The following is a 57,671-nucleotide window of genomic DNA, read 5'->3' as shown; positions in this document are numbered from 1 at the left end:
GGGGAGTTCTGCGCGTTTGAGATGACGAGGCGAAACAGGAGCGGGAGTCATCCCGGAGGCTTTGCGCGGGGGAATATTTTAGCATCCTACCTTCACATAAACTTTTACGGGAACGAACATCTTGCTGAAAAATTCCTGCAATCGTTGACTTCAAGAAGGGATTAAATGCGTATTAAATTCTTATCTTTGTTTTATATGCGAATGTATGATAATATCTAATTTATTCGGTGAATCACATAGTTCTGAACAGAGTCGACGAACAAGACATCGAATGAAGTAACAAGTTTTTTGACAACTGAATATAGGCGGTTAGACGAAGGAAAAGGTTTCGTCTGTAAAATGTTCAGCCAAGTAACCAAGTAGTCAGGAATGCTATTATAGCGGACTTGATAGAGGTGTGTAGTACGCCAGCAGTTTTATACTGTAAAACTTGTTGCATAGATATATTTATATGTTTCAAGTAACTATGACACGATATATTTCGGCTATCCGATTTGGTGGGGAGACATTCCCATGCCGCTCTACACGTTCGTTGAGGCTCACGACTGGAGCGGGAACGCCGTAGCAGTGAAGGCAGTAACGGACATGCTGAAGTAATCACGGAATAATCATCAGGCAAAAAATTAACCCCCGGAGATTTTCCCGGGGGCTTTTTGTTTCTCACGCCGATTATATTTCGCTAACTGTGATTGTTGTTACTGAATTGTTGCGGTCAAGCTGAACCGTTAATCCTGTCTTGCCATTCTCATTGTAATTTAGGGTGCGCCCGTTCTGGCTTGAAGGGTAGCCCATAATCTGACGGAGAGCGGACTGACTCATTCCCGGCTTTAGTCCGTTCTGTAATTCCCGGCTTGAGCTGCTAAGGCGCAGGCGCGTTACGTCATCGCCCTTAAAAGTCGCCGTAAGCCCGGGCCATTCCGCTGTTGAACCTGTGCTTCTTGTGGGATTGCCGAGCGATTCTACAAGCTGCTTCCTGTTGCCGCCAAACGATTTTAGCAGAGCCGCCGAATATCCCGCAGGAAGACTCCCGCCCAAAGGCTGCAAGTATCTCCCGTACACCCATCCTTCATGGCTTCCCGTGCGGATGTTGTACCATGTCCCGGCGAATTTCCCCGAAGGAACATCGAACGTACCGAGAACTTCAACTCTTGTATTCTGCCTGAGCTTTGTTACGCTTGATGAGCTTGTTGTGTGATCTGCGCGCATATTTACGCCGTTTCCCGTGATTATTCCGTTTCTCGGCTCTCTGTCGGGCGTGAAATTGGGCAGTACGTTTTCTGCTACGGCGATTCCGACAGGCTCGGCGGTTTTTGCCGGGGGAGTTACTTTCTCCGGCTCAGGCTCCGCAATCGGCAGGGGCTTTGTCTCCTGCGCGACTTCAGTTTTTGCGATAGGGGGAAGGTCTCCCGGCGGTAGTTTTCTCAGTCCAAGAAGGAAATACAATGCTCCTCCCACAGCCGCCACAAGCAGCAACATGCTTAACACCCTGCGCCCTGTAGAGCGTTTGCGTTTTTTCCCCGCGCTCGCGTAACGTGAAAAATCCTGATAGCTTGACGCTGCCTCATTGGCTGACAGCCTTTTTCCGCCTTGCCTCAATGTTTCGTCCCCTCCTGTATTCATTCCCGGCCTCACCTGAACGCGGTAATCCGGGGCTGTCTCCGTTCTCGTCATATCATCACCATCATTCACAGAAATATTCTGAGTGTCATTGTCCCGGAACTGCTGTTCCGCGAAACCGTCATCATCATCAAGATTATTCATTGGGGTAAGCAGCTGGTCATTCAGCTTCTCGATGTCAATATCATCATCGCGCCCGGAAATCGTGAAGTTTTCCGAGTCAGGAATCATTGAGAGTTTCGCACCGCATGTAGGGCAGTACCTATTTTCGCGTGAAACTATCGCTCCGCATTCCGGGCAGGATTTCGACATTCTCCGGCGGAGCTTGGGCGGCTCCTGCTGCGTAATCTGCAGGGCATCGCTTACTGAGATATTCCCCCCGATAAGAGGATCATCGGAATCAGGCGCATTCACAGTCCCGGCATTGTCGTTCGGAATTTCCCGCACATCAGGCGCGGACTGGTCATAGTAGAAATCTGCGTCCTCCGCGTAAGGCTCTCCGTCGTCATCATCATAGTACAATGAATCGTCATCGGCCTGTTTCGGTCTCAGGAAGAAACAGAAAAGCCCCGCAAAGAAATACAGCCCCCCGTAAAGCCAGGTATCCCGCGCAGGAACGCATAATCCCATCGCTATGAACAGGAACAGCGCGCCCCACTTGCTTTGGTTGAAGGCCGTAATGCCTCCTATCAGGGCAATGACCGCCGAAATTACCGGGAGGCTTGCCAGCAGCGTGGACGGTATTCCGAACACAGCCCCGCCGGTTACGGACAATGAGCCGAAAAGCATAAATACCCCGTGTATGATTGATGTTATTGACGCGCCCAATGTCAGCGCAAGAATTATCCAGCTCATATTTCGCTCTCACTCCTTACTGTGTGATATTGGCACTATTATATATGACCGTGATTGTGTAAGCTCATCTTAACGCCGATTACTGACTCTATCATTTCGCGCGAGATGGTTCCCTGCCGTATTATCCGCGGCACTTCCGGGGCGGTCATGTCAAGAACAGTTGACGCGACTCCGACAGTAACAGACCCTCCGTCAATAATCATATCGATTTTCCCGGCCATGTCATGAAGGACTGACTCCGCGTCCAAAGGGGCAGGCTTTCCACTGGGATTCGCGCTCGGTGCGGCTATCACTGTCCCGGAAGCGGCGATTAATGCGCGGGCTGTAACGTTGTCGGGCATTCTCACGGCGGCAGTGCTGAGTCCTCCGCGTGTGATTTCGGGGATAATGTCTTTTGCGGGAAGTACGAGAGTCAGAGGCCCCGGCCAGAATCGGCGGGCGAGTTTCCTTGCGGGTTCGTTCATTTCGACGAGGTACTCTGCATGATCAAACTTGCATATGTGGAGGATGAGTGCTTTGTTCTCCGGCCTTCCTTTGACCGCAAAAATTTTTCTGACCGCCTCAACATTAAATGCGTCCGCGCCGAGTCCGTAAACCGTTTCTGTAGGGAAAGCAACAAGCCCCCCCGCCTTTATGATTCTCGCGGCCTTTGCGATTACGTGCGGGCTTGGCTCCCATCTGTCAACTGTCGCTGTTATTGTCATCGTGAAATTTCTCCGTAAAATTTTTGACGAACTCCGGGAATCTCCCGGCTATTATCGCCTGCCTTGCCTGTTCCGCAATTCGTATCGTGAATCTTAGATTGTGCCACGTGAACAGACGCGCTCCGAGAATTTCCCCGCACATGGCGAGATGTCTCAGATATGACCGTGTGAAATTCCTGCACGTGTAGCAATCACATTCAGGGTCAAGCGGGCTGAAGTCGTCCGCGTGAGCCTTCCCGCGCATGTTGAGCCGTCCTTCTGAGGTGAATACGGTGGCATTTCTCCCGTTTCGTGTCGGCATAACGCAGTCGAACATGTCAACACCCCGTGCGATTCCCTCAATGATATTCAGAGGGTAGCCGACTCCCATAAGGTAGCGGGGCTTGTCTTTGGGCATAATGTCATTCAGCAGGTCGAGAGCGTGATACATGGCCGGATGAGATTCACCGACAGAGAGTCCGCCGATTGCGTAGCCGGGAAAATCCATCGCGCAAATTTCCTCCGCGCTTCTCCGGCGCAGGTCATCATAGGTTGACCCCTGAACGATTCCGAATAACGCCTGACGCTGTGAGTCATTGTGAGCGTCAAAATATTTCCGTGAGCGTTCAGCCCATAACGTTGTGCGATTCACGGCCTCCTCTGCTTTTTCGTGGGACGCTGGATATTCGCAGCACTGATCAAAGCACATGGCAATGTCTGAGCCTAATACCCCCTGCATATTCATTGACCACTCCGGCGACATAGTGAGGAGTGAGCCGTCAATGTGGGAGCGGCATAATACATTCTCATCCGTGATTTTCTGCAATCTTGCGAGGGAAAACACCTGAAACCCGCCGGAGTCCGTCAGTATAGGCTTGTCCCATTTCATGAACGAGTGAAGCCCGCCTGCCTTTTCGAGAATCTCCGGGCCTGGGCGCAGGTACAAATGATACGTGTTGCCTAATATTATTTGGGCGTTAATCTCGTCAAGCTCACGCGGGGACATAGCTTTTACTGTCGCAAGAGTCCCAACGGGCATGAAAACGGGAGTGCGTATGATTCCGTGAGGGGTGATTAATTCTCCGGCTCTGGCTCCTGTTACGGGGCATTGTGCTACGACTCTGAACTCGAACATTATTCCTCCCACCCGAAAAATTTTCGCGCGTTTGTCTCAGTGATCCGGGCTAATTCTGAGACTGATATATTCCGCTCGCGGGCTATTGTCTCGTAAACGTAGCGGATATATGCAGGCTCATTCCTTTTTCCCCTGAAAGGAACGGGAGTCATGTAGGGCGAGTCAGTCTCACACAAAATATTTTCAGCTGGAATTTTCCGAACGACCTCGCGCAGGGCTTCCCCGGCTTTGTTGTCCCACGTAACAGCCCCGCCGAAAGCGCAAATTCCGCCCATGCCGAGAACCTCATTAAGGTATTCAGTTCCTCCGCTGTAGCAGTGGAATAACATCTTCACGCCCCTGTAAGCCGTCAGAATCTCTAACGCCTCCTCCATCGCGTCGCGTATGTGAAGTATAACGGGCATGTTGAGATCTTCAGCGAGTCTCAAATGAAGGTCAAACATTCTTTTCTGTACGTCCCTCGGCGAATGGTCATAATGATAATCGAGTCCAGTCTCACCAATCGCAACAACTCTCCCGCTTCCGGCTATGTCCCGGAAAACTTCAGGGACTGACTCATATCGCTTTGCCTCGTGCGGGTGAATGCCCACAGACGCATAAAGCCCGAACTGCGCGAAATCCTCAGCCATAGCGGCCGCCTCGCAGGAGTCCTCATAGTCGCACCCTACAATTACCATTTTCCCGACTCCCGCGTCCTTTGCGCGTGATATTACGGCTCTTGCGTCAAGCCTCAATTCCTCAGAATTTATATGACAGTGTGTATCAATCAGCATGTTTTATCGTCTCTATATCAGGTTTATTATTTGTGGTTCAATTCCGTGAAAGCTGTATATTTTTTCCGCGTTCATTGCGAATGTCTTTGTGTCAGTCTGAGTCATCACCTCCCTGTATATTTCCCGGCATGTGTCAATGTCCCTTGTGATTTGCGTCATAAGCTCGTCTTTGCCCGAAAATTTCCGAATGTCCCGAACCCGGTCAAGTATCATCATCATAACTTCATGGCCGTAAATATCCCCGCTGAAATCAGGCAGGTGAACTTCAGCCCTTGTTGCGTGAATGTCGCCGAATGTCGGATTATTGCCGATGGACAGCGCACCGCAGTGCCACGAGCCATTGACATAAACCGCCGAGGAGTATACCCCGTAAGCAGGAATCACCCGGCCTTTTCCGGCCTCAATATTTGCTGTGGGAAAATTCATAGTCCTTCCGCGCTCGTTCCCGTGAACTACACGCCCTATCACGAAATACGGATAGCCGAGAAGCCTCGCGGCCATTCTGACATTTCCGGCGGTGATATGTTCGCGGATTGTTGAGCTTGAATATTCCGCCTTGTCGATTACGTCAGCGATAATTACGCGCTGGGATAAAATTCCGTCAGCAATAGCCATTTCCCGCAGGGACTCCGCGCTCCCTTCCCTGCCGTGCCCGAAACGGAAATCACTTCCCATCACAATCCCGTCAACGTTGAGACGCTCACGCAAGAGCCGCCAAAATTTTTCGGGGGACAAATTCATGAGTCTGTCGTCAAATTTCAGCACGAACATATGAGGGATTCCGAGAATGCGCCGTATAATTTCGCGCTCCCTGAGAGTGAAGAGCGTGTGAATCTTCCCGATAAACTCCGAGGGGTGCGGGTGAAACGTAACAACACTCCAATCACCGCCGCGGGCATTTTCCCGGCAAAGCCTCAGAAGTTCGGCGTGTCCTCTGTGAAAACCGTCAAAAGCTCCTATAGTAATCAGCATAGCCCTGCAAAATCTTTCGGCACAATAACTTCCGGCTTGACGTAATCATATCCCGCATAGCTCCCGAATCCCACGAATGACGCGCCCTCTACGCAAAGCAGTCCGCCCGCCGTTATTCCCCGCGAGACCCTCACAGCCTGACGCAGTAATATGCTCATTCCGTTCGTGAAGCTCCGTTCGTCCCGGCCTGATACGTATATCCGCGTGAAGTTCTCCGCAAGCCTCGACAAAGGCAGGGGGATAATCTCATCATCAGGGGAGGAAGCCTCATCAAGCGTGAAATTTCCTGTCGACACCCTCACAAGCGATTTCACGTAAGCACCGACTCCCGCAATTTTTCCCAAGTCATGCGCCAGAGTCCGAATGTATGTACCCCGCCCGCAGTGAACCTCAAGAGTCATAGTGCCGTCATCAGGATTGTAGGGTGTGAGAATGTTAATACGCCGGAAAAATACGGGGCGTTCCTTCATGTCGACTTCCTGACCTGAGCGCGCTAATTTGTAGGCGGGCTTTCCGTCAATCTTCACCGCTGAGACCGCCGGGGGCCTCTGCATTCTGTAGCCGCTGAAACGGTACAAGACATCCGGGAACATTGAGCCGTCAAAATCCTGATACCCTTTCTCCGAAACAATATCCCCGGAATAGTCGTATGTGTTAGTTTCCGCGCCGAACTGTATCACAGCCCTGTAGACTTTCGGCAATGACATTACGAACTCGCAGAAGCGCGTAGCATTTCCCGCAAGAAGAACGAGAAGCCCAGATGCTGTAGAGTCTAACGTTCCTGCGTGGCCGACTTTGACACCGAGCTTTTTTTTCGCGACCGCAACACATTTTGACGAGCGATAATCTACCGGCTTATTGATGAGGATTACTGCGTTCATGATATTCCTTCAGGATTTCGGACTCTAACACGGCCATGACATCATTCACAGGGACATTCAGCGAACACCCCGCGGCTTTCTCGTGGCCTCCCCCGCCGAATTTCCGCGCAAAAACTCCCGCACCGAACGGACTCCCATCTCTTGAGCGAATGCTGAGGCGTATAATTCCGTCAGGGTACTCAGTCGCAACCGCCGCGAATTTCACGCCCCGCATTGACATAAGCATTTGTGATAATCCCTCTGTCCCTGTCGAATCAGCTCCGGCCATGCGGAAATCTTCAGCGTAAATCACAGACACCGCGAAAATATTATTGTCCCCGAAAACTTTTACACGCGACAAAACTTTTGCCCACACCTGCAATTCTGCGGGACTCTTGTTCTGCGAAATTCTGTCGGTCATTTTTGCGGGCGACACTCCGAGGGCGATTAGTTCTCCGGCTATATTATGGGTCAATTTTGACGTGTTCGAGAATGTGAAGCTCCCTGTGTCCGTGAATATCCCGGTGTAAAGAGACTCGGCGATATTCTGCGTAATCTTCCAGCTTCCTGCCGTGAAGATTCTGTACAGCATTTCGCAGGTTGAAGACGCTGTGCCGTCAACGCAATTCACGCGGGCGTACATAGTATTGTCCTCGTGATGATCTATATTGAGGCTGTTGCCGGGGTTATCGGTGTCGAATCCTGAGACGCTCCGAATCTCCGTAGCGCAGTCGAGAAATACATACAGTGTCTCGTTGTCCTGAAACGAAAAATCTTCCCGCGTCCTGAAGTCGTCAAAGTGAGCGAGATATTTATACGTTTCGGGGAGTCTCTCGTCAGGGCTGAGCCATTCGACAATTTTCCCGGCGTTAGTCCCTGCCTCAAACAGCGCAGAAGCAGACCCGACCGCGTCCCCGTCTGATTTCCTGTGCGTGAAGATAACCCATCTGCCGTTAGCCCGGAGAGTCTCGGAGGCCGTCAGGAGTCCGGCGGGGTCAAATGTCGTTTTCGTCATCGTCATTATTCCCCTGCCTGTAATCCATCTTGAAGCCGAGACTGTCTAATATCGCGTCAATTTTCGCACCGTATGCGCTCGATGTGTCAATCACAAACTCAAGCGCGGGAATCCTCCTCAGCTTTATTGACTGGGCAAGCAATCCCCGCACAGCCCCTTTAATTTCGTTGAGGTCGCGCAAAATTCCGGGACATTTCCGGGCTTCTAGCGCGGTGAAATATACTTTTGCCGTCTGCAAGTCCTTTGAGCATTCTACTCCGGTTATTATGATTGTCTTTACGCTTTCTTTCTTGATACGGGACTCGAATATTAACGCTAATTCCCGCTGTAATTCCTTGTTGATTCGTGATATGCGTAAATTACTGCTCATACTGCACCACCGTATAAAGCACTAAATCTTCCGCGCCCGTGTTGATTATCGTGTGGGCTGAATCTTTCGGGCAATAGTGGCAGACACCCGGAGTCAAAATTTCCTCTTCTCCATTGCAGATGGCTTTTCCTTTTCCGCTGACGACAAAATTAATGTCATTGCCGCTGCTCTGCGTGTGAAGGCCGATTGACGCGCCCGGCTCGATTCTGCTGACTATTACCCGGCCGGAATTGTTGACGAACATTTTTGCGGCGACTTTTCCTTTTCCGCCGTTCATGCCCTCAAAGATTTTCCAGTCTTCATTGTTGAAATCGATTAGCATTAGAGTGTGCGTTTCTCCTCCACTACATCATAGACTTCGAGAATGTCGCCCTCGCGGAAATCCTGGAATCCCTCAAGCGAAATTCCGCAGTCATTTCCGGCTCTGAGTTCTCTTGCCTCGTCTTTCTCATGACGGAGCGAGGCTATTTTCCCGTCCCATATCACAACGCCGTCGCGAATCACCCGGACTTTCGCCGTTCGTCTTACGAGTCCGCGTGTTACGTGAGAGCCTGCAATAGTGCCGACTTTCGGAACACGGAACAATTTCCGCACCTCTACTTCTCCGAGTGTGTCCTCTCTCAGCACAGGCTTCAATAATCCCGCCATGGCCGCTTTCACGTCATCAAGAACATCATAAATCACGCTGTAGATTCGTATCTCTACCCCGTTAAGCTCGGCGACTCGTTTGGCGTTTCCGTCCGGCCTGACGTTGAATCCCACGATCACGGCGTTTGACGCGGACGCGAGCATTACATCACTTTCAGCGATTCGCCCGACTCCCCTGTGTACGATTGAGACTCCGACCTCGTTTGTGGCGAGCTTTTCGAGAGACGCGCACAATGCCTCAAGTGAACCCTGAACATCACACTTCACGACTAAATTCAGGTGAGGCAGCTGGCCTTCTTCAAGATTGGAGTAGAGATCCTCAAATGAGGCTTTCTTGACCTCTGCGGCGGAATCACGTTCGGCGGATTTTGCCGCGGCTATTGCATCTCTTGCTTCACGCTCAGTTTTGACGACACGGAAAGACTCGCCCGGATTGGGTACGCCGTCAAGACCGAGAATTTCAACGGGTGTACTTGGGCCTGCCTTCTTGAGACCTTTCCCGGCCCAGTCGAAAAGCGCGCGGATTTTCCCCCATGTCGAATTGAACAGCACGATGTCCCCGGCTTTGAGTGTTCCGTCTTTCACGATTACGGTGGCTACCGGGCCTTGCCTTTGTCGAGACGCGCTTCAATGACGACTCCTTCAGGGTTAGCGTCAGGGTTGCCTTTGAGTTCTTGCATTTCGGCTTCAAGCAATACACGTTCGAGGAGGTCAGCGACTCCGATTCCCTGCTTTGCGGAAATTTCTACCGCTCCAACTTCACCGCCCCAGCCTTCTGTGAATATGCCTAACTCGCTCAACTGCTGGCGGATTCTGTCGGGCTTGGCTCCCTGCTTGTCGATTTTGTTGATGGCCACGACTAACGGGACTCCAGCGGCTTTGATGTGGTCGATTGCCTCGCGTGTCTGCGGCATTACGCCGTCATCAGCCCCGATCACAAGAATTACGATGTCCGTAACGCTTGCCCCTCTTGCGCGCATTTCGGTGAATGCCTCATGGCCGGGAGTGTCGAGAAATACGATCTCTTTGCCGTCCTGCTTCACGACATATGCGCCTATGTGCTGAGTGATTCCGCCTGCTTCGTGTGCGGCTATGCTTGAGTGTCTGATGTTGTCGAGAAGTGTCGTTTTTCCGTGGTCAACATGTCCCATGACCGTAATAATCGGCGGGCGTTCGGTGAGATTGGCCTGCGGTTTCGGGGGAATTGGCGCGGGCTGTTTCGGCTGACTGGGTGTCGGATTCGCTGAGGGATTGCCGTGATGATTCTGGCCGTGATTGTCATTGCGGGGCTGAGGGCGGTTATTGTGCTTGTCATGGCCGGAAGGTTTTGCGCCGGGCTTTATGTCTCTTTCGGGGGGGAGGTTGTCGGCTGGCTTGGGTTTATCCGTGTGCTGTGAAGGCTTCTCCCGTGAAGGTTCGCTGCCGTGCTGCTTCTTTTCCTGAGACTTTGACTCGCTTGCCTCGTTGAGAATGTTCTCGACAATTTTCGCGGTGTCCTCGTCAATTGAGCTTGAGTGAGACTTAACCGGAATGTCAAGCTGCTGCAATACGGCTATAAGCTCCTTGTTGCTTTTCTTGAGTTTTCTCGCAAGGTCGTAGATTCTTATCTTGTTATTTCCGGGTGTATTCAAATGGCATTTCCCCTTTCATTTTCTCAGGCTGATTAACTTTTTCGCAAAGCCTGAATTAAGAGGCAGCCCTACAATCTGAACGCCGCCCCTTGTCCCGATAACCTCATTCAATTCATCTATGTTCATGTCAAGCTGTATGCTGTCATATTTCCGTGCAAAATCCCTCACGGCCTCCGAGCAGTCAGAAGCCGTCATCACAAGAACTTTGCGCCGTTCACGCTCTATATTGTCCGTTCCGATGATGAGAGTACCCGATTTCCGCGAAAGTCCCAAGACCGACCGAACTTGAAGCCCCGAATTTACGCCCATGTTCCCGGCGAATGTCAGAAGCTCCGCCCAGAAGGACTCATCAATCACAGCCCCCGTAACCTGAGCGAGCTTCCCGGACTTTTCCGCCTTGCCGATACATTCAGCGTCAGGGCAGATATACGCGCCACGCCCCGGAAGTTTCTTCATGATGTCGATTACGGCGTTTCCTTCAGGACTTTTCACGACGCGAATCAGGTTTGCCTTGTCTGATTTGACCCTGCATATTACGCAGCTTCTTTGCGGTACGTGATTACTTTTTGTCGTCTTCATTGAACACGTCGCTGAATATGTCCTTCAGCGTCGGCATTCTCTCAGGCTCAAGCGTGGCAATGTTTATCTTCCACCCTGTGAGCTTGGCGGCGAGTCTGACGTTTTGCCCGGCCTTACCGATTGCAAGCGATGACTGATCCGGGTAAACGTAAGCTGTTGCTTCACGCTCATGGTCAAGCACAGGCTCAACCCTCACAATCTGCGCCGGGGATAATGCGTTCTTGATGTAGATTAGAGGGTCATTGCTGTAAATAAGCACGTCAATTTTCTCGTTCCTCAGCGCGGAGCTTACAGCCTTAATGCGTATTCCGCCGTTGCCTATGCAGGAGCCTACCGGGTCAATATTCGGGTCAAGAGTAACAAGCGAGACTTTTGCGCGGAGTCCTCCGTCCCGGACAATGTTCTTTATCTCTATGACTCCCTGCTGAATTTCTGGTATCTCAAGCTCCATGAGTCTCTTCAGGAGTCCCGGGTGAGTCCGTGAAACTGTGATGCGCGGGCCGTGAATGTTGTTCTTCACGTCAAGAACGTAGAACTTCATCACCGCGCCGGGGATATATTTCTCGCTCTGTATTCTCTCGCGCCGGGGAAGTATTGCGTCCGTCTTGTCGTTGATGTGTACTATTATCTGGTCGCCCTCTGCCTTGAAGATTGTCCCGTTTACCATGTCGCCGACCTTGTCCGCAAACGCGCTGTATACTATCCTGCGTTCCTCATCGCGGAGTCTCTGAGAGATAATCTGCCGGGCTGTCTGAGCCGCTATCCTGCCGAAATCTGTCGGGTTCCGCTCAATGCTGACAGTACCGCCGATTTTTGCAGAGCCGTCAATCATCATGGCATCATCAAGCGTTATTTCCCTCTCCGGGTCTTTGACTGCCTCAACAACTTTGCGTATCTCGCTGATGTTTATGTCCCCGGTGCTGTGGTCAATCTTGATTTCTGTTGACCCTGCTGACGAGCCGCCCGGATGGTAACGCCTGCTGTACGCCGACAATAACGCCGCCTCCAGCGTAGAAATGATTACGTTGACATCAAGCCCGCGTTCCTCCGCAAGCATGTCAAGAGCCTCTATAAATTCACGTCCGAGACGCATTACTTCTTTTTCTCCCTTCTCTTTCTTCTGCTGTCCTCATCCTTGAACCTGTATACTAAATTTCCTCCTTTTACTGATGAAAACGGTATGGCCTTTTCCCCGTCATCACAGAGAATCATTACAGCCTCATCATCTGCCCGCTGAATTATCCCCGTGAAAGTCTTGCGCCCCTCAACAGGAACTGACAGCCTTATACGCGCCTCCCTGCCCTGAAAACGTTTGTAGTCCCCCGGCTTGTATAGCGGCCGTTCGATTCCGGGGGAGCTGACTTCAAGATAGTACCTTCCCTTGTCGAGGCCGGGTATGTCTCCGAGTCCGTCAAGAAAGCTATTCACATGGCCGGAAACTAATTCACAGTCCCCGGCGTTAATGCCTCCCAGCGTATCAATAAGTATCTGCAGCTTCAGCCGTCCGAAATCCGTCCTCAGTGAGACGTTCACGCATTCATAGCCGAGACTCTCAACGATACTTTCTATTTTGTGCGAAATTTCTTCATTCATTATTTTTTCACTCTCAGCAATAAATCTCCCATAACAAAAAAGGAGCGGGGTATTTCCCAACTCCTTTCACGATAAAATGTCATGAAATTACACGGATTATAACGCAAAAAATTTTTGTGGCAAGGGTAATTCACGCCCGCTTGATTTCTTTTCGCCCTGTTAATTTCCGGCGGGGGGATTTTGTTATAATATCTGAAATTTCCGCACACAAGGGAGGCAATTGGCAGATGATAAATCTCTTCAAGGGCCAGAAAGTAAACCTCACGAAAGACAACCCCGGACTGTCGCGCATTCTCGTGGGACTCGGCTGGGATGTCAACAAGTATGACGGCGGCTCGGCGTTCGATCTTGACGCATCGGCGTTCCTTCTCGGCACAAACGGAAAAGTTACAGCGGACGGCGATTTTGTGTTCTATGGGAATCTGAATCACTCTTCCGGCTCAGTTCAGCACATGGGCGACAACAGGACTGGACTCGGAGAAGGCGACGACGAACAGATACGCATTGACCTCAGCAAAATTCCCGGCAACATCGACAAGGTAGCATTCACCGTAACGATATACGAGGCTGACGAACGCAGGCAGAATTTCGGCCAGGTCTCAAACTCATTCATTCACATTTACGATGAGGCAAACGGAAAAGAGCTTATCCGCTATGACCTCGGAGAAGATTTTTCTGTGGAGACTGCTGTTGTAGTGGGAGAGTTATACCGACAGGCAGGAGAGTGGAAATTCAACGCTGTAGGCTCAGGCTTCAAAGGCGGACTGCGGGCTTTATGCGTCAATTACGGCGTGAACATCTAGGAGGGGTTACCGCAATGATTAGCTTGTTCAAGGGACAGAAAGTTGACCTCACGAAAGACAATCCCAAGCTGTCAAAAATTCTTGTCGGACTCGGCTGGGATACAAAGAAATATGACGGCGGATATGATTTCGACCTCGACGCGGCGGCGTTCATGCTCGGCGACAAAGGCAAGGTTCAGAGCGATTACGATTTCGTTTTCTACAACAACCTGAAGCACTCTTCCGGCTCAGTTCAGCACATGGGCGACAATCTCACAGGCGCAGGCGATGGAGATGATGAGCAGATAAAAGTAGACCTCGCGAAAGTCCCGGCAAACATCAGCAGGATAGCCTTCACCGTAACGATACATGAGGCTGACACACGCCGGCAGAATTTCGGCCAGGTCTCCAACGCATATATACACATTCTTGACGAGACGAACGGAAAAGAGCTGATACGCTACGACTTGGGCGAGGATTTCTCGGTTGAGACTGCTCTTATTGTCGGTGAATTATACCGTCAGGGCGGGGAATGGAAGTTTAACGCTATCGGCTCCGGGTTCAAAGGGGGCTTGCGTGCGCTCTGTCTGAATTTCGGCGTGAACGTTTGAATTTCTGACTGACATACGCGGGGAAGCCTTCTGAGTTTGGCGGGGGGCTTCCTTTTTTGCGGCGTTTTATGTTCGTTGCGTTGAATGATAAAATACAGGCGATTTTTCCATAAAGAAACGGGGATGACTATCACAATTGGCTGAAGCTGGCGCGCAGGCTCTTCCTTCAATGCGTAAAAAAGTGCAGAGCTATTCGGACATCGGCGTGGCTCTGCTCATGGTGCTTATCATCATTATGATGGTAGTACCGCTTCCCACGTGGCTTATTGATATTCTCCTCGCAATGAACATAACGCTGGGAGTCGTTACGCTCCTTGTTACATTTTACGTCAAACGCGCTTTAGACCTGTCTATATTTCCGACTCTGCTATTGATTTCGACATTGTTCCGTCTATCGCTGAACGTATCAACAACACGCCTCATACTACTTTACGGCAACGCGGGCGAGCTGATTAACGCATTCGGAAATTTTGTTGTCGGCGGAAATTATGTAGTCGGAATAATCATGTTCCTGATACTTGTCATCATTCAGATGTTAGTCATCACGAAAGGCGCGGAAAGAGTCGCGGAAGTGGCAGCCCGTTTCACTCTTGACGCAATGCCCGGAAAACAGATGTCAATTGACGCGGATTTGAACTCAGGACTCATTGATGAGCAGGGAGCAAAACAGCGGAGGCAGGATATTCAGCGCGAGGCAGATTTCTACGGAGCTATGGACGGTGCCTCGAAATTCGTGAAGGGAGACGCTATAGCCGGACTCATCATCACAACGATAAACATAATCGGCGGACTCTCTATCGGTATATTCATGCGCGGAATGGACGCGGCGCAGGCGGCAGGACATTACAGCCTTTTGACGGTCGGCGATGGACTCGTTGGACAGATTCCCGCCCTCCTAATGTCGACAGCAATGGGCGTAATTGTTACCCGTGCGGCGGCAAGCTCAGAATTAGGGCCTGACCTCATAAACTCATTCACGAAATACCCCCGCCCGCTTTATATCGCGTCAGGAATGTTATTATCGCTGGGACTTATTCCCGGACTGCCTACAGTGCCGTTTGTCGGACTCTCCATGCTCATGGGATTCTTAGGTTACACCGTCAGCAGAGAAGCTACAGTGCAGGAAATCGCCGCTGAGGAACAAGCCGCAACAGCCGCGGCAGGAGGACAAGCCCCCGCAGCAGCCCCCGGAGTCCCAGGTGCGCCGTCAGCACCCGGAGCGCAGGCAGAAGCACCCAAAGCCGAGCCGGTATCGCCTGAAGATGTCATGAAGCTGCTGACCGTTGAGCCGATGGAGGCCGAAATAGGGTACGCGATAATTCCGCTGATTGACCCCGGACAGGGAGGCGACATGCTCGACAGAATCGGCACAATCCGAAAGCAGATGGCGTTAGAGATGGGAATCGTTGTTCCGCCGATAAGAATCCGCGACAATATACAGATTAAGCCGACAGAATATATTTTGCGCGTCAAAGGTGCAGAGGCAGGAAGGGGAGAATTATTGCCCGACCACTATTTAGCCATGAACACCGGCGCGGCTGAAGAGGACTTAATTGGCGTTCCCACGAAAGAACCCGCGTTCGGTCTTCCTGCTCTGTGGATTTCGCCCGATTTGCGCGACAAGGCTGAAGCTATGGGCTATACGGTTGTTGACGCTCCTTCAGTGCTTGCGACTCACCTTTCGGAAGTTATCAAGAAAAACGGCGCGGAGCTTCTTACACGTCAGGAAGTGCAGAAACTTACGGACATGGTGAAAGAGACTGCCCCCGCTGTAATCGATGAGCTTCTCGGCTCTCTGTCTCTCGGCGAAATTCAGAAGGTCTTGCAGAATCTCATACGCGAGCAGATTCCGATTCGTGATCTTGTTACGATATTCGAGGCACTCGCGGATTTCGGGAAAATGTCCCGCAGTGTAGACTTCCTCACAGAACGCGCAAGAGAGTCATTATCCCGCCTAATATCGCTCAAGATTCAAGGGCCTGACGGAATAATCACAGCCGCAACCTTGTCGCCTAACTGGGAGCAGAAAATCATGGCCGGGGTTGACGGCGATTTGACACGGGGATGGCAGCTCAACTTAGACCCGCGTGAAGTTCAGAAAATGATCTCGGCAATTTCGCGGGCTATGGATGAGATGGTCGTGAAAGGACTCCCGCCCGTATTGCTTGTTCACCCTGATGTTCGGTTAATCGTCCGGCGGCTCATTGAGGGGTCAATCACAAATATATTCGTTGTGTCATATAATGAGATTGTGCGCGGTGTACAGGTCAAGACGGTCGGAATGGTGGAGTAATTCATGAGAGTAACAAATCAGATAACGTTCACAGCAAAAGATGACGCGGAAGCATTGCGCCTAGCCTCCGAAAGATTAGGCCGGGACGCGGTTATACTTTCCACGCAAATGATAAAGGAGGGCGGAGTACTCGGTCTGTTTCAGCGGTCAGTGCTGAAGGTTACAGCCGGGATACTTGAGGACGACACGCCAAAGCCGCAGCCCAAATCACGCCCGGTAAACGCGGCCTCTTCAGCGTCAACGATGGACGAAGACACGCGCCGGGAAAATCTCATAGCGTTCCAGAAATTGATGGAGTTCAAAGAGCGCGGAAGCATGTCCCCCGCAACACCAGCCCCCGCTGTTATGCCGTCAACAGAGTTAGGCGAGGAAGGTTACCGCCTGCCCTCCGACAACGTTAGAATCTCCCCGGAAGGTTTGCGGAATGCTTACGGACTCACTACCCGCCCTGCTCCCGTTCAGCCTCCGTTACAGCCCGCACCCGTTCAGCCCCCCGCGCCTACCACCCATATCCCCCCTAACTCAGGGGGGACACCGCTTGCGGAGAGGGGGAACACTGGAGTCATGTCGAACGATGACGCAAGAATCCTGAAGGATCAAGTCGGAATGCTGGCAGATAGGATTGACATATTGCTTCAGAGATTGACGGCTGTCGAGAACGCCGCAACATCGGCCATGAACCGCCCACAGCAGAATACATTTCAGGCGGGAATGCCGACACTTTCAGGGGACGAGGCCGGAGTCGAGGGGAGACTCAGAGCTTCAGATGTTGACGAGAGATATATACGCAAGCTCCTTGCAGATTACACCGTCATGACTCGCAAAGACCGCACGAAAAAATTACCCTTCACGAAATGGCTGGCGACTCAAATCGAATGCGCCGGCGACAACGGAGGAGACGCGGCCGGGGGGCGCAAAGTAATGCTCTTAGGCCCTACAGGAGTCGGCAAAACTACAACAATCGCGAAACTTGCCGCCATCAAAGCATTATGGGAGCATAAGAGAGTATTATTGCTGACGGCTGACACTTACAGGATCGCCGCGGTTGAACAGCTCAAGACTTACGCAAAAATATTGGGCGTTCCCATTGAGATTATATTCGATATTTCCGCAATACAGGGAGTTGTTGACGAACATGACAACGCGGACATTATTCTTCTTGACACCGCCGGAAGGTCTCAGCGCGACAAAAAGAACATGGAGCTTTTCGAGAACATCTATAACTCCTTCACGCCCGACGCTGTTCACCTTGTATTAGCGGCAAATATGAAGTACAAAGACATGCTTGACGTTGTAGAGCATATACCGAACATCCCGGTGTCGCACCTTCTTTTCACGAAACTTGATGAGACAGTCAGCTACGGCTCAATCTTCAACATACATCAGGTAATGGGCTGCCCCGTCTCATTCCTCACGGTAGGGCAGAACGTCCCGAAAGACATTGAGACCGCGACAGGCTCAAGAATTGCTGATTTCCTCATGAAGTCAGAAGAAGAACGGAAGCGTTAAGGCTATGCCGCGTTATCGTGATGATTACAATCTTGACCAGGCTGGAGAATTAAGGCGAATGGTAACAGACAACATGCAGAAGAACAAACCGCAGTCCTCCGCGCCGAGACTGCACACTCTCTCAATACTCAGCGGAAAAGGCGGTGTCGGGAAAAGCAACATCGCCGCGGCTCTGTCATTCGCGCTTGCTGATTTCGGCAAAAGAGTCGTACTCATTGACGCGGATTTAGGCATGGCGAATCTTGACATACTCTGCGGAGTCCGCAATGCCCGCTACAACATAGCGCACCTCATAGAAGGCTCGCGGAATCTGAATGAGATTCTCGTACACTTCAAGACCTCCGAACGCGCAACAAGCCTCAACGGGTCAGTGTCATTACTGCCGGGCGGCTACGGTATAAAGGAGATTGCCGACCTCGACGAGTTCGCGATGGAAAGATTGTTTGACGCTCTTTCGGGGCTTGAGGATATGACAGACTATCTCATAATGGACGCGGGAGCAGGGATTCACCGCGGTGTGCTGTCGTTCGCTTACGCCTCGGAGATTACACTGCTGATTACGACACCTGAGCCGACTAGCATACGGGACGCTTACGGGGTCATAAAGTCATTGGGCGCGGCGGCGTGGCAGGGAAGCAAAGACACAGCAGGAGGATTAATGCTCGTTGTGAACATGGCAAGCTCAAGCAGGGAAGCTCAAGAAGTCGCCGAAAGAATCCGCCTCGCCTCAATGCAGTTTCTTGGGAACGCGCCTATGTACTTGGGCTATGTCCTGAAAGATGACGTTATAGAGCGTTCGGTCAAAAATTGCAGGATATTCTACAGGTCAGCCCCTGAGTCAAGTGCCGGAATATGTATGAGGAATCTTGCCGGGGATTTGCTGAGGCTGTGCGAGGGTGTCGATGTCAAACACGAAAATTTCCCGGCCAGGCGAAAGGGCATGAGGGGATTTTTGTCGCGGCTGGCGAAAACTTTATTTGCCGACAAAAAATAGAGTGCGTTAATTTCTGAATCTAAAGCTATAATTATCATACACACAAAACAGTAAAGGAGGTGCGGATCTGCTGTAGTATTATTGTACCGTCAGCAGAGAAAGTGAAATGCCCCCTAATGGTAAAATCAGGGTACTTGTAGTAGATGACAGCGCATTGATGCGGCAATTCATCAGCGATATTCTGAGGACAGACCCGCGCATAGAAGTCGCAGGAACAGCACGGGACGGAAAAGACGCTATAGCGCAGATAAAAGCCCTCAAGCCCGACATTGTTACGATGGACGTAGAAATGCCCAACATGGACGGCCTGAAAGCACTTGAGGAAATAATGAAGACTAACCCTATCCCCGTAATTATGGTAAGCACTATGACTCAGGAAGGAGCCGAGACTACATTGAAGGCTCTTGCGCTGGGCTGTGTTGACTTTATCGGGAAGCCGTCCGGGTCTATATCGCTGAACATCAAAGAGATAGGCCGGGACATTATCGACAAGGTTATAGCCGCAAGCACCGCGAAAGTGAGACGCGCAGGAACATTCGCCGCGCCGCTGAAGCCGCTTGCGCCCGCAACAGATTTCCGCAGGATGATGCCTCCCATGATGGGAACAGGGCGTTACGACATTGTAGCGATTGCCTCATCAACAGGCGGCCCTATGGCGTTAAGCGAGCTGATGCCGAAACTCCCGAAAAAATTTCCCGTCCCTATCGTCATAACACAGCACATGCCCAAGGAGTTCACCGGGTCATTCGCCAAGCGGCTCAATGAGGCCTCGCAGATTGAAGTTGTTGAAGGTTTCGAGGGACTCACGCTAAAGCCTGGCCGTGCTGTAATCGCTCCGGGCGGAAGTCATCTCGTCATAAAGCGCAGGCAGGGCACGGCGGTGTGTTCACTGTCGGACGCTCCCCCGGTGCTTTCGGTCAAACCTGCGGCAAATATAATGTTCCTGAGTCTTGCTGACGAATACGCCGGAAATGTCCTCTGCGTTATACTTACGGGAATGGGCAGAGACGGCACGGACGGCGCAATAGCCCTCAAAAAGCGGGGCGCGTATGTCATTGCCGAGAGTCAGAAGACATGCGTTGTCTACGGAATGCCGAAAGCCGCTGTTGACGCGGGAATAGTTGATGAGATTCTGCCGCTTGATGAAATTCCTGACGCTATGGTGAGAATCGTTAAAGGGTAACCGAAGGGGGAAATATTTACTTTGTCAGATATGGATATGAGTCAGTACTTGGGAGCTTTCCTCGATGAGACTGACGACAACGTACAGAAATTAGATGATTTGCTTCTCGCCCTCGAAAAGAATATGACCGACATGGACGTGATAAACGAGATTTTCCGCGCCGCTCATACGTTAAAGGGCATGGCCGGGACAATGGGCTTCACGAACATGATGGGCCTTACTCACGCGATGGAAGACAGGTTAGACGCTGCGAGGAAGGGAACGCGCCCGCTTACTGAGGCCGACATGAACAGGCTATTTCAGGGACTCGACACATTGCAGGAAATGGCCGACGCAATCAGGGGAGGCGGCAATGACGCGCATATAGATGTCTCCGGGATGGTTCACGATTTGAGGAACGAAGGCCCTGCGCCTGCTCCCGTAGCATCTGCCGCGGCTCCTGCTCCTGCTGACAACGGCGGGACAATGGTATCGTCTCAGGACTCAGAATGGGCAAAGAAGGCAAACGCTGAAGGCTCAAACGCATATAACGTACATGTAACGCTGAGTCAGAGCTGTCTTCTCAAAGCTGCCCGGGCGTATATGGTAGTCAACAGGCTTGAAGAGATGGGCGAAATTTTCCGCGCAGAGCCTCCCACAGACGCGCTTGAGAAAGAAGAGTTTGAGTTTGACTTCAATGTTTACGTAGCGACTCCCGCGCCTGCTGAGGAAGTTAAAGCCGCGATAGAGAAGATCGGCGATGTTCAGTCAGCGGAAGTTACAGAGGTCAAAGCTGAAGCCTCCGCACCCGCCCCGGCACCGTCAGCACCCGCGCCCGCACCCGCTCAGGCATCAGCACCGACTCCCGCTCCAGCCCCGGCACCGTCAGCACCCGCACCCGCACCCGCTCAGGCATCAGCACCGACTCCCGCAAAGAAAGACACAGCCAAGAAGGGAAGCCAGACCGTAAGAGTCGACATTGGCAGGCTCGACAAGCTGATGAATCTTGTAGGCGAGTTAGTCATCTCACGCGCAAGAATCGAGCGGCTTGTTCAGGAAGCAAGATTGAGACAGTTTGATGATACTTTGTCCCAGTTAGGCAGGATTTCAGGCGACATTCAGGAGCTTGTTACGAAATTGCGTATGGTGCCTGTGAGTTTCACGTTCGACAGATTCCCGCGCCTAATCCGCGACCTGTGCAAGACCCTCAACAAAAACGTTGAATTAGTGCTTGAGGGAGAAGACACAGAATTAGACCGCACTGTCATTGACGAAATCGGCGACCCTATGGTTCACTTAATCCGTAACTCAATGGATCACGGAATCGAACATCCCGATGAGCGCAAAGCATTGGGCAAGCCGGAGAAAGGTACGCTCAAAATTGCCGCATATCAGGAGGGAAGCGGAGTCGTTATTGAGGTGTCAGACGACGGAGCCGGAATTGACCCCGACAAAGTGAAGCAGAAAGCCATAGAGCGCGGAGTCATCACTGAGGACAGAGCCGCAATAATGTCGGACGAGGAAGCACAGCAGCTTGTGTTACTGCCCGGCTTCAGCATGGCCAAGCAGATAACAGACCTTTCCGGGCGCGGTGTGGGAATGGACGCGGTGAAAACGAAAGTCGAGGCTCTCGGCGGACAGTTTGACCTTGCCAGCAAAAAGAACGAGGGAACACACGTATATATTCGCCTGCCGCTGACTCTCGCTATAGTCCTGTCGCTGTTAATCAAAGTCGGAAAAGAAACTTACGCAATCTCCCTCGAAAACGTAGAAGAAACAATAATGGTCAGGCGCGATGACATAAAGACAGTTCACGGCGAGCCTACAACGTTATTGCGCGGTGAAGTGCTGTCGCTGAACATTCTCGGCGATATTCTCGGCTCTGAAGGAGTAGAGCATGACCGCAACGAATATCCCGTTGTCGTGGTGAAAATCGGCAAAAACAAAATCGGCTTCATTGTCTCGGAATTAATCGGCCAGCAGGAAATAGTCATAAAGTCATTGGGTCGCTTCCTGTCGAAAATTGACGGCATTACGGGCGGTACAATTCTCGGTGATGGAAATGTAGCACTGATTCTTGACGTTGCCTCGTTCTACTCGACAAAGGGCTAATATGTGAGGTGCAATAATAATGCCTGACATTGTTTCATTCACCGAAAGACAGCTTGACGCGATTCGCGAGGTCGGCAACATCGGCACAGGAAACGCCGCAACAGCCCTCAGCGGATTATTGTCGCGCATGATTCATATGGACGTGCCGAAAACGGAGCTTGTCTCAATATACGAGCTTGGCGAACATTACGGAGATCCATTGCAGATTGTAGGGGCTGTGTTCGTTCGGTCTACGGGCGGTTTTCAGTGCAGTTTGATATTCATTCAGCCGGAAGAGGACGCGCAGTTGATGGTTGAATTGCTCCTCAAACAGCAGTTCGGGACGTTCATTCCGGCCGGGGAAGTCCCGCAGGAGATGACCGACAGCGCATTAAGTGAGGTCGGAAATATAGTCCTGTCATCATTCCTCAACGCGATAAATATGCTGTTAGGGACTCAGCATCAAATAAGCGTCCCCGGCGTTGCTCATGACATGTTAAGCTCAATTCTTGATGTCGTTGCGTCAATATACGGGCAGATGGGCGAGACTGCTTTACTTGTGAACACTGAGCTGAAAGTCGAGGGATTAGAGGAAGGGCATAAAATTTCGGGTCATATAATCCTGATACCTGACCCGGATTCATTGGAGCTTTTACTGAGAAAGCTGAAGGTGGTTTGATGGCTGAAAGCAGTATAGTTTTGGGAATGGCTGATTTGATGGTTGTATCAGCCCCCGTAAAGTTAATCACGCTCGGACTAGGTTCATGTATCGGGCTTGTAGTCTATGACTCGTTCGCGAAAGTCGCGGGAATGGCTCACATAATGCTGCCTGACAGCCGCGGCCTTCACGGTTCGGAAAAAGTCGGAAAGTTCGCGGATACAGCAGTCCCGGCAATCATTGAAGAAATGCTCAAGAAAGGAGCCACACGCCCCCGCATAAAGGCGAAAATCGCAGGAGGCGCGCAGATGTTCTCACTTCCGGGAGCAAGCGCGGAATTTCTCACAGTCGGCGCAAAGAACGTATCAGAGACAAAGAAACGACTCGCCCGGATGGGTATCGCCCTCATTGCGTCAGACACAGGCGGCAACAAGGGACGGACTATAGAATTTTCCACAAGCAACTGGATGCTGAAGGTAAAGACTCTTGGGAAAGGAGTCAGCGAAATTTAATGGGATGACGACAGCACAAGAAAAAGCCTTGTGGCAGAAATATACCGGCACCGGGCAGGGGCGCGATGAGTTAATCATGCAGTATTTGCCGCTGATAAAGTATGTTGTCGGAAGAATGGCCGTAACTCCTCCGCAGGGACTCGACTATGAGGACATAATATCGTTCGGGGTATTCGGGCTTATGGACGCGGTAGAGAAATTCGACCCGTCAAAGGGCTACGTTTTTCAGACATACGCAATCCCCCGGATACGCGGCGCGATTCTTGACGAGCTGAGAAAATGCGACTGGTTTTCACGCACAGGCCGCGAGAAAGTGCAGAAGTTCAACCGCGCAATGGAGAAAGTTTTGCGCGACAAAGGCGAAATGAATGACTCGCTCATCATGGCCGAAATGGGAGTCTCCGAGGATGAGTACTACGAGATTCAAGACCTTGCCTCACGCGGATATATCACATCTCTTGACGACACAACGCCGCTTGATGACGGTGATGTTGACACGGGCGCGACTCTTGCGGACGACCGCGAGACAGCCGAGGACAGACTCGACGATGAGAGCGAAAAGCAGCAGTTAGCCGAGGCACTAGCGGAACTCCCCGAACGTGAGCGGCAGATGCTGAGTCTGTATTACTACGAGGGACTCACGCTGAAGGAGATCGGCGCGGTTATGGGAGTGTCAGAAAGCCGGGTGTCTCAGATTCACGGGAAGGGGCTGGCAATGCTCCGCACGATTTTACGCAGGAAGCTCAACGAAATGTAGAGGGGGTGAGATTTTTGTTAGACAAGGATAATTTCTTTCTTGAAGCTCACGAGGACGGAATATATCTGTCATGCTGGAAGCCGGAAAATTTCAACGAGAATGATTTGTACGCCTTCCTCAAAGAATGGGGGATTGCCCGCTATGACTTCAAAGCCGTGCGGAAATTCATTAAAGACAAGGCAATGTGCAAGATCTGCGGACGGAGCGAGTCGCTTGAGAAAAACGCAAAAATTCTCGTAACCCTAGACAAAGACAAAATGAATGCCTCCGTAGCGATTGAGCCGCCGTTTTTCACAAAGCCTTGGCCGACTGTTGACGAGGTGAAACAGAGTCTCACAGCACACGGCGTGAAAGTAGGAGTCAGCGATGAGGCTATACAGTCGTTGTTAGCGCGGAAACTCAAGAATGAGGCCGTAATAGTCGCCACAGGAACACCGCCGATTGAGGGCAGAGACGCAGAAATAGAACTCATCAAAGACCCCGACAAGCCTTTTGATGTCCGTGATGATGAGAAGATAGACTTTTGGAGCCGCAGCACAATCGTTACGGTTCACCCGGGGCAGGAAATCGCCGTAAAGCATCCTTTAGTCAACGGCAAAAACGGAGTCGACGTTACCGGGAATGTAGCAAAAGCTAAGGCTGTCAAAAATGTAGATTTCTCGTTCGGCGAGGGACTCAAGCGCGACGAAACGAATCCCCTCGTCCTTATCGCAACCGCAGAAGGCCAGCTAAAGAATGAACGCGGGCGGCTCGTTGTCCTCCCTGAGCTTGACATTCATCAGGATATAGATTTCGCGATAGGGAGCATTGACTTCACCGGGGCTGTGAAAATCACCGGGGCTGTCCGGGACGGCTTCCACGTTGTAGCGCAGGGCAATATCACAGTAAACGGCCCTGTAGAAGGCGCAGATATCGACAGCCAGGGCGTTATAGTCATTCAGGGCGGAGTCCGGGGAATGGGACGCGGAACAGTCCGGGCTAACGGCGATATTTCGCTCAGTTTCGGCGATCAGGCAACAATACGCAGCGGAGGAACAATCCTCGTCAAAAACGCAATACTTCACAGCAGGCTTTACGCGCAGACGGCTGTAATGGCTCTCGGAAGCGGCAAGCATTCCCAGATAGCAGGAGGAAGAATCGAGGCCGGATTAGAGGTAGCCTGCAACGTTCTCGGCTCTGAAATGGGAACAAAAACGGAAGTCGTTGTAGGACTCCCCCCGGAACAGTTAGAGAGGCGAAAAATATTCTCAACCGAAATAAAACGCTGTGATGAGAATCTCGAACGCTTAGAGCCAAATATGATACTGCTGAAAAAACTTGAGGCCGCCGGAAAACTTGACGACAAAAAACGCGCCATGATGATGGACTTGACGAAAATGAAATTTCAGCTTCAGGCAGCAAGGGCAGGAATGCAGAAAGAGCTTGACGCGCTTGAGGAACAAATAGCCCTAGTCCGCGACAAGGGAATAGTCCGCGTGAAGGATATATGCTACCCCGGCGCGGTCGTAACAGTCAGGGGATTGACGTATATCGTTCATGAGGTCTGCAAGTACACGGCCTTCATTGCTGACGATGAGAACAGGACAATAGCATTAGTGCCGTATGATTACATGGCCGGGAAACTCGGAGGGGGATAAATTATGCAGCCCGTAAGCATGATAATGTCAAATATGAATGTCGAGGCAATGACCCATCACGCCCCGAACGCACTAGCCGCCGCTCAGGACACAGGACAGACTCAGGAGATAGTCCGCGAGGGAATAAGGCAGGTGCAAAGAGTACAGGCCAGCGATGCCGCCGCCGAAATGCAGAGAGTCCACCGAAAAACCGAGAATGACGAACGCGAAGGGCAGCGCAGGAATAATCCGGGCGACTCTTTCGTGAAGTCTCAAGAGAAGAATAACGGCCATGAAGAAACTGACGCGCCGCTGATGAGGGAAAATGCCAGGACAAAGAAGAGAGTCAGCTTTATCGCGTAATAATCTCACGTAAACCCCTCCGGGAAATTTCACGCCGGGGGGAATTTTTTTAGGGAGACAGAGAAATGACAAGAGAAGAATTGCAGAGGCTTCACCGGAATATTGATGAGCTTTACGGGGAATATACACGCGCTGAGACCGAAAGAATCAGGCTGAGAGCAACGAACGAGACATTACGCGGAATGAATGAGGCTTTGAGGGCTGAGAAAGAGTCGCTGATGTCGGAAAAAAATTTATTGCAGGCAGATAATGAGTCGCTTCAGTCAGAAAAAGAAAGATTGCAGGCAGACAACGAGTCATTACGGAAAAAGATTGCAGAGCGTCCCGAACCCAGTCCGCAAAAAGCACAGACAGCACAGCCGCAGAATATCCCGGTGCTTTACCCGGCGCAGGATTTTATCATTGAGACTGAATACGCAGACAACACGGGCGGGCCTGATGAGGCGGGATTCTGGAACAGGTATATTCACGCTCACGGGGCAATGGGAGTCAATGATCGCTATAATTTCTACATCGGCTACCTTTACGAGCGCAGGGGCTGGAATGTCCGCTACGAGGACGACAAGCGCATAATATGCAGCAGGCAAGGGCAAATCTTAGCCGTAACTACAGAGGCCGCAAGGGACGTGAACCACAACGCCGCGTATACCCTCATAGGAAGGGCGGTACACTACAAGATGTACAACCCAAAGTATAACGTCAGCGCATTGTGCATAACATCTCATAACGTAAGCGAAAAGGCGCGGCACATTCTGCAAAATTTCGGGGCGGGGTCAAAAGAAAATTTCCCGTTCGCAAATTTCCCGTATGTAAAATGCAAAGTCTATGATGACGGCAGGCGGATATATTACGTTCCCGGCAATGACGGCTACAAAAATACGCGCATAATTCCGGCAAAAGGCGACAGGTTCCGCAAAACTGTTGACGAGGCACAAGCAGAGGGCTTCAATCCCGCATGACATGGACAAAGATTTATGGCTCTCGAAAATCTGGGATGAGTGGCTCACTTCTCCCGTGAAATCTCGCACATTCGCAGACGCAGAAACTTCCGGGCTTCTCGCGGGAATGAGACGGACTCACACGTCATTCACGACAAACAGGCTCAGGGCGGCACGCAGACTCACAGGGCCGGGAAAATTCCCCTTGTGGCCTCTCACGTCTTACTCAGAGAAATTTACGCTCAACATTTCCATGATTACACGCCCGAACCGAAAAGCCTCCGTGAATTTCACCGTCATCCCCGCAATACGCACAGCACCTCCGCAAAATTCCGCGTTAATATGGCCGTGGCTCAAAGGTCTATGGGGCAGCACAGGAGGGCTATATTTCCCGAAATCAGGCTACTATTTGACGCTGATTATTTCTGACGCTGAACTCTCGCACATAACGCGGGGCATTCTCGCAAAAACTGGACTCGCTTGGAGCGAACACAGAAATGAATTTACCCTCCGAAATCATGACGACATCATGACGTTTCTATACAACGCAGGAATGGAGTCGGGTGCGCTCGATTTTGAGGGAAGGAGTCTGATTCGGTCAGCAAGAAACAAAGCCAACCTCGCACGGAATTACGACACCGCCAACATTGCCCGGTCAGTGAAGGCAGCACACGAACAAAGAAAGATTGCCGAGAGAATTTTATCGTCAGGAAAAATTGACGCGCTCCCGGAAAATTTGCGCGGCCTTCTGAGACTGAGACTCGAAAATCCCGACATATCGCTTGAAGAGTTAGGCGGCATGTTGAATCCCCCTGTCAGCAAAAGCACAGTTAATTACCGCTGGAAGAAAATCAAAAATTTTATTGAGGGCTGATTGTCAGCGGTCTTACAATCCGCAATCCAAATTCATGGGAAAATTTTGCTGTAAAATATCGGGCAGATAAATTCAAATCCACAGACAAAATTTTATACGGAGGATTAAGACTCATGAAGCTGAAAACTTTCACCCCTTCAGATGTAGCGGGGAAAAAAGTCCTTATGCGCGTTGATTTCAACGTACCCTTCAAGAACGGAAAAGTTACGGACAACGCCCGCATATTAGCCCACAAAAGCACCCTGAAGAAACTTCTTGACGCAGGCGCAAAAGTCGCGTTAGTCTCCCATTTCGGCAGGCCAAAGGGAAAAGTAGATCCGGCGTTCTCACTGTCTCAGATTGTCCCGGACGTAGAGAAAGCATACGGGCTGAAGGTCGTTTTTGTTGATGACTGTGTAGGCGACAAGGTAGCAAAGGCCGTTGACGCGCTCAAGCCCGGCGAGATTGTCCTGCTTGAGAACTCACGCTATCACCCTGAAGAGCAGAAGAATGACGAGGAATTTTCCCGCAAGATGGCCGCTCCCTTTGACGTTTTCGTGATGGACGCTTTCAGCGCAAGCCACAGGGCGGACTGCTCAACATGCGGCGTTATCCCGTTCGTGAAGGCAGCTTTCGCCGGGGATCTCCTCATGCGTGAGGGCGACATGCTCGGAGCTGTCAGCGAGAATCCCGCAAAGCCCTATGTGCTGATTCTGGGCGGTGCTAAAGTCTCGGACAAAATCGACATCGTAGGCAACCTCCTCGACAAGGCCACAACGATTCTCATCGGCGGGGGAATGGCTTATACCTTCCTCAAAGCGCAGGGAAAAGAGATCGGAAAATCACTGTGTGATTCTGAGCGTCTCGACTTCGCAAAAGACACACTCAAGAAAGCCGCCGACATGGGCGTGAAAATATTGCTTCCTGTTGACAGCGTAGTAGCTTCAGCGATTGACGCAAGCGACACCGAGACAGTATCAAGCGACAACATGCCCGCCGACAAAATGGGACTCGACATCGGCCCGGAGACCGTGAAATGCTTTGTAGCGGCTCTTGACGGCGCAAAGTCTATCCTGTGGAACGGGCCTATGGGAGTCTTTGAGGATCCGAAATTCGCGGAAGGCACAAAGAAACTCGCCGAGGCAGTCGCGGAAATGACGCAGAAGCACGGCACAATAAGCGTAATCGGCGGAGGAGACACGGCCAGCGCGGTGCGTCAGTTCAAGGTTGCCGACAAAGTTTCACACGTCTCAACAGGCGGAGGGGCAAGCCTCGAATACTGCGAGGGCAAGAAACTTCCCGGCATGGAGCCTTTCAGGGTATAAGGAGCGCAAATCATGAGCAAGAAAATTTATCTCTACGGCAACTGGAAAATGAACAACACCTACTCCGAGACAGAGAAATTCTTTGAGGAGTTCCCCGCGGCGTACAAGGCGGTGAAGGCTGACGATCTCGAAGTGGGAATATTCGCCCCGTTCACGTCATTGTGGCCTCTGTCGAAAGGCGCAAAAGAGTGCGGAATAGTTTTCGGCGCGCAGAATGTCTACTACGAGGCAAAAGGCGCATTCACCGGGGAAATTTCCATCCCTATGCTGAAGGAGTACGGCGTTACTCATATCATCATCGGACACAGCGAACGCAGGCACATTTTCGGCGAGTCTGATGACCTCATCGCAAAGAAAGTTAAAGCCGTGCTTGACGCGGGAATGATTCCCGTTTTCTGCTACGGTGAAACATTAGAGGAGCGCGAGTCGGGAAATACGTTCAGCGTTATGGAGCGGCAGATTAAGAGCGCAATTGCAGGACTAACGCCCGCTGAGACCGCAAAAATCATCTACGCATATGAACCCGTCTGGGCAATCGGCACAGGAAAGACCGCCACGCCCGCGCAGGCTGAGGAAGTCTGCAAATGGAGCCGGGAATTAATCGGACAGCCCAAAGCAGTAATACTCTACGGCGGAAGCGTCAAAGGCAATAACGCGAAAGAGCTTCTCTCACAGCCCGACATTGACGGCGCATTAGTCGGAGGAGCGTCGCTGAAGGTCGCCCCGTTCCTTGAGATTTACACGGCGTACAAGGCTTAATTTGTCATGCCCTCCTGCTGTAACGTCAGGGGGGTATTTTTATCGCCCGAAGGAGGAATAATTCACATGAAAATTCGCAGGATTTTGCTCGCCGCTGTGATTTCGGTCATGGTTACCGCTGGTATATCGTCAGCATTGAGTCTCGGAGACTTCATTCCCGAAAAGCTCAGGCAGTTTCAGGAAGCGACAGCCCCGCAGGAAACTTCAGCCCTGCCAGAAAACGCACTTATACCGCGCCCGGAAGAGTCCGTGTATTTCGTCCTGAAACTTGATGACACAGGCTCATTCATGCGGTGGCTTGCGTCTGAGGACAATATAAACATCTTCATGCCGCTGGTACTGAAATCGAAAGACTCGAACGACATTATGGCCGGGATTGAGTTTTTCCGCGCATTTGCCGAAAAGACCCCGTTAAAGTCAGCCGCCATTATCGCAGGAGCATATGACCCGGACAAAAAGCAGGCTCCGTTTTTCCAGATGGCTTTTACTGCTGACGAGTCAATATCGTCAAGCGTGAGGAAAATTGCTGACGGAACAGCGGAGGACTCAGACTTCGCGAAAATCATACTCGGCAACGACAATCCTATAACAGCCATAGCGCAGACTATAATAAAGGCCGAGAAACTTCCCGGAAATGTTTACCAGGTCGATAATGAATTGTTCGTGAAAGCCGACGGGGATATTATTCTCGTCTCAATGTCAGAAAATGAGCTTGAGACCGCCTGCAATACCCTGAAAGATTCCGGCGCAGGACTTTTCAGCAAAGTAACGCGGAAATTCACGGACAAAAATTTTCTCTATGTCCACGCGGATTATAACGTTGTTGACAAGCTCGACACTGACAACTCTTTAGCGTCTGCGGACAAGGTTGCAGAATTATTCGACAAGCCGCTTGTTTTCGAGATGGGATTCACGAGCAAGCCGGACAAGTTCATGATGTCTTTTACTTTCAATCTTATCGAGGCAGTGAAGAAGGAATATGCAGCGAAACGGACTGCGGTTCCATCCGTCAAAGGCTCGCACATGACTGTAGTCGGGACAAAGAGTCCGTTAATGGCTGTGAGCGGGTATATTACACTGTCGGCCATTAAGGACGCAACCCAAGACGGCGCAAACTTATGGAAGGAAATCGTCAGGCAAATGCGCGTGAGGTTCGGAATCTCTGAGGATGATTTCACGTCCCTTTTCACCGGGCCTTTCTCGCTCACGGTCGGAGACAGCGTAACTTATGAGGGCATGAAAATTCCCGCAACGTATATTTCTCAGACAGGCGCAAAGGGCGCGGCGGGTAAAATATTCTCCCTCCTCGCGAAAACTCCGCACTTCAAGAAAGCACAGGAAGGAATATTACAGCTTGACCCGTCAATAAGCCCGGTGTCATGCCTCGTTCAGGACAAAGGCGAGACTCTCGGCATAAACTTTGCGGAACTCTCAAGCCTTGCGGGAACGCCTGAAATAAATCCGGCACTGCGGGATCTCATGAACGAGTCGGGAATCTCGGCATTCTGGATTGATTTTGCGGGTATCCGGGATTGGCTCATGGATGACGAAAACGGCGTGTTCGCTATGCTTCTTCCTATGGCAAAAATTTTCGGGTACAGCGAGATTGCCGAGTCAGTTATGGACGTTCTGAGAGCAGAATTTTCCGTGCCGTCATTCTCATTCAGGGCAGAGGACGTAGAGACATTCCGCTTTGAGTTCGCAAATGCAAAGATTGACCCGAAAAACGGACTTTTCGCGAAACTGGTAGGCATATACCAGAAATTCAGCAAGTAGCCATCAACATACATAACATATATATCACGCTTGAATGCCCTCAGACTCTCAGAATCGAGGGTCCGGGGGCATTTTTTTGCGGGAAAGGGAACTAGTACAACATCAAAATGGGCAGACAGAACATAAAGGATTATTTCAACGCGGAAATTTCAGCGGGGAGTCTTGAGCCTAACGGAGGCCCGCGGCTTTCTGACAATGCAATGTGGCTATTGGAGCAGCGTTATTTTGTGCAGAGATATGACGCTGAAAAAAAGTCGCTCAGGAAGGAAAACAGTTTCGAGGAGTTCGCCCGGCGAGTTTCTAGGACAGTGGCAAGCGCGGAAGTGAATTATTCCGACAATGCAGGCTGGATTCGCACCGTTGAGACTAATATTGCTGACGACATACTCAACCGCCGTTTCCTGTTCAACTCTCCGTGCCTTTTCAGCGCGGCGGCAGGGCTGACGGTGATTCCTGAATACGCCGAAATAATCTACAAGAGTCCCGATGACATGACATTTGACGACTACAGGAAGCTATACGAATCGCGGACAAAGAATCAGCAATTATTTGCGTGTTTCGTGATAAGCGTCCCAGACAGCATAGAGGGAATATTTGACTCCGTGAAGAACGCCAGCATAATCAGCAAATTCGGCGGGGGAGTCGGCGGGAATTTCGGACACCTCCGGGAGCAAAGCTCAGAGATTGCCGGGGGTACAGGCGGAAAAGCATCGGGGCCTGTGTCATTCATGGAGACATGGAACACAATGGGCGCGGTTGTCGTTCAGGGAGGAAAACGCCGGGCGGCATTGATGGGAATGCTTTTCGACGATCACCCCGACATTTTCGACTTCATAGACTGCAAGACAGAAGACGGGAAATTGTCGTACTTCAACATTTCGGTTGCCGTTTCCGACAAGCTCATGAAGGCGGCAGAGGATGACGGCGATTTTGACCTTCATTCACGCGCAGACGGCAGCACAGTCCGAACCATCAAAGCAAAAGACCTCCTGAATCACATCTGCGAGTCGGCATGGAAGCGCGGAGACCCCGGAGTTTTCTTCATTGACAGGGCGAGGCAGGACAACCTTCTCAAGCTCGGCGGCTCTGAATGGGAGATAGAAGCGACAAATCCCTGCGGTGAACAGCCTTTGCCGAATTTCACGAGCTGCAATCTCGGCTCAATCAACGCTGAAATGTTCGTGAACGATGACCGCAAATTTGACTGGGAACGCTTCAGCGCACAGGTCTTCAGGTCAGTGTACTATCTTGATTTAGTGATTGACGCTTGCTCGTACCCCTTGGAGAAAATCGGCGTAAGGACGAAATCAATCCGCCCTGTTGGCCTCGGCATAATGGGACTTGCGGACGCTTCAATTATGCGGGGGATTGCGTACGGGTCTGACCGTTTCGGCGCGTTCTGCAAGAAAATCGGTGCTACAATGGCGCGTTCTGCCCTAAGCGCGACGATTCAAATCACTACTGACGCGGGTAAAAATCCGTTCCCTGAGCACAGGCTTGTGAGTGAATTGTTTGCTGACGTGAAAATGCCAGAGACGAACGGCGAGTACAGAGCGATGATACGCGGAATGAGGGACGCGGGAAAAATCCCCGTTACGCTCCTGAATACGCTTGAGCAATTCGACTTTGAGGACGCAAAATTTATCCTGTCGAATCTCTTTCGGGGAAACATGCGTAACAGCCGCCGGCTTTCAATCGCCCCGACAGGATCAATATCAATGCTACTTGATACAAGCTCCGGGATTGAGCCTAATTTTGCGTGGTCATGGAATCGCCGTATCATGAAGACTGACGGAAGCGGCTTTGAGGATCGCGAGTTCTGGCACAAGCTGCTTACCCCTGAGCTTAAAGCCGAATACCGTTCAACGGGCGGCCATATCGCTGACCCTGCATATGTTACGGCCTACGACATAGACACGCAGCAGCATGTGAATGTTACGGGGATATTCGCGCAGTTTGTTGACAGCGGCATAAGCAAGACGGTGAATCTCCCGAACTCCGCGACGGTTGAAGATGTCCGGCGGGTGTACGAGGACTGCTACGCGATGGGCTGCAAGGGAATAACGATATACCGGGACGGCTCGCGGTCATTCCAGCCGATAGAAGTCAGGAAAGACGATGACAGCAATCCCATTCCTGAGCCTGAAGAGAGGCAAACCCGCGTGAAGGCTCGCCCTGCGCCGATAGTGTTCGGGAAAACGATAAAGGACATAACGCCGTGGGGAAGCATGTATATCACACTGAATCTTGACGGAAAAGACCCGTTCGAGATATTCATAAACGTGGGCAAGTCAGGCTCAGAAATGAGAGCTATGACTGAGGCATTATCCCGCGTGATTTCAATCGGCCTCCGCTCCGGGTGCAGGCTTGAGGATTTCATTGACACTCTGCGAGGGCTTTCGGGCAAAGAGTATTGGATGCTTGACTGTGATGAGTACTATGTAGCGCGCTCGATTCCTGACGCGGTTGCGTTGTTGCTGAACAAGCTCATAGACAGGAAGGTTACTGAGGTAAAAATGACAGAAGCATCGCTGAAGTGCCCGGAGTGCGGCTCTCCTCTTGAAATGATTTCGGGGTGCGAGTACTGCTTCAGCTGCGGATATTCGCCCTGCAAGTGATGATTTTCCCCCCTCCCGCCTGAGTGAAGGGGGATTTTCTTTTCACCCTAAACTTTCAGGCACTCACGCAGATATTTCAGCGACTTTTCGCGCATTGTACCCAGCTTTTCACGCACAGAGACCGAGTCGGGCATTTCAGGCCGCGAATCCATGCCGGACTCGTAAACATGATTCATCAGCCCCGTGTTTGTGAGAATGCTCTCAATCCTGCCGAACATGTCCTCCATATTTTTCTGTTTCCGCCTGAACGCCATGAAGTTTTTGCCCAAGTTCACAGAGAACGCAGTCCCGTGAAAAGAGTCAGTAACTACAAAATCGGCACGGTCAATCATATACACGAACTCGCCTGGATGCGTAATGTAATAATCTGTGTCAATATCATGAATGTTTATGACGGGAAGCCCTCCGGCCATGTCATGAATCGCCTGCTGGTATTCCGGCGTGATTTGTCCGAGAAAGTAGCAGACTACATAGCGTTCCGGCACGGGGTATTTTGGCTTTTGGGCGACTTCCCGCCACTGCTCCGGGGACAAAAGCAATGTCGGGTCAAGCACTAATTCTGCCTCCTGCCCTGTGAGGGCGCGTATCAATGGCCGCATTTCCTCTTCACGGCATGAGAGTCGGCTGAATCCCTGAAGCCCCCTGCGGTGAAGCTCTATGTCCTGCTCCGGGAAGCGCGAGAATCCGAAACTCGGAGCGTAGCAGACTCGCTTTTCCGGCGGGACAAACTCAAGGTAGTAATATCTCAGCTCTTCGGGAGTCCTGTGCCAGTTGTGCCACACCTGGTCGCTTCCTGTTACGGCGCAATAGTATTCGCTCCATTGCGATTTGTCCGCGCTGAGTGCTTCGCGGAATGACAGACATATTTTCTCCGCCGTAAACTTGTCCTGAAACGCCTTGAAGCGTTTTTCCCGTTTTCTTTGCTGGAACTGTCTGCGGAATTTCTCCGAACCAAGAAGCGCGAGAATATATTTTATCGGCAGCTTGATGTTTGCCATGACCTTTTCGAGCTTTGAAGGCTGATCCCCGCAAAGGTGCGTTACCTCAAATCCAAAGCTCTCAAGAGTCCGTGTCAGGGCGTATCTCTGAAGGACATTGCCATAATTAAAATTTTCGTACAGTGTTACAAGAAGTACGTTGCGTTTCCCCGCGTTAATGGCGGAAGATGTTTGCATTTGTCAGATTCCCTTCTCAGTATATTTTCAGGCGTACAATTCTGAGGCGTACTGCCTAATATGCTCCCTGCGCCCTGAATACAACGGGAAAAGTTTTCAGTATCATCATGAAATCCTCAGTGAGGCTCATTTTCTCGATATAATCAAGATCCATTTCAATCCACTGCGCCCACTTTACGTCCGCTCTTCCTGAGATCTGCCAATAGCACGTAAGCCCCGGGCGGACAAGCCATCGCTGCCTGTCGTAATCGTCAATCATTTCTGTGTCGACTGTCATAATAGGCCGGGGGCCTACAACGGACATATCGCCCACAAAAATATTCCACAGCTGCGGAAGCTCGTCAATGCTGTATTTCCTGATGAATTTTCCGACACGGGTAATACGCGGGTCATCCTTTATCTTGAATGCGTGCCCGGTCTGCTCGCTGTCTTTGAGAAGCTCTGCAAGCATTGACTCAGCGTTCACCCTCATAGAGCGGAACTTGTGCATGTTGAACGGCTTTAGGTCTTTCCCCCATCGTTTCGCGCTGTAGAACACAGGCCCGCCGTCTTCAAGTTTCACAGCGATTGCCGCGGCCAAGAACACAGGCGAGAGAAGCAAAAGTGCTATGCCCGACGAAATTATGTCAAAAGCGCGTTTCAGGAAAAAATATATCCGGCTCTTGCGTCTCAGGATGTCCTTCATGTTATACCTGTAATCTTTTCGGAGGGATTTATCAGATTCGTTTGAAGGGACTTCATCAGCACACGCCGTACCGGGTGAGAAACATAAGCACAGAGCATACGCGGCGGCAATGAAAATCAGCGTTCCCATCATGCCGATACTCCTCCATAAAAAAACGCCCGCCCTTGTTCCTCACAGAGTGAACGTAAAATATTGCGGCCATAGGGAGTAATGAGACGATGACAGCCACACGAAACCATCCGCAAATGAAAGCGAAAATCATAATTCATTGCGTCAAATCCTTTCTGTTAAGATAGAATTTAAGATTGTTAATAACAGACAGGATTATATCATGGATTAGCGGGTATCAATACGCTCCTGAGCCGTTAATGACCTCGTTCACCGTACGTGTCATAATGATAATGTCAAGCCACACGCTCCAGTTGTGTATATAGTACAGGTCGAAATCTATTCTCTGCTGGTAGTCCTCAACGTCATTGCGCCCGGAGACTTGCCAATATCCCGTCATGCCGGGCTTTATTCTGAATATCTGCCGGGCTGTATTGTAGCCGTAGTAAAGATCTATTTCCTTCTGTACAATAGGACGCGGGCCTACAAGCGACATTTCCCCCCTCAGAACGTTGAAGAGCTGCGGAAGCTCGTCAAGACTCGTGCGCCTAAGTACATGGCCGATCTTTGTTATTCTCTTGTCGTCCTTGAACTTGAATGCCTCCTCAAACTCGCGCCGGAGGTTTTCGTCTTTAAGCATTTCCTGCAGAATCTCTTCTGCGTTCTCAACCATTGTGCGAAATTTGTAGACATTGAACGGCTTTAAGTCCTGGCCGATTCTTTTGTGGAGGAAAAATACTCTTCCGCCGTCCTCGCGCTTCACTCTCCACGCAACATAAATCATGAAGGGCGACAGAAGGCACAGCGCAATGAAGCCCCCGGCATAGTCTATTATCGCTTTAATGAATCTGTTGACGGGATTCAGAAGCCCCTGCGAGGCAGATATAATCGGCATTCCGCCAATGCTCCTCATCTCTGATGACATAGTATTGAGCATATACATGTCAGGAATGTACAGCACTTTCCCGGCAAGCTCCTCCGCCCTGCTGAGCATCCCGGATAATTCGCGCCTTGAGGCCGTCGGAATCGCTATTATTGCCTCGTCCGCGTGAAGACTGGCCTGAATCCGCTCGAAATCGGAGAGCTTTCCGAGAACCGGGAGTCCTGACACTGTTTTTCCCTGCTTGGATTCGTCATCGTCAAGAAATCCCAGAACTTTCCGCACAGTGAAAGGCGAGGAGATTATATTCCGCGCAAAAATTTCGCCCGCGTTCCCGGCTCCGAGTATTATTACTTTTGTTGAAAGAAGTCCCAGCCCGAACAGTATACGCCTGAAGACATAACGCACCGCAAGGCACAGAGGCAGGAACATCACGAAAGCCAGTATTAACCTGAAGAAATGTATAGTGTTCCTCTCCGCGTAAAGAAACATAATGCTGACAAGAAACGCATAGAGAAGCGATCTCATACACTGCTTTGTTTCGTCCCAGAATGTCCAGTTCTCGAAACCGTACATTGAGCTGAATATGTAGAAAGCTGTTACTATCCCTGTAAGAGACGCACGTATCTGGAATGACGCTTCAATCCCGAAAAGAGAGAGGCAAAAATAAAATATCAGCGCGTCAAGAATCACCTGTGCTGCGGAAAATATAAACCTGAAAGCGGCCATGCAACAATCCCTCCTGCAGAAAGGTAAAAAGCATTTCTGATGATTGTATCACATGGCCTGAATAAATTATCTTCCGGCGAGAAGTTTTTTCACGTCCTCAGAATGAGCCGAGTCAAAAGCTGATTTCCCGTCAATATTCCTCAGCGATATATCCGCGCCGTAATTCATGAGGATTTTTACGTTCCCCGCGAGATTTTTCCCCGCCGCGTAAATCAGTGCGGTATTTCCTTCCCTGTCCTGAATATTCACGTCAGCCCCTGAATTTATCATGGCCGCGAGAATTTCGGGGTTGTCGTCAAAAGCCGCGCTCATCAGCGGAGTATGACCCATGAGATCTTTTGCGTTCACGTCCGCGCCTGAGGCGATGAGCATTGCGACATATTCCGGCCTCGATGCCCTGTGAAGAGCCGTGAGTCCCTCATTATTTTTCGCGTTCACGTCTGATTTTGCCTCGACAAGAAGCCGTACTGTCTCAGGATTGCTGCTGAACATGGCCGACATCATGAGGGCTGTATTTCCGTCATCATTCTTTGCGTTCACGTCCGCGCCGGATTTCAGGAGGGCGTTTGTGATTCCTGACTCAGGGTTGAGCATTGCGGCGGCGATTAGTGCGGTGTTTCCGTCATTGTCGCGGGCTTCAAGCTCTGAGCCTGAGTCAATCAGTATGCTTAATGCATGTATTGATGATGTTCGCGAGGCGGCTGTGATTAGCGGTGTGCGCCCGTCATTGTCGCGGAAATTGATGTTTGCCCCGCCGCTGATTAATTCCTGTATATATTCGGGGTCAGTGTCGCGTTTTTTGACGGCTGAAAGTAATTCGTTGTCGGGGGCTTTGTGGAGGAAAGTTACTGCGGTTACGGCGATAAGTATTGCGATTGTCATTGATATTGCTGACTGCGGAGCTTTCTGCCAGATTAATACGGCGATAAGAAGCGCGAGAATTAGTATCAGCCATTGTAATAATTTTCTCATTACGGTAAATCCTTTCTTTGTTGCCTGTACAAAAAACGGGAGACCCATGAGAGTCCCCCGCCGTGAATCTCATGAAATTATCCCTGATGATGTGCGAGCATTACGGCTCCGGCGATTGAGAGAAGTTTTGCTCTCGGTGAGTCTGCTCGGCTTGTGAGGACTACGGGTGCGGCGGCTCCGATGATGAGTCCGGCTGTCTCGCTTCCCTTTGCGAAGAAGCTGATTGACTTTGCCAGTGCGTTGCCGACTTCAATCTGAGGCACGAAAAGTACATCAGCATGTCCGGCCACAGGGGATTTGATGTGCTTGATTTTGGCGGCTTCCTCGTCTATAGCGTTGTCGAGTGCGAGAGGCCCGTCAACAATGCAGTTCTTTATCTGTCCGCGTGCGTTCATCTGTACGAGTGCTGTTGCGTCAAGCGTGCAGGGCATATCAGGGTTGACCATCTCAACGGCGGCGAGGCAGGCGACTTTGGGCAGCTCAACGCCAAGCGAACGGGCGAAATTTACGGTGTTCTGAACGATGTCGGCCTTCATCTTGAGATCGGGATACATGTTGAATGCGCCGTCAGCGATAAATATAACGCGGTCATATCCGGGAATTGAGTGGAAATAGCAGTGTGATATAGCCCTCTTGCCGACACGGAGTCCGACTTCTTTGTTGAGCATTCCGCGCAGGAAGTTGTCTGTATGAAGCTGGCCTTTCATGTAGATGTCAGCGCGCTTTGACGACACTTCAGTAACGGCGACGATTCCGCAGGCGGCCTCGTTCATTTCGGGGATGATGTGATAATTTGTCTCGGCGGCTCCGGCTTCGGCTATGCAGGATTTGATCTTTTCGGGATTTCCTACGAGTGTGGCCTCAACGAGTCCGATTTTGCGGGCTTCCTCGATTGCTGAGATGAGTCCGGCATCCTCGGCCATGGCTACGGATATGCGCTTGCGTCCTTTTTCCGCGCACAGCTTTGTTGCTTCCTCGATTAACTTCGACAATGAGCGAATCTGTTCCATGAAAATTTTTCCTCCTGTTGAAATTTTTATGTTCTTACTCCGAGCCGTTAATATCCCGGAGGTGTTGCCTTTTACAATCTTCCCGCCCCTCTTGGCAGGTTCACCCCCCTGTATCCCCCCTTGGCAGGGGGGACGAGAGTCCCAGAGGTCTTGCCTCCCCTGCGTAAGGGGAGGGCAGGGTGGGGTCGACAACCCTGCGAAAGGCGAGGGCAGAGAGGAGTCGCGGAGGGGGTGTCGTGTTGCCCTACTCTAACCAGTTCTCCATGTATTTCCTGTAAAGCTCAAATATTCGGCGCGTAACCTGTCCCATTTTCCCGTCAGAAATCGTAATCCCTCCAATTTTCACAGCCGGGACTACAAGTTTCATGCTCCCTGTGATAAATGCCTCAGAAGCTCCCGTTAATTCTGACCAGAGCGGACAGCGTTCCTCAACCGTATAGCCTTCCTTTTTCGCAAGCTCGATTACCGCCCCGCGTGTTGTTCCTTTGAGGACTCGTGATAGCGGTGCGGTGATGATTTTGTTGTTGACGACAAGGAAGAAATTGCTGTGTCCGCATTCTGTGATTTCACCGTTGGGACAGTAGAGAATATCATAGGCGTATTTCGGCATTTTGAATGTGGCGCGGTAATTCACGCTCTTCACATCAGGATTATCCCTGCCGAATGTTACAGGCTCAAGAATGACTCCCTTCTCGCGGTCTTCCTCCGAAATTAATCCCGCGTCATCGAATATCACGAAAAATCTAGGCTCAGGGAAGCAGCCTTTCTCCGTGTCGAAACTGTCGCCGCCTGTCAGGAATGTGCGTATTCTCACGTCATGGCCGACTCTGGCTATTCCCTCGCGGACAACGCTTTTCATGTACTCAACATCGGGAATGTTCGCGATCTCTGAGCTTTTCGCGCTGGCTATGAATCTCTCCATGTGAGGCGTAAGCATTAGGGACTTCCCGCCGAATGACGCAAAAGCCTCAAACACTCCTACACCGCGCTGTATAATTAGGTCTGAGATAGGCAATACAGCCTCATCAGGCTCAACAAATTTCCCGTCAATAAAGCATAAGTGAATCATTGCAGCTGATACCAACTTTCTTGGGTAATTTTCCCGTCATCATCCGGAATATCAAGCGGCCTGTCGAACGGGTCAACCTCAATTTTCTGCCCGAACGCCGCCATCCTGCTCGGAAACGCCTTCAGCGATATAGTCAGCCCTAAAGAGTCATTTCCGTTCCTAGTTCTGTCATTCTTGTAGTGAAGATCCCATATCATGCAGTCCGTATCCCATTGGACGCTGTAATATGTCTCGTCAATCATCGACTCGAACAAGTCATAGCTTCCGCGAAACGCTAAATACACTTCCCGCCCGATCGGGAATCTTACACGCTGATGGATTCTGCGCCTGTTGCTGTACTTGTCCCAGTACATAGAGCTACTGCCCCATGCGTATTGCCTCTCGTAGCCCGTGCCAAGCTCGAACACGCCTATTTTATACCGCGCACCGATAAAACTCCTCAGCATTTCCTGGTCTGTTCCGTCATACATCAGCACGACTCCTTCAGTGTTTGCGAAAAGCTCAACGTCTCCGGCTTTCCTTTCGGCGTAATTCCTTATGCCGAGTCCGTAGCGCATTTCGTCTCCTCTGTCGGGCATCTTGTAGATAGTCTCACCGTAATTTCCGATTGTCGCGAAAACCCTCGACCATGAATATTTTGAGTTCCTGAACCACGGTGCCCACACGATTAACTCCGGCTTGCGGTCAAGCCTTCCTTTGTACTGATAGTAGCTGTCTTTCTTGTCGGAAATATATTCGTTGTGCGTCCAGTTCAAATGAGCCGCCCAGCCGTTATGATTGTACATGAGAGTAGCATAGGGCCGCCAGATTTTTTCCTTCCACACATCATCCCATGAATGCTCAACGCCGACACGAATGGCAAAATCGCGGTTTAACTCCTGCTCAACCTCAAGCATATATTCAAACCCTGAGCTTCTCGAATAAGAGAATCCCAGAGAGGCCGAGCCTGTTTCCCAGCCGAGAGTCCCGGTAATGCCTCCGCGTGAGCCGTGTATCTCACTCCTGTTGAGGAACGGTGCCATAGTGTAGCCGAGTTTCCTGCGCTTTAACTGTACAACGTAATCAAGAGGGGACGTAAAAAGATAGGTATTGCCGAGATAGACGCGGGGTTTTTTGGCGACGACTCTTCTGTTCGGGATAAATGTTATCTGCTTTGATTCAAGCCTGTAATGCGGATGTTCAAGCGCGCATGTTGTCATTGCGACGTTGCGCCACTGTAGCATGTAATCCTGCGGAGTGCCTTTTACGAGTCCGCGCTCCTCTGCAAGCTCCCAGGGGATAACGTTTATTTCTCCGCCGTAAACGTAAAGAGTTTCGCCCTTCTCGCCGATTGACAGACGTGTTGCCGGGCCTGTAAGGATTCCTTCACCGCTGCTGAGGTCATAATCTATCTGATCGCCGTTGAGAGTCCTTGTTCCGTTGGTCATGCGTATTTTTTCGCCGGGGAGGGGCATTGCTTTGACCTTCTGGCTGTCTGCGCTGTATTCTATTCTTTCGGCCATTATTGTTGTGCCGTTGTACTGTAGAACGGCGTTGCCCTCTGCTGTAGCCTGTCCTGTCTCATCGTTGAATGATACGCGGTCAGCATTGAGGATAACTTGTTCGGGGACAATTTCGGGAGCGGGTGTAATTCCTGTGTCCTCGCTGAGATAATAATCCTCGAAATCAGCGCACCAGCATTCAGCCGGCAGCAGGAAGAAAATTAATGACAGCGAAAAAATTAACGTTCTAAGGATTTTGGTTTTTGCCATCTGATTACGCCTCCATGCTGTAATAATATCACGCGGCTGTTATCTGTGCTTGCAATCGGAGTCGTAAGTGAAAATTCTTTGTCCTGAAGCGTGAGTCCGTGCGGAAAAATGAGAGTGTTATTCTCCTGCTGCCAAGTGAGTGCGGGACTGTCAAGCAGCCATATTCTTGCGTCATCGCTGATTGCCCCTGTGAGTCCGAAAATGCCTGCGGTTTTTGCATCGTCGGAATAAATGCCGCTCTTCCCGAAAAATGTCCAGAGTCCTTTGTCGCCGCTGAGAGTGCGTTTTATGTCAGCCGAGAGGAAATTCACGGCCTTGTCGCGCTGTTCGAGGTAGGGAAGCCTGACCTGCCACAAGTCGCCGGAAATCACGCGGGAAAAGCGTATGTTCTCCATGACTATGCCGGGCATGTTGAGCAGGGACTCGCGCAGGAGGTCAACATCAAGATTCATGTCGCTGATTGCGTATTGTACGAGTCTGAGTATTCCGAGAATGGCGAGGGCGAGAAATATTTTCTTGGGTGAAATTCTGATCTTCATTGCGGGCTATTTCTTGTAGACATCACCGCGTGAACCAAGAGAGCGGAGACGTATTATCTTCTCATCCTCATTTATTTTCATGATAAAACGCCAGTCTCCTACTCTCAGGCGGTATTCGCCGCGTCCTGTCAGGGGTTTTATGTCCATCTGCTCTGGTTTGGTCTCTAGGTCTTTTATTGCCTGTGTCAGCCTCTCCCGGTCCGGGTTGGGAATGCGTGAAAGCCTGCGCTGTACAGGTTTGCCAATTATTACTGTCCACATTCCTGCAACCCCGCAATAAGCTCGTCAACAGTCAGATATTCCCCGTTAGCGAAATCCCTGTCACTTTCCTCTATCTGTGATATTTCGTCTTCAGTCAACGGAGCGTCCGCCCAGTCGTCATTATCATCTTCACGCGACAACCTGAGAGATTTTGCGTACTCCGCGACTTTTCCGAGTTCGTCCGCCGTAAGCAAGGGCAGTTCAATATCAAGAATCACATTGCCTGTCGATATAGTTTTCTCTGCTGTTGCTGTTGTCATTGTGTGAGTCCTCCTCGTCAATATCATCGGGATTTGCCGATTCTACCATACTACACGCCACGAAGACCCTTCCCGCGTAACTCCAAGCGTCCGTGTCGAAACCGTCCGAAACACCAGCGTCTTGCGAGTCGTGATTACCTTTGCGCGTTCCTCGCCTACCCAATCGATTCGGAAATCCCCGCTCTTTATCCCGGCGCGAATGTCCGAGGCTTTTGCGGCTTCCTTGGCGAAATTCTCACGTGATATTACGCGCTTTGACCCGTCCGCAAGCATTCCGTACATTTCACCGTATGACCCATCCGCCCAAAGATTCAGGAATCGGCGCAACACTGACTCGCGGCTAGAATATGCGTTCTCCGTGTTGACCTGCCTGCGCGGAGCAGGGGTTGTATTCGTGGCTCTCCTGTCCTGCGAATCGTTCCCGCGTCCTTTGACTGACTTCACGAACTCGGCCATGTCGCTGGACTCTTCCCGGAATATCGGCTTTATCGGTCTGGGCGGAATCGGGGGCGGAGGCGGCACAGGGGGATTCGGCTTCTTGACGGGAATCGGCGCGGGCTTTCGGGGCTGTCGTTTCGGGACATTCACAACGACAACATCAGGCTTTGGCTGGGCGGGCGCGGGTGTTTCAGGGGGAGCAAACGAGAATATGCGCTCACTGCGTCCCATTCCCCGCAATCCTATAACGTAGTCCTTGTTAGTTTGTTTCGGGAAAAACACGAGACCCTGAACGACTCCCGGCGATGGATTGTCGAGGGCTGAGTCGTATTTCTCCGGCCTTATTCGCTCTCCTGTTGCCGCTAAGAGTGATACGTTGTCGCGGACGGGATTCAGATTCACCGGCCTTGCACCGAATGAATACACGCTGATGAGGAAAGTTTCTGATGTGTCAAGTTTCAGCTCTGACACAAAATTTTCGCGGAATCGTTCCTGCTCTGCCTCAGACATTCCCGACCTTACAGCCTCTGATTCTGCCCATGGAGTCGCAAGCTCCTCCGGGTAATGCACTACCCACACAAAGCAGTCCTGCCCCCAGTGTGCGGAAGTCCATCGTTCGAGGATTCGTATCGTCTGATCGAATGCGGTCATTTCAGCACCATATGCCGTGATAACCGTAAAAGTCGCCCATGTGAAGGGGAGATTGAGAGGGACAAAAAAAATACCCGCCGTTAATATCATGGCGAGTAATAATCTTCCTGCGCTAATTAACGCTCTGTTCCGGCGGAAGCTCAAAGTCTCCTCCTGAGTTTGAATTGGCGGGCGTTCCGTACTGGTTGCGGTTGAACACGTCCCCTTTCACGATGTTGTCCCGGTCAGGATTGTAGCTCCCTGATGATTCTTGCTTCACTGGGATTTCTGTTACTATGTTGTTCTCGGCTGACTGTAGGCTTATCGGTATTGGGTACGCTGACACGGTGCAGTCTCCTGATGTCTGAAGGAATGTTACTGACCCTTCCGCGATTTTTATCGAGTTTCCTCGTATGAACATGCCGCTGACAAGTCCGACAGGGCCGAGGAGAACCGCTCCCGCAATACTTGCCGCCCCTGCTCCGATTACAGCACCTTCACCCCTTCCGCCTGAGGCGCGCGCGTCCTTTATGGCTTTGGCCGACTCTTTGCCTGACCAGACCTGCGGACGTTCCGGGCCGAGGGGCTTTAATTCCCTGAAAGACAGCCTGACTTCACCGGGGACTCCGAACATACCCGGACGCTTCACCGACCTGACATCAGTAACAAGCAATGACCCCGCCGGAGCTACAAGATTCTGATTCACGATTAAATCATGGGCAAGCTCAAGCCTCACTGAATCCCCTGCTTTCGATTTCGCCGGGCTAAGTTCGTCCATAAACCTGAATTTCATTACGGTGTTTGACGGGACTACTACGGGCTGTGCTGTTACAGGATCCATGACAAGAGTCGCAAGCAGGCTTTCAACCCTCATTACAATGGGATTTCCTGCACGGGATGCCCCTGTGAGGTTTGTCTCTAAGTCTTCTAGTCTCCTCACTGCCGGTTCAGAGGCGCGAATCTTTTTGTCTACAACCCATTCAGCGACACCGAGCTTGAACATCATGGAAGGCTGCTCATCTGTCCCCTTGTCGAGAAAGTTCAGGATTGCCGCGTGCCTTTCCGCGATTGTTCCGGGAAGACTCCTGCCGAACAAATCCTCCTCAACTTTTCCGAGCCGCTCAATAAGCCCTCCTTTTGACACATAACCGTAAATTATCTGCTCAATTTCTCCCATCATCTGACGCGAGGAGCCTGCGTTAAGCTCAGGGTCGGGGACTGCCTCAGATGCCATTGACATATTTGCGGACAGCACGAACGCCAGAAGCGCGAATATCCGTACAGCCTTCATTTTTGCCTGATGCCTCCTTTACTGCTTTTCCCTCATATAATCCGCCGCGGCCTTTATGAATCCGTCAAAAAGCGGGTGCGGCCTCACCGGTCTTGATTTCAATTCTCCGTGAAACTGACCGCCGACGTACCATTTATGCCCGGGCAATTCTACAATCTCAACTAAATCGCGCTCAGTGCAGACTCCCGCGACTTTCAGCCCCGCATTTTCGAGCCTCTCGCGGTAAGCGTTGTTGAACTCGTAGCGGTGTCGGTGTCTTTCTGTGATGTGCAATGTCCCGTAAGCCTCTGCGGATTTCGTGCCTTCCGTCAAATCGCAGGGATATGCGCCGAGTCTCATTGTTCCGCCGAGATCCTTCAGGTTTTCTTGCTCCTCCATCAAGTGAATGACGGGGTGAATCGTGGCGGGGTTCATTTCTTTGCTGTGAGCCTCATGGAGCTTGCAGACATTCCGCGCAAATTCAACTACCATCATCTGCATACCGAGACAAATCCCGAATATAGGCACGTCATTTTCACGGGCATATTTCGCCGCCTCTATCATTCCTTCAACGCCTCTTTCGCCGAATCCGCCGGGGATGAGTATTCCGTCAGCAAACTTCAGCATTTCCGCAGGGTCATTCCGCTCTAAGTCTTCAGCCTCAACCGAGACAATATTAACCCGAACATTGTGCGCGATTCCGCCGTGGTGAAGTGCCTCAACAACGCTCAAATATGCGTCTTTGTGCTGGACGTACTTCCCTACGAGGGCGATTTTGACCTCTTCGGGCGAGTTCATGTACCTGTCGACAACCCTAGCCCAGTCGCTTAAATCCGGCTCATTCTCATACGGCAGTCCTAAATATTTCAGTATAAGGCCGTCGAGTCCCTCGCGGTGAAGGCTTATAGGAACGTTGTAGATTGTAGGCTCATCGCGGACTTCAATCACTGCTTCCGGCGGAACGTCGCAGAAAAGTGCTATCTTGTTCTTCATGCCAATGTCCATAGGATGACTCGTGCGGCAGACTAACATGTTCGGGAGGATTCCTATTCTCCGCAATTCCTGAACGCTGTGCTGTGTCGGCTTTGTCTTGAGTTCCTTTGCGGCCTCAAGATATGGGATTAACGTTACATGACAGTACACTACATTTTCGCGGCCTGCCCTCACCGCCATCTGCCTTATAGCCTCCAAGAACGGCTGACCCTCAATATCTCCGACAGTCCCGCCGATTTCGACAATAAGAACATCAAGCCCGGCTCCGGCGCGGATAATTCGCTCCTGAATGTCGTTAGTGATATGGGGGATTACCTGGACTGTTCCGCCCAGATAATCGCCCCTTCTTTCCTTCTTGATTACGCTTGAATATATTTTGCCGGTGGTGATGGAATTTTTCTCGCTGAGTGTCTCGTCAATAAACCGCTCGTAATGTCCCAAGTCTAAATCCGTCTCGGCTCCGTCATCAGTAACAAAAACTTCTCCGTGCTGAAATGGATTCATTGTCCCCGCGTCAACGTTCAAATACGGGTCAATCTTCAGTATTGAGACTTTGAGTCCGCGCTTCTTCAGCAGTGTTCCGATTGAGCCTGCTGTTATTCCCTTGCCTAATGACGAGACTACCCCGCCTGTTATGAATACGTATTTTGACATTTTACCTGCTCAGGTACTTTATCGGGTTGACCGGGCTGCTTCCGTTCCTGACCTCAAAATGTAAGTGCGGGCCTGTTGAACGTCCTGTAGTGCCGATTCTCGCGATAAGCTGTCCTGATGATACATTAGCTCCCTTTCCGAATAATAATGAGCTGCAATGAGCGTAAAGCGTTGACTGCCCGTTGCTGTGCTCAATGACTAACACTTTTCCGTAGCCGCCCATCCAGCCGGAATATACTACATGGCCGGAGCCTGCCGCTTTTATCGGGTCATTCCTGTTGGCTTTGATGTCGATTCCCGTGTGGAAGTCCCTGCGCCTTGTTACGGGGTGAGTCCTCCATCCGAACGGGCTGTTTATCCGTCCCATTATCGGCCATCTGAACCCTGAACGCCTCACTGCCACTTCACCGCGTGGGTGTCTCTCAGGCTTTGCGGCTGTCCTTGCGGGGGCGGGCTGTGATTTCCTTGCTGACTCTGCTTTCTTTGCCTCGGCTAATTTCGGGGCTGTCCTGACCTCGCGTATAGCTTCCGGCTTTGCTCCGGGAAGGAATACCTCATCCCCTGCCTTTAACGCTGTTATGTCGACTCCCTCATTCACGAGGGCGATTTTGCTTTTGCTGACACGGTATCGCTTTGCGGCATCGCTGACTGTCTCGCCTTCTTTGAGCGTGTAGAATATTCCGTCCTGATTCGGGATTCTCAGCTTCATTCCGGGCTTCAGCACCGTGTAATTGTTGCTTCCCCTGATTGTGTCAAGCTCTACGCCTGAATTATTCGCGATTGCCCAGAGTGACTCGCCGTGGGCTACTATGTGTTCCCGGACTTTGACGGGCGTGAATTTCTCGCTGTTTGCGGCAACAACCCATTTACGGCGTTTCACCTCGTCAAAAGTGTTCTCTGTGTCTTCCGGCGTATTCGGTATAAGGAGTATGGAGTTCTCCCGGAGCTTGTCCGCGTCTTTGAGCGCGTTTGCCCGGATAATGTCCTGAGCCGTAATATTACCGTAAGCCGCGGCGATTTCCGACAAAGTTTCGCCGCTCTTGACTGTATGCTCCCGCCATGCAGGGCCAACTTCAGCCAGTAAAGGCACTTCAGCTTTCACCGTCTCAGCCTGTGCGCCGACCCCTGCGGAGTCTTCATCGTCGTCGTCTTCTTCCTCATCGTGAACTTTGAGCGTTTTGCCGTCGTCGAGTGTTGTCAATGTTACGCTCTCATAGTCCGACAAATATGACGGGAACGGCCCGAATGCCTCCATCGTGCTGCTGTCATAAGCCTGTGCTAAGAGTTCCGGGTCATCAGGATTGCTTTCTGACGGGTCAAGCTGTGTAACTTCCACGTCAAGAAGATTGCGCGAGTATATAACGCTGTCCTCGATGCCGTGAGCCGGTTCAACGCCGAGACCAGAAGAAAAACTGCTGAAATGCCCCGCCGAAAACATAAGGAATGACGCTAATCCGAATGTGGCGCAGACGACAATGCCAAATCCCCAGCAGAAGCCTAATGACGCTCCTGCATGTTTCCCCCCGCGAGGCTTTGCCCTGCCCGCATTGGTGCGGTTAGGGTAATATTCCCGCGGTCTTCCGCTGTCTGATCTCAAAAACGATTCCTCCCGACCTGCCGCGCAATTACGTAATCTACGACATGAAAATTTTTATACCTCTGAATTTGTGAAATTTTGGCTGGCCGTTAAGTATTGTAGCATATAATCTAGTAGTCATAAATACTTAGGCGCAGCGTGAACCCCACACCCTTTTGGACGCGGCTATTATAACACAGTGCAATTCAGGCACTCAGCGTAATTTACGGTCATTTTCCTCAGTAATCCATATAGGCCAAACTTTTCGCAGGCGGTCAGACAAACGCCGGGTTAAGGAGGGCGATACTCCCGCAGTATTAACCGAGACTGAAACATTCCCAGCATTAATCATAGATGGGAAAAAGAAATCACATTCCGCTTTGCAGTCGGCGACATTCACCGGGATATGAAGACGGGCGGCCATGAGGTGAATATTATGATTGACAGCGCGGTCATTTGTGGCGGCGATTATGAGCGAGAAATCCGGGGTTATGTCATCCGGCGAAAACGGCCTCACGATTCTTTGAGTGTTACGGGGAAAATCAGCGCAAAATTCCGGGCTTACCGCGACGATTTCAGCACCGCATTTTATGAGCGTCTCGGCTCTGCGGGAAGCTACATTTCCTCCGCCTGCAATCAATACCCGTCTGCCCGACAAGTTTATCATCATCGGGAAATACGGGGGGCGGTTTGTGTCTGACATTCTCAAAATCTCCCTGCTGTTATAATTTTCACGAAATATTTTCACAGGGAGCGGGTAAAAAGTGAAGAAGATATTTGCGGGCGCGGCTCTGATTCTCGTGTTTCTTTCGGGAGTCTCTGAGGCTGTAATCAGGGACGGTGCTATACGCGGGAAGGGGCTTTCATTCAGCGCAATATCGTACACGTTCAAAGGAGTCAGCGTAACGATTCGGAATCCGTCAAAGTATAACGTGAATTTCGGGGGGACAATGTTATTTCTTGACCGTAATTATCGCGTCATAGCACGGGCGGAAATACTTACGGCGAAAATCAAGCGGCATTCATCGAGAAGATACAGCGGGTTCTTCAGCTACGGAACAGGAGAGGACGCAAAGAAGGCGCGTTATCTTGAGTGGGAGTTCTGAGAATGACATCAGCACCGAAAATATTTGACCAGTTATGGACGGCAGTAAGGACAATAATATTCCGTTCACCGACTTGCAGAAGCTGCTTGATGTTCTGGGATTTAGTTACAGGGTAAAAGGAATCCACTATATTTATTGGCGCAAGGGCATTGCGGAAATCATCAATATACAGTCCGACAACGGAAAAGCAAAAGCATATCAGGTGAAACAAGTCCGGGAAATAATCCGAAAGTACAAGCTAATATTCTGACAGGAGGCAAATTAATGGACAAGTACACGAGAATAATATACTGGTCAGATGACGACAGGAAATTTATTGCTGAAGTCCCAGAATTGCCCGGGTGCATGGCAGATGGCGACACCCCTGAAGAAGCCCTGCGAAATTCCGCCGTTATAGTCTCAGAATGGATTGAGACAGCGGAATTTATTGGGCGTGAGATTCCTGTGCCTAGTATAGCTCATGAGGTGATGAGATGAGGAAGATTATTCTTGCGGTGATGGCCGTGATTCTTTCCGCGACTGCCTGCAGTGCGTCTAACAGCTCGGAGGCGTTTTTGTCGCTTCCTTTCGGACACACTTACGCGCGGACTCAAAAGAGGATGGAGAACAGCGGCGCGAAAGTCCTAGTCCCAAGAAAAGACTCTCTCACGATGGAAGGAATGTTCGAGAATTATCCGGCGACGTACATATTCGGCTTCCACAAGAACAAGCTGCTGAAGATGAAGAGCGTATACCTTCAGAGCATGGGAAACGCTGAGTATGACAGGATATTTTACGAGGCACTGCAGAAGGGAATGAACGCGCTTTACGGAAAGACACAGGAAAGTCCGTCAGCAAACACAAGAGCCGCCGGAAAAATTATGCTGAAAAACGTATGGACACCCGACAAGTACACGACAATAACACTGACATACAACCCGGAGATGTCGAAACGATTTCCGGGAAGCTCCCTGACAAGCAAATTCATTCAGGTGATATACAAATATGACAAGTGGGACGACTGACGCAAAATTTTTCCCCTCCGGCCATGAGTCAGAGGGGATTTTTGTTACTCAGCGCAAGCCCCTGAAGCAGTGCAGGTAAGCACAAAGAAATGACTCGCCGCTCCGCCTTCCGTGAAAATCCTGCACATAGCCTCCGACAGTTTAGCCGCAGGGCCGTGAACAATCGCAATCATCGTAGGCCCTGAACCTGATATAGCCGTCGCAACGCAATCCGGGTGATTGGCTATCTCAGAGAAAAACTTTTCTCCCGTCTCGCCCGGAAATAATTTCGCCCTGTGCGCCTGGTGTAATCTGTCCTGCATTCCGACTCTCAGCAGATCCCAGCGTCCCATAGCCCACGCCGCACACAAAATACTCGCGTGGCTCACGTTGAAGACAGCATCACGGAACGGCACACTCTCAGGCAATATCCGCCGGGCTTCCTCCGTCCTGACCTCGAAATCAGGAACAACCGCGATAACGTTCAAATCCTCCGGCAATGCAGGAAGACGGACATACCGCAAGGACTCCCCGTCCCAGCATGATACAGTCATCCCGCCCGTGAAGCACGGCACAACGTTGTCCGGGTGTCCCTCGATTTTCGTCATGACACGCAATAATTCAGCCTCATCATGTTTAACGCCCGACAATATATCAGCAATTATTACGCCCGCAACAACAGCGGTTGACGAGCTTCCGAGTCCGCGATTCAGAGGGACGGCGTTGCAGCTCTCGAACGCGAATCCTTTCGGTGATACGCTCCATTCCTCACACGCTTTAATGTAGCTGGTAACAAGCATATTTTTCCGTGCGTCTGTGAGAATGTCGATCCCCTCGCCGCAAATTTCGGATGTGTATTCGCCCTCCGGCAGAATTTCTTTCACCGTGAAAATGTTGTAGAGGTTCAGTGCCATTCCGAGAGTGTCGAAACCTGAGCCAAGATTCGCCGTCGTCGCAGGAATTTTCAGCCGTATCATTTTCCTTCAAGCACCCGCATAAGGTCGTCTAATGTGTCGTTTATCTCGATGGGCTTGCCGACTTGGGACATGGCTGTGTCGGGGTCTTTGAGTCCGTTGCCTGTGAGAATCATTGTTACTGTGATTCCTTCCGGGAGTCTGCCTGAGCGTTTCAGCTTGAGGAGTCCCGCGAGGGGGGCGCATGAAGCAGGCTCCGCAAAGACTCCGCCTTCAGCCGCTAAAATTCTCTGTGCCTCCAAAATCTGATCGTCTGTTACCGCGTTGAACTCACCGCCGGACTCACTGACTGCCGCCCGGGCAAGGTGTGCGCTTACGGGATTCCCGATTCGTATTGCCGTTGCGACTGTCTCAGGGTTAGGGCATGGCTTGTTGTAGACGAGGGGGGCTGCTCCTTCCGCCTGGAATCCCATCATCTTTGGGAGGGACGAAATTTTGCCGAGCTTCTGATACTCGTTGTAGCCTGCCCAGTATGCGGAGATATTGCCCGCGTTGCCTACTGGGATTGCGTGCCAGTCGGGAGCATGTCCGAGAACGTCGCAGATTTCCCACGCCCCCGAACGCTGACCGATAAGCCGATAGGGATTCACGCTGTTGACCATCGCGCACCCGGTCTTCTCCGCTCCCTCTCTCGCTAACTCTAATGCACGGTCAAAATTCCCCTTCACCGCGATGACTTTCGCCCCGTACATGAGAGCCTGCGCCAGTTTTCCGAGCGCGACTTTTCCGGCGGGAAGCAGCACAAAGCACGGGATTCCCTGGCTTGCAGCATATGCCGCCGCGCTTGCTGAGGTGTTGCCTGTTGACGCACAAATTACGGCGCGTTTTCCGTCCTCAAGAGCCTTTGCGACCGCGAGAACCATTCCTCTGTCCTTGAATGAGCCGGACGGGTTGCAGCCCTCAAATTTTCCGTACAGCTTTATTCCGAGCCTCTCACTTACGCGGGGAAGATAGATTAGCGGGGTCATTCCTTCCTCAAGATTTACGGCGGGCGTTTTGTCTGTTACGGGAAGCAAGTCCCGGTAGTGTTTCAGTACTCCCATTGTGATTCCTCCTGTGAGAATTTTTGCTGACTATCTTAACACGGCGCGAAACGTATCGTAGTTTTCCATCTCGTATTTGTTGCAGTAGACCGCAAATATTACGCTGTCGAATTTCTCACAGTATACAGCAAGTGCTTCCCTCCATGCTTTTGCGACAAGCTCCGGGGGATTCTTGAACGCACCGCACCCGAATGCCCCGGTGATGAGAATATCAACGCCGTTATACGCGCATACACGCAGGATATTTTTTGCGCGTGAAAGGTGAATTGCGTACAAATCCCTGTCAGAAATTTTTACGTTCGGGAAAATGTGAGGGGCAGCGCACGTAACGACATCAATCTTCACGAAATTTTCACGGGACAATCTCGCGGGGATATAGTCATCATCATCACGGCAGATAATTACATCAGGGGAATATATGCAGGTGTCGCTTGCCCGCCAGCCGAATCCGCCCTCATAGTGATAGCTGTAGAATCCTTCCCGCGCTGTGTCTGTCCTCAATGACGGGTAAAGTGTCGACGAACGGCAAATGCTTTCCTCCTGCGCCAGGCTTCCTGCTTTGACACCGCCGCCCGGAGTCTGTGAGGCCGCGAAATTCAGCACAGCTATTTTCTTGTCCGGGAATTTCCCGTGAAGGTCTAACGCTGTCTGCAATGTCCGCCCCTGTATAACGTCAATTTTTCCGGCCTTGTGGGAGTCTGTCTCTTCTGCAAAATCGGCGGGGTAAACTCTCGTGTGATTGTTAGTGCGTAAAATTGCCTCGTGTAAAATTGCGTCCTCGTCAAAAAATTTCAGCGTGTCATTGAAGACTTCTGCAAGCTGCTGCTTTGTCGGTCTCATTTCGGGGAATCTCTCCTTTCATTGCGGCTATTATAATTCACGGTGCTATAATCGCAGGCATTCACACATTCACACAAGGAGGCCGGATTTATGGCGCAAAATCTCAGGGGAAGAAGTTTCCTGACTCTAATGGACTTCACGCCCGGTGAAATAGATTATCTCCTCACGCTTTCAGCAGACCTCAAAGCAAAGAAACGCGCAGGCATTCGCGGGAATTTACTCGCAGGGAAAAATATCGCGCTGATATTCGAGAAGTCATCAACACGAACCCGCTGTGCATTCACGGTAGCCTGCAACGATGAGGGAGCATTCCCGGAATATCTCAACAAGAATGATATTCAGCTCGGCGCAAAAGAAGACGTTAAAGACACGGCCCGCGTGTTAGGGCGTATGTTTGACGGGATAGAGTTCCGCGGCTTCAAGCAGTCAACCGTAGAAGACCTCGCGAAATATTCAGGCGTTCCCGTGTGGAACGGACTCACGGACTCAGATCATCCGACTCAGGTTCTCGCGGACTTCCTAACACTGCGCGAAAATTTCGGCCCTCTCAGGGGACTCAAGCTCGCCTATCTCGGCGACGGACGAAACAACATGAGCAACGCATTAATGATTGGCTGTGCGAAAATGGGAGTCGATTACGTCATCAGCACTCCCAAAGAATTAGAGCCTGACGCAAATTTACTCGCAAAATGCCGGGAAATCGCTTCACATTCAACAATCAGCGTCATCAATGATCCATTCGAGGCCGTGAAAGGCGCGGACGCAATATACACAGATGTATGGGTCTCAATGGGTGAAGAGTCGCTGAAGGAGGAACGCTATAAACTTCTCGGCGCGTGGCAGGTTACAGCGGAAATCATGAAGGCAACGGGCAAGGACACAACTATATTTCTACATTGCCTGCCTGCTGTGAAAGGCGCAGAGGTTACAGAGGAAGTTTTCGAGTCTGAACGCTCAAAAGTTTTTGACGAGGCCGAAAACAGAATGCACACAATCAAAGCCGTTATGGTCGCGACTCTATCATGACATACGGCAAAGACTCTCCGCGCATAGAGTTACGCGGGAAACTCGACAGCCTTAACGCAAGAATCATAATGTTTCAGGCGGACTCAGACTCCCCGGAATTTATCGCCGACCTTGAAGAAGTGAAAGCGGTCGTGAATCATCTTCAGCGGTGCGAGGCCTGCGGGAAAATTTTTGAGGGCGGATTCACTGTGAGGGGACTCGATTCGGAGGAGCTTTACCGGCGTTCTCACAATCCGGCGGAATATTTCGGGCTTGGTCATATTCTCCCTCATCATGAAATGGGACGGGAGTCGGCCATGATGAATCTTTTGCGGACTCTTGTGCGTGAGACTGAGTTATGCGCGGTGAAAGTTTTCGGTGAAAATGACAGTCTCAGAATTTGCCATATTCTTAACCGTCTAAGCAGCGCGGTATACACACTCATTTATGAATACTTGCCTGAAGGCTACAACCGTGTAATATCATTCGGGAGAAAGGAATGATTCCATGAGCAAATATAAATTTGAGACAATCCAGCTCCACGCGGGGCAGGAACATGCAGACCCCGTAACAGACTCGCGGGCAGTCCCGATTTACGCGACAACATCATACGTTTTCCCTAATTCGGCGGCGGCGGCGGGAAGATTTGCGCTCACTGAGCCGGGGAACATCTACACGCGCTTAATGAATCCGACAAATGACGTGTTCGAGAAGAGAGTCGCGGCAATGGAGTCGGGAGTCGGTGCGCTTGCGGCGGCTTCAGGCTCTGCGGCGATCGCATACGCTGTGCAGAACATCGCAAAGGCCGGGGATCATGTAGTATCGTCAACCAACCTTTACGGCGGAACGTTCAACCTTTTCGCCAACACTCTCCCGGAGCAGGGGATCACAACAACATTTGTTGACCCTTCAGACCCGGCCAATTTCGAGAAAGCCATAAAGCCAAACACGAAACTGATATACGCTGAGACGCTCGGCAATCCAAATTCTGACGTTTTCGACATCGAGTCAGCCGCAGAAATCGCGCACTCTCACGGGATCCCGCTTGTGATAGATAACACGTTCGCGACTCCGTTTTTGTGCAGGCCGATAGAATACGGAGCTGACATTGTGATTCACTCTGCGACAAAATTCATGGGCGGTCATGGCACAGTGATGGGCGGAGTTGTTGTTGACGGGGGAAAATTCGACTGGGCCGGGAGCGGGAAATTTCCGGGACTCTCGGAGCCGAATCCGTCATATCACGGGATAGTCTTCACTGAGGCGGTCGGGAATCTCGCGTACATCGTGAAGCTCCGCACAACATTAATGCGGGACTTAGGCGCGTGCATTTCTCCGTTCAATTCGTTCCTGCTGTTACAGGGACTCGAAACATTGTCGCTCCGTGTTGAACGCCACGTAGAGAACGCCCTGAAGGTTGTTGACTTCCTGAAGAATCACCCGAAAGTCGAGCGCGTCAATCATCCCTCACTCGCAGAAGGTAAGCAGAAGGAGCTTTACGCGAAATATTATCCTAACGGGGCGGGGTCAATATTCACGTTTGACATAAAGGGGACTGCTGAGACGGCCAAGAAATTCACAGAGAGCCTCGAATTATTTTCACTGCTTGCGAATGTTGCTGACGTGAAATCGCTCGTCATACATCCTGCGTCAACGACTCATTCACAGCTCAACGAGGAAGAATTATTGTCATGCGGGATTCGTCCGACAACGATTCGGCTCTCAATCGGCACGGAACATATTGATGATATTATTGCTGACTTGGAGAAAGGATTTCAGGCGGTGAAGTAAGACTGCGCTCCCCTGATTATTAGTCAGGGGAGTGTTTCTGCTATAATCCGAAAAAGGAAGGGGGCGTGTGAAAATGACAAGCAGCGACAGCGAATTTATACGGTCAGAAATAAGAGGGCTTAAAGTTTACATAGACGGACGAATTGTTGAGTTTGAGAATAAACTTGATGCCAGAACAAACGAACTCAAAGACCAAATCAGGGAAGTAAAAACGGAATTACGTGTGAACGCCGTGAAAACGGAGGAGCTTAAATCGTCAGTGAAGTGGCATTTCACAACGCTTGCAATTGTTGTCGGCATTGTCGGATTTGCCATAACACTTGCGCCGATGTTCCGTGAAATTTTCAGGGACAAGAAAAAATATACAACGCCCGATGATGTCCGCGGAATAATCCGTGAGGAAATAAACAAGCTGAAGGGCAGCACTGAATAACAATGATTCCCCTGAAAACTGCTCAGGGGGAATCCTCACCTCATGAAGCTCACGAACGCTACCGCCGCCCCTAATGACACCTCAATGTCAGCAATATTCACCGTCAGAGGGATAAACGGAATCGGAATCCAGTCAATCACATAGCCGA

The 57,671-nt window shown here is 51.0% G+C and carries 57 protein-coding genes and 3 pseudogenes (2 of these 60 cut by a window edge); 27 read left to right on the top strand and 33 right to left on the bottom strand.

Annotated features, from left to right (window positions below):
* Both IKQ95_01200 and IKQ95_01195 read left to right on the top strand, forming a co-directional pair.
* Window positions 1-165: the 3' portion of a cobyrinate a,c-diamide synthase gene (locus IKQ95_01200; protein ID MBR4195309.1), read on the top strand. The gene continues 1,164 nt to the left of window position 1, outside the view; only the last 165 of its 1,329 coding nucleotides appear in the window; the start codon falls outside the window, past its left edge; the stop codon is at window positions 163-165.
* 276 nt (window positions 166-441) lie between these two features.
* Window positions 442-597, top strand: coding sequence for a hypothetical protein (locus IKQ95_01195; protein MBR4195308.1), 156 nt, complete (start codon window positions 442-444; stop codon window positions 595-597).
* 72 nt (window positions 598-669) lie between these two features.
* Here IKQ95_01195 and IKQ95_01190 read toward each other — a convergent pair whose 3' ends face one another.
* From IKQ95_01190 to IKQ95_01125, 14 genes and pseudogenes are all read right to left on the bottom strand, one after another.
* A complete protein-coding gene (locus IKQ95_01190; GenBank protein ID MBR4195307.1) occupies window positions 670-2,472 on the bottom strand; it encodes an SH3 domain-containing protein in 1,803 nt (600 codons plus the stop codon).
* 38 nt (window positions 2,473-2,510) lie between these two features.
* On the bottom strand, window positions 2,511-3,176 hold the full coding sequence (locus IKQ95_01185; GenBank protein ID MBR4195306.1) for a threonylcarbamoyl-AMP synthase: 666 nt from the start codon (window positions 3,174-3,176) through the stop codon (window positions 2,511-2,513).
* On the bottom strand, window positions 3,154-4,290 hold the full coding sequence (gene tgt / locus IKQ95_01180; protein MBR4195305.1) for a tRNA guanosine(34) transglycosylase Tgt: 1,137 nt from the start codon (window positions 4,288-4,290) through the stop codon (window positions 3,154-3,156). Before tgt ends, IKQ95_01185 begins: the two co-directional genes overlap by 23 nt.
* Entirely contained in the window at window positions 4,290-5,063 is a 774-nt protein-coding gene (locus IKQ95_01175) for a TatD family hydrolase (GenBank protein ID MBR4195304.1), read from the bottom strand. The genes tgt and IKQ95_01175 overlap by 1 nt, the downstream gene beginning before the upstream one ends.
* 12 nt (window positions 5,064-5,075) lie before the next feature.
* Window positions 5,076-6,035, bottom strand: a complete 960-nt coding sequence (gene ribF, locus IKQ95_01170) for a riboflavin biosynthesis protein RibF (GenBank protein MBR4195303.1) — start codon at window positions 6,033-6,035, stop codon at window positions 5,076-5,078.
* Window positions 6,029-6,916, bottom strand: a complete 888-nt coding sequence (gene truB, locus IKQ95_01165; protein MBR4195302.1) for a tRNA pseudouridine(55) synthase TruB — start codon at window positions 6,914-6,916, stop codon at window positions 6,029-6,031. Before truB ends, ribF begins: the two co-directional genes overlap by 7 nt.
* Window positions 6,891-7,910 (bottom strand): bifunctional oligoribonuclease/PAP phosphatase NrnA, encoded by a 1,020-nt coding sequence (locus IKQ95_01160; GenBank protein ID MBR4195301.1) that lies wholly within the window; start codon window positions 7,908-7,910, stop codon window positions 6,891-6,893. Before IKQ95_01160 ends, truB begins: the two co-directional genes overlap by 26 nt.
* The gene (gene rbfA, locus IKQ95_01155; GenBank protein MBR4195300.1) at window positions 7,891-8,280 is read right to left on the bottom strand and encodes a 30S ribosome-binding factor RbfA; all 390 of its coding nucleotides are present in this window, start codon (window positions 8,278-8,280) and stop codon (window positions 7,891-7,893) included. The genes IKQ95_01160 and rbfA overlap by 20 nt, the downstream gene beginning before the upstream one ends.
* A complete protein-coding gene (locus IKQ95_01150) occupies window positions 8,270-8,602 on the bottom strand; it encodes a cupin domain-containing protein (GenBank protein ID MBR4195299.1) in 333 nt (110 codons plus the stop codon). The genes rbfA and IKQ95_01150 overlap by 11 nt, the downstream gene beginning before the upstream one ends.
* A pseudogene (gene infB / locus IKQ95_01145) lies at window positions 8,602-10,079 on the bottom strand (translation initiation factor IF-2). Before infB ends, IKQ95_01150 begins: the two are co-directional and overlap by 1 nt.
* A gap of 327 nt (window positions 10,080-10,406) precedes the next feature.
* Window positions 10,407-10,559, bottom strand: a pseudogene (locus IKQ95_01140) (translation initiation factor IF-2 N-terminal domain-containing protein).
* Between the two features lie 15 nt (window positions 10,560-10,574).
* Window positions 10,575-11,138, bottom strand: coding sequence for a DUF448 domain-containing protein (locus tag IKQ95_01135; protein ID MBR4195298.1), 564 nt, complete (start codon window positions 11,136-11,138; stop codon window positions 10,575-10,577).
* Window positions 11,119-12,231, bottom strand: coding sequence for a transcription termination/antitermination protein NusA (nusA, locus tag IKQ95_01130; protein ID MBR4195297.1), 1,113 nt, complete (start codon window positions 12,229-12,231; stop codon window positions 11,119-11,121). Before nusA ends, IKQ95_01135 begins: the two co-directional genes overlap by 20 nt.
* Window positions 12,231-12,731, bottom strand: coding sequence for a ribosome maturation factor RimP (locus IKQ95_01125; GenBank protein MBR4195296.1), 501 nt, complete (start codon window positions 12,729-12,731; stop codon window positions 12,231-12,233). Before IKQ95_01125 ends, nusA begins: the two co-directional genes overlap by 1 nt.
* Before the next feature lie 227 nt (window positions 12,732-12,958).
* Here IKQ95_01125 and IKQ95_01120 point away from each other — a divergent pair, with 227 nt between their 5' ends.
* The 17 genes and pseudogenes from IKQ95_01120 (at window position 12,959) to IKQ95_01040 (ending at window position 34,348) form a co-directional block, all read left to right on the top strand.
* Entirely contained in the window at window positions 12,959-13,534 is a 576-nt protein-coding gene (locus tag IKQ95_01120) for a TerD family protein (GenBank protein ID MBR4195295.1), read from the top strand.
* A gap of 14 nt (window positions 13,535-13,548) precedes the next feature.
* Complete coding sequence (locus IKQ95_01115; GenBank protein ID MBR4195294.1) at window positions 13,549-14,124, top strand: TerD family protein; 576 nt, start codon at window positions 13,549-13,551, stop codon at window positions 14,122-14,124.
* 169 nt (window positions 14,125-14,293) lie between these two features.
* On the top strand, window positions 14,294-16,417 hold the full coding sequence (gene flhA / locus IKQ95_01110) for a flagellar biosynthesis protein FlhA (protein ID MBR4195293.1): 2,124 nt from the start codon (window positions 14,294-14,296) through the stop codon (window positions 16,415-16,417).
* A 3-nt stretch (window positions 16,418-16,420) separates the two neighbouring features.
* The gene (gene flhF / locus IKQ95_01105) at window positions 16,421-17,926 is read left to right on the top strand and encodes a flagellar biosynthesis protein FlhF (protein ID MBR4195292.1); all 1,506 of its coding nucleotides are present in this window, start codon (window positions 16,421-16,423) and stop codon (window positions 17,924-17,926) included.
* Between the two features lie 4 nt (window positions 17,927-17,930).
* Window positions 17,931-18,920: a MinD/ParA family protein gene (locus IKQ95_01100; GenBank protein ID MBR4195291.1), complete on the top strand. Its 990-nt coding sequence runs from the start codon at window positions 17,931-17,933 to the stop codon at window positions 18,918-18,920.
* A gap of 106 nt (window positions 18,921-19,026) precedes the next feature.
* Window positions 19,027-20,103 carry a chemotaxis response regulator protein-glutamate methylesterase gene (locus IKQ95_01095; GenBank protein ID MBR4195290.1) on the top strand — a complete coding sequence of 359 codons (1,077 nt, stop codon included), beginning with the start codon at window positions 19,027-19,029 and terminating at the stop codon, window positions 20,101-20,103.
* 30 nt (window positions 20,104-20,133) lie between these two features.
* Window positions 20,134-22,194, top strand: a complete 2,061-nt coding sequence (locus IKQ95_01090) for a chemotaxis protein CheA (protein MBR4195289.1) — start codon at window positions 20,134-20,136, stop codon at window positions 22,192-22,194.
* A gap of 19 nt (window positions 22,195-22,213) precedes the next feature.
* Window positions 22,214-22,852 (top strand): chemotaxis protein CheC, encoded by a 639-nt coding sequence (locus tag IKQ95_01085; GenBank protein ID MBR4195288.1) that lies wholly within the window; start codon window positions 22,214-22,216, stop codon window positions 22,850-22,852.
* On the top strand, window positions 22,852-23,343 hold the full coding sequence (locus IKQ95_01080; GenBank protein MBR4195287.1) for a chemotaxis protein CheD: 492 nt from the start codon (window positions 22,852-22,854) through the stop codon (window positions 23,341-23,343). Before IKQ95_01085 ends, IKQ95_01080 begins: the two co-directional genes overlap by 1 nt.
* Before the next feature lie 4 nt (window positions 23,344-23,347).
* Entirely contained in the window at window positions 23,348-24,100 is a 753-nt protein-coding gene (locus IKQ95_01075) for a FliA/WhiG family RNA polymerase sigma factor (protein MBR4195286.1), read from the top strand.
* Between the two features lie 14 nt (window positions 24,101-24,114).
* The gene (locus IKQ95_01070; GenBank protein ID MBR4195285.1) at window positions 24,115-25,737 is read left to right on the top strand and encodes a DUF342 domain-containing protein; all 1,623 of its coding nucleotides are present in this window, start codon (window positions 24,115-24,117) and stop codon (window positions 25,735-25,737) included.
* A 3-nt stretch (window positions 25,738-25,740) separates the two neighbouring features.
* A complete protein-coding gene (locus IKQ95_01065; GenBank protein MBR4195284.1) occupies window positions 25,741-26,079 on the top strand; it encodes a hypothetical protein in 339 nt (112 codons plus the stop codon).
* 65 nt (window positions 26,080-26,144) lie between these two features.
* Window positions 26,145-27,038, top strand: a complete 894-nt coding sequence (locus tag IKQ95_01060; protein MBR4195283.1) for a hypothetical protein — start codon at window positions 26,145-26,147, stop codon at window positions 27,036-27,038.
* Window positions 27,001-27,891 carry a DNA-binding protein WhiA gene (gene whiA / locus IKQ95_01055; protein ID MBR4195282.1) on the top strand — a complete coding sequence of 297 codons (891 nt, stop codon included), beginning with the start codon at window positions 27,001-27,003 and terminating at the stop codon, window positions 27,889-27,891. Before IKQ95_01060 ends, whiA begins: the two co-directional genes overlap by 38 nt.
* A 113-nt stretch (window positions 27,892-28,004) precedes the next feature.
* Window positions 28,005-29,954: pseudogene (locus IKQ95_01050) on the top strand (triose-phosphate isomerase).
* A 66-nt stretch (window positions 29,955-30,020) separates the two neighbouring features.
* Entirely contained in the window at window positions 30,021-31,730 is a 1,710-nt protein-coding gene (locus tag IKQ95_01045; protein MBR4195281.1) for a hypothetical protein, read from the top strand.
* A 107-nt stretch (window positions 31,731-31,837) separates the two neighbouring features.
* Entirely contained in the window at window positions 31,838-34,348 is a 2,511-nt protein-coding gene (locus tag IKQ95_01040; GenBank protein ID MBR4195280.1) for an adenosylcobalamin-dependent ribonucleoside-diphosphate reductase, read from the top strand.
* 47 nt (window positions 34,349-34,395) lie between these two features.
* Here the strand turns inward: IKQ95_01040 and IKQ95_01035 are convergent, their stop codons facing one another.
* The 15 genes from IKQ95_01035 to IKQ95_00965 all read right to left on the bottom strand — a co-directional run bounded on the left by IKQ95_01035 (window position 34,396) and on the right by IKQ95_00965 (window position 50,051).
* Complete coding sequence (locus tag IKQ95_01035; GenBank protein ID MBR4195279.1) at window positions 34,396-35,523, bottom strand: polysaccharide pyruvyl transferase family protein; 1,128 nt, start codon at window positions 35,521-35,523, stop codon at window positions 34,396-34,398.
* A gap of 55 nt (window positions 35,524-35,578) precedes the next feature.
* Window positions 35,579-36,337, bottom strand: coding sequence for a sugar transferase (locus tag IKQ95_01030; protein MBR4195278.1), 759 nt, complete (start codon window positions 36,335-36,337; stop codon window positions 35,579-35,581).
* 217 nt (window positions 36,338-36,554) lie between these two features.
* Window positions 36,555-37,925: a sugar transferase gene (locus IKQ95_01025; protein ID MBR4195277.1), complete on the bottom strand. Its 1,371-nt coding sequence runs from the start codon at window positions 37,923-37,925 to the stop codon at window positions 36,555-36,557.
* A gap of 66 nt (window positions 37,926-37,991) precedes the next feature.
* Window positions 37,992-38,897, bottom strand: a complete 906-nt coding sequence (locus IKQ95_01020; GenBank protein MBR4195276.1) for an ankyrin repeat domain-containing protein — start codon at window positions 38,895-38,897, stop codon at window positions 37,992-37,994.
* 77 nt (window positions 38,898-38,974) lie between these two features.
* Window positions 38,975-39,985: a bifunctional enoyl-CoA hydratase/phosphate acetyltransferase gene (locus IKQ95_01015; GenBank protein ID MBR4195275.1), complete on the bottom strand. Its 1,011-nt coding sequence runs from the start codon at window positions 39,983-39,985 to the stop codon at window positions 38,975-38,977.
* Window positions 39,986-40,151: 166 nt separating this feature from the next.
* Complete coding sequence (locus IKQ95_01010) at window positions 40,152-40,973, bottom strand: aminotransferase class IV family protein (protein ID MBR4195274.1); 822 nt, start codon at window positions 40,971-40,973, stop codon at window positions 40,152-40,154.
* Entirely contained in the window at window positions 40,973-42,727 is a 1,755-nt protein-coding gene (locus IKQ95_01005) for a hypothetical protein (protein MBR4195273.1), read from the bottom strand. Before IKQ95_01005 ends, IKQ95_01010 begins: the two co-directional genes overlap by 1 nt.
* Window positions 42,697-43,266, bottom strand: a complete 570-nt coding sequence (locus IKQ95_01000) for a hypothetical protein (GenBank protein MBR4195272.1) — start codon at window positions 43,264-43,266, stop codon at window positions 42,697-42,699. The genes IKQ95_01005 and IKQ95_01000 overlap by 31 nt, the downstream gene beginning before the upstream one ends.
* Before the next feature lie 6 nt (window positions 43,267-43,272).
* Window positions 43,273-43,527 (bottom strand): type II toxin-antitoxin system RelE/ParE family toxin, encoded by a 255-nt coding sequence (locus tag IKQ95_00995; protein MBR4195271.1) that lies wholly within the window; start codon window positions 43,525-43,527, stop codon window positions 43,273-43,275.
* Window positions 43,515-43,787 carry a hypothetical protein gene (locus IKQ95_00990; protein ID MBR4195270.1) on the bottom strand — a complete coding sequence of 91 codons (273 nt, stop codon included), beginning with the start codon at window positions 43,785-43,787 and terminating at the stop codon, window positions 43,515-43,517. Before IKQ95_00990 ends, IKQ95_00995 begins: the two co-directional genes overlap by 13 nt.
* A gap of 42 nt (window positions 43,788-43,829) precedes the next feature.
* Window positions 43,830-45,020, bottom strand: coding sequence for a hypothetical protein (locus tag IKQ95_00985; GenBank protein ID MBR4195269.1), 1,191 nt, complete (start codon window positions 45,018-45,020; stop codon window positions 43,830-43,832).
* Window positions 44,989-46,146 (bottom strand): hypothetical protein, encoded by a 1,158-nt coding sequence (locus IKQ95_00980; protein MBR4195268.1) that lies wholly within the window; start codon window positions 46,144-46,146, stop codon window positions 44,989-44,991. The genes IKQ95_00985 and IKQ95_00980 overlap by 32 nt, the downstream gene beginning before the upstream one ends.
* 18 nt (window positions 46,147-46,164) lie before the next feature.
* Window positions 46,165-47,772, bottom strand: coding sequence for a CTP synthase (locus IKQ95_00975; GenBank protein MBR4195267.1), 1,608 nt, complete (start codon window positions 47,770-47,772; stop codon window positions 46,165-46,167).
* Window position 47,773: 1 nt separating this feature from the next.
* Window positions 47,774-49,369 (bottom strand): LysM peptidoglycan-binding domain-containing M23 family metallopeptidase, encoded by a 1,596-nt coding sequence (locus IKQ95_00970; protein ID MBR4195266.1) that lies wholly within the window; start codon window positions 49,367-49,369, stop codon window positions 47,774-47,776.
* 193 nt (window positions 49,370-49,562) lie between these two features.
* Complete coding sequence (locus tag IKQ95_00965; protein ID MBR4195265.1) at window positions 49,563-50,051, bottom strand: bifunctional precorrin-2 dehydrogenase/sirohydrochlorin ferrochelatase; 489 nt, start codon at window positions 50,049-50,051, stop codon at window positions 49,563-49,565.
* A gap of 61 nt (window positions 50,052-50,112) precedes the next feature.
* Between IKQ95_00965 and IKQ95_00960 the strand changes: the two genes are divergently transcribed.
* Genes IKQ95_00960 through IKQ95_00945 form a run of 4 tightly spaced genes read left to right on the top strand, consistent with a single transcriptional unit; the run spans window position 50,113 to window position 51,458 of the window.
* On the top strand, window positions 50,113-50,454 hold the full coding sequence (locus IKQ95_00960) for a hypothetical protein (protein ID MBR4195264.1): 342 nt from the start codon (window positions 50,113-50,115) through the stop codon (window positions 50,452-50,454).
* 34 nt (window positions 50,455-50,488) lie between these two features.
* A complete protein-coding gene (locus IKQ95_00955) occupies window positions 50,489-50,704 on the top strand; it encodes a hypothetical protein (GenBank protein MBR4195263.1) in 216 nt (71 codons plus the stop codon).
* A 14-nt stretch (window positions 50,705-50,718) separates the two neighbouring features.
* Window positions 50,719-50,931, top strand: coding sequence for a type II toxin-antitoxin system HicB family antitoxin (locus IKQ95_00950; protein ID MBR4195262.1), 213 nt, complete (start codon window positions 50,719-50,721; stop codon window positions 50,929-50,931).
* Complete coding sequence (locus tag IKQ95_00945; protein ID MBR4195261.1) at window positions 50,928-51,458, top strand: hypothetical protein; 531 nt, start codon at window positions 50,928-50,930, stop codon at window positions 51,456-51,458. Before IKQ95_00950 ends, IKQ95_00945 begins: the two co-directional genes overlap by 4 nt.
* A gap of 44 nt (window positions 51,459-51,502) precedes the next feature.
* Here the strand turns inward: IKQ95_00945 and IKQ95_00940 are convergent, their stop codons facing one another.
* From IKQ95_00940 to IKQ95_00930, 3 genes are read right to left on the bottom strand one after another with little or no spacing between them, the layout of a single operon-like run.
* Complete coding sequence (locus tag IKQ95_00940; protein MBR4195260.1) at window positions 51,503-52,414, bottom strand: homoserine kinase; 912 nt, start codon at window positions 52,412-52,414, stop codon at window positions 51,503-51,505.
* Window positions 52,411-53,454 carry a threonine synthase gene (locus IKQ95_00935; GenBank protein MBR4195259.1) on the bottom strand — a complete coding sequence of 348 codons (1,044 nt, stop codon included), beginning with the start codon at window positions 53,452-53,454 and terminating at the stop codon, window positions 52,411-52,413. Before IKQ95_00935 ends, IKQ95_00940 begins: the two co-directional genes overlap by 4 nt.
* Window positions 53,455-53,484: 30 nt before the next feature.
* Window positions 53,485-54,294 carry a TIGR02452 family protein gene (locus tag IKQ95_00930; GenBank protein ID MBR4195258.1) on the bottom strand — a complete coding sequence of 270 codons (810 nt, stop codon included), beginning with the start codon at window positions 54,292-54,294 and terminating at the stop codon, window positions 53,485-53,487.
* A gap of 90 nt (window positions 54,295-54,384) precedes the next feature.
* On the opposite strand from IKQ95_00930, the gene argF reads away from it, so the two are divergent.
* From argF to IKQ95_00910, 4 genes are all read left to right on the top strand, one after another.
* On the top strand, window positions 54,385-55,320 hold the full coding sequence (gene argF, locus IKQ95_00925) for an ornithine carbamoyltransferase (GenBank protein MBR4195257.1): 936 nt from the start codon (window positions 54,385-54,387) through the stop codon (window positions 55,318-55,320).
* On the top strand, window positions 55,317-55,802 hold the full coding sequence (locus tag IKQ95_00920; protein MBR4195256.1) for a hypothetical protein: 486 nt from the start codon (window positions 55,317-55,319) through the stop codon (window positions 55,800-55,802). Before argF ends, IKQ95_00920 begins: the two co-directional genes overlap by 4 nt.
* 4 nt (window positions 55,803-55,806) lie before the next feature.
* The gene (locus IKQ95_00915; GenBank protein MBR4195255.1) at window positions 55,807-57,090 is read left to right on the top strand and encodes an O-acetylhomoserine aminocarboxypropyltransferase/cysteine synthase; all 1,284 of its coding nucleotides are present in this window, start codon (window positions 55,807-55,809) and stop codon (window positions 57,088-57,090) included.
* Window positions 57,091-57,163: 73 nt separating this feature from the next.
* The gene (locus IKQ95_00910; protein MBR4195254.1) at window positions 57,164-57,523 is read left to right on the top strand and encodes a hypothetical protein; all 360 of its coding nucleotides are present in this window, start codon (window positions 57,164-57,166) and stop codon (window positions 57,521-57,523) included.
* 35 nt (window positions 57,524-57,558) lie between these two features.
* On the opposite strand, the gene IKQ95_00905 is transcribed toward IKQ95_00910, so the two are convergent.
* Window positions 57,559-57,671, bottom strand: the 3' end of a protein-coding gene (locus IKQ95_00905; protein MBR4195253.1) for a signal peptidase II. It continues 271 nt past the right edge of the window; 113 of the gene's 384 nt are visible here — the last part of the coding sequence; the start codon falls outside the window, past its right edge; the stop codon is at window positions 57,559-57,561.

It is taken from the genome of Synergistaceae bacterium (assembly GCA_017540085.1).
In the GTDB taxonomy this organism is placed as follows: domain Bacteria; phylum Synergistota; class Synergistia; order Synergistales; family Aminobacteriaceae; genus JAFUXM01.
Note: the sequence above shows the minus strand (reverse complement) of the source record. Positions and strands in the feature narration are given on the sequence as shown.

Coding starts and splice junctions, on each gene's coding strand:
- IKQ95_01190 (MBR4195307.1), bottom strand. CDS start 2,472: ATGAGCTGGATAATTCTTGCGCTGACATTGGGCGCGTCAATAACATCA.
- IKQ95_01185 (MBR4195306.1), bottom strand. CDS start 3,176: ATGACAATAACAGCGACAGTTGACAGATGGGAGCCAAGCCCGCACGTA.
- tgt (MBR4195305.1), bottom strand. CDS start 4,290: ATGTTCGAGTTCAGAGTCGTAGCACAATGCCCCGTAACAGGAGCCAGA.
- IKQ95_01175 (MBR4195304.1), bottom strand. CDS start 5,063: ATGCTGATTGATACACACTGTCATATAAATTCTGAGGAATTGAGGCTT.
- ribF (MBR4195303.1), bottom strand. CDS start 6,035: ATGCTGATTACTATAGGAGCTTTTGACGGTTTTCACAGAGGACACGCC.
- truB (MBR4195302.1), bottom strand. CDS start 6,916: ATGAACGCAGTAATCCTCATCAATAAGCCGGTAGATTATCGCTCGTCA.
- IKQ95_01160 (MBR4195301.1), bottom strand. CDS start 7,910: ATGACGAAAACGACATTTGACCCCGCCGGACTCCTGACGGCCTCCGAG.
- rbfA (MBR4195300.1), bottom strand. CDS start 8,280: ATGAGCAGTAATTTACGCATATCACGAATCAACAAGGAATTACAGCGG.
- IKQ95_01150 (MBR4195299.1), bottom strand. CDS start 8,602: ATGCTAATCGATTTCAACAATGAAGACTGGAAAATCTTTGAGGGCATG.
- IKQ95_01135 (MBR4195298.1), bottom strand. CDS start 11,138: ATGAAGACGACAAAAAGTAATCACGTACCGCAAAGAAGCTGCGTAATA.
- nusA (MBR4195297.1), bottom strand. CDS start 12,231: ATGCGTCTCGGACGTGAATTTATAGAGGCTCTTGACATGCTTGCGGAG.
- IKQ95_01125 (MBR4195296.1), bottom strand. CDS start 12,731: ATGAATGAAGAAATTTCGCACAAAATAGAAAGTATCGTTGAGAGTCTC.
- IKQ95_01120 (MBR4195295.1), top strand. CDS start 12,959: ATGATAAATCTCTTCAAGGGCCAGAAAGTAAACCTCACGAAAGACAAC.
- IKQ95_01115 (MBR4195294.1), top strand. CDS start 13,549: ATGATTAGCTTGTTCAAGGGACAGAAAGTTGACCTCACGAAAGACAAT.
- flhA (MBR4195293.1), top strand. CDS start 14,294: ATGCGTAAAAAAGTGCAGAGCTATTCGGACATCGGCGTGGCTCTGCTC.
- flhF (MBR4195292.1), top strand. CDS start 16,421: ATGAGAGTAACAAATCAGATAACGTTCACAGCAAAAGATGACGCGGAA.
- IKQ95_01100 (MBR4195291.1), top strand. CDS start 17,931: ATGCCGCGTTATCGTGATGATTACAATCTTGACCAGGCTGGAGAATTA.
- IKQ95_01095 (MBR4195290.1), top strand. CDS start 19,027: ATGCCCCCTAATGGTAAAATCAGGGTACTTGTAGTAGATGACAGCGCA.
- IKQ95_01090 (MBR4195289.1), top strand. CDS start 20,134: ATGGATATGAGTCAGTACTTGGGAGCTTTCCTCGATGAGACTGACGAC.
- IKQ95_01085 (MBR4195288.1), top strand. CDS start 22,214: ATGCCTGACATTGTTTCATTCACCGAAAGACAGCTTGACGCGATTCGC.
- IKQ95_01080 (MBR4195287.1), top strand. CDS start 22,852: ATGGCTGAAAGCAGTATAGTTTTGGGAATGGCTGATTTGATGGTTGTA.
- IKQ95_01075 (MBR4195286.1), top strand. CDS start 23,348: ATGACGACAGCACAAGAAAAAGCCTTGTGGCAGAAATATACCGGCACC.
- IKQ95_01065 (MBR4195284.1), top strand. CDS start 25,741: ATGCAGCCCGTAAGCATGATAATGTCAAATATGAATGTCGAGGCAATG.
- IKQ95_01060 (MBR4195283.1), top strand. CDS start 26,145: ATGACAAGAGAAGAATTGCAGAGGCTTCACCGGAATATTGATGAGCTT.
- IKQ95_01045 (MBR4195281.1), top strand. CDS start 30,021: ATGAAAATTCGCAGGATTTTGCTCGCCGCTGTGATTTCGGTCATGGTT.
- IKQ95_01040 (MBR4195280.1), top strand. CDS start 31,838: ATGGGCAGACAGAACATAAAGGATTATTTCAACGCGGAAATTTCAGCG.
- IKQ95_01035 (MBR4195279.1), bottom strand. CDS start 35,523: ATGCAAACATCTTCCGCCATTAACGCGGGGAAACGCAACGTACTTCTT.
- IKQ95_01030 (MBR4195278.1), bottom strand. CDS start 36,337: ATGGGAACGCTGATTTTCATTGCCGCCGCGTATGCTCTGTGCTTATGT.
- IKQ95_01025 (MBR4195277.1), bottom strand. CDS start 37,925: ATGGCCGCTTTCAGGTTTATATTTTCCGCAGCACAGGTGATTCTTGAC.
- IKQ95_01020 (MBR4195276.1), bottom strand. CDS start 38,897: ATGAGAAAATTATTACAATGGCTGATACTAATTCTCGCGCTTCTTATC.
- IKQ95_01005 (MBR4195273.1), bottom strand. CDS start 42,727: ATGGCAAAAACCAAAATCCTTAGAACGTTAATTTTTTCGCTGTCATTA.
- IKQ95_01000 (MBR4195272.1), bottom strand. CDS start 43,266: ATGAAGATCAGAATTTCACCCAAGAAAATATTTCTCGCCCTCGCCATT.
- IKQ95_00995 (MBR4195271.1), bottom strand. CDS start 43,527: ATGTGGACAGTAATAATTGGCAAACCTGTACAGCGCAGGCTTTCACGC.
- IKQ95_00990 (MBR4195270.1), bottom strand. CDS start 43,787: ATGACAACAGCAACAGCAGAGAAAACTATATCGACAGGCAATGTGATT.
- IKQ95_00980 (MBR4195268.1), bottom strand. CDS start 46,146: ATGAAGGCTGTACGGATATTCGCGCTTCTGGCGTTCGTGCTGTCCGCA.
- IKQ95_00975 (MBR4195267.1), bottom strand. CDS start 47,772: ATGTCAAAATACGTATTCATAACAGGCGGGGTAGTCTCGTCATTAGGC.
- IKQ95_00965 (MBR4195265.1), bottom strand. CDS start 50,051: ATGTCAGACACAAACCGCCCCCCGTATTTCCCGATGATGATAAACTTG.
- IKQ95_00955 (MBR4195263.1), top strand. CDS start 50,489: ATGGACGGCAGTAAGGACAATAATATTCCGTTCACCGACTTGCAGAAG.
- IKQ95_00950 (MBR4195262.1), top strand. CDS start 50,719: ATGGACAAGTACACGAGAATAATATACTGGTCAGATGACGACAGGAAA.
- IKQ95_00945 (MBR4195261.1), top strand. CDS start 50,928: ATGAGGAAGATTATTCTTGCGGTGATGGCCGTGATTCTTTCCGCGACT.
- IKQ95_00940 (MBR4195260.1), bottom strand. CDS start 52,414: ATGATACGGCTGAAAATTCCTGCGACGACGGCGAATCTTGGCTCAGGT.
- IKQ95_00935 (MBR4195259.1), bottom strand. CDS start 53,454: ATGGGAGTACTGAAACACTACCGGGACTTGCTTCCCGTAACAGACAAA.
- IKQ95_00930 (MBR4195258.1), bottom strand. CDS start 54,294: ATGAGACCGACAAAGCAGCAGCTTGCAGAAGTCTTCAATGACACGCTG.
- argF (MBR4195257.1), top strand. CDS start 54,385: ATGGCGCAAAATCTCAGGGGAAGAAGTTTCCTGACTCTAATGGACTTC.
- IKQ95_00920 (MBR4195256.1), top strand. CDS start 55,317: ATGACATACGGCAAAGACTCTCCGCGCATAGAGTTACGCGGGAAACTC.
- IKQ95_00915 (MBR4195255.1), top strand. CDS start 55,807: ATGAGCAAATATAAATTTGAGACAATCCAGCTCCACGCGGGGCAGGAA.
- IKQ95_00910 (MBR4195254.1), top strand. CDS start 57,164: ATGACAAGCAGCGACAGCGAATTTATACGGTCAGAAATAAGAGGGCTT.